Source organism: Streptomyces sp. NPDC014864 (genome assembly GCF_043081525.1).
Classification (GTDB): Bacteria; Actinomycetota; Actinomycetes; order Streptomycetales; family Streptomycetaceae; genus Streptomyces.
Window position 1 is genome coordinate 170,891 of the sequence record NZ_JBIBWT010000011.1, and the last position, 56,998, is coordinate 227,888.

Consider the following 56,998-nt stretch of genomic DNA (forward strand, 5'->3'; position numbering starts at 1 on the left):
ACGCCGGGACGTAGGCGCGGGAGGTGGCGCTGCACTTCTGGCCCTGGTACTCGAAGGCGCCGCGGGTCAGCGCGGTCTTGAGCACCGCGCGGTCGGCGGACGGGTGCGCGACCAGGAAGTCCTTGCCGCCGGTCTCGCCGACCAGACGCGGGTAGGAGCGGTACTTCTCGATGTTGGCGCCGACCGTCTTCCACAGGTACTGGAAGGTCCTGGTCGAGCCGGTGAAGTGGATGCCCGCCAGGTCGCGGTGGGCCAGGGCGACCTCGGACACCTCGATGCCGTCGCCGGTGACGAGGTTGATGACGCCCTTGGGCAGACCAGCCTCCTCCAGCAGCCGCATGAGCAGCACCGCGGCGTGGGTCTGCGTCGGGGAGGGCTTCCAGACCACGACGTTGCCCATCAGCGCGGGCGCGGTCGGCAGGTTGGCCGCGATCGCCGAGAAGTTGAACGGCGTGATCGCGTAGACGAAGCCCTCCAGCGGGCGGTGGTCGAGGCGGTTCCACACGCCCGGCGAGTTCGCCGGGGGCTGCTCGGCCAGGATCTGGCGGGCGTAGTGGACGTTGAAGCGCCAGAAGTCGACCAGCTCGCACGGGCTGTCGATCTCCGCCTGCTGGGCCGTCTTCGACTGGCCGAGCATGGTGGAGGCGGCGATGGTCTCGCGCCAGGGGCCGGCCAGCAGCTCGGCCGCGCGCAGGATGATCGCGGCGCGGTCGTCGAAGGACATCGCGCGCCAGGCGGGCGCGGCGGCGAGGGCCGCGTCGATGGCGTCCCGGGCGTCCGCCCGCGTGGCGTTGCGGTAGGTGCCGAGGACGGCCTTGTGGTTGTGCGGCTGGACGACCTGGAAGGCCTCGCCGCCGCCCATGCGCTTCTCGCCACCGATGGTGCAGGGCAGGTCGACCGGGTTGCCGGCGAGCTCCTTGAGCTTGGCCTCCAGGCGGGCGCGCTCGGGCGAGCCGGGGGCGTAGCCGTGCACCGGCTCGTTGACGGGGGTGGGGACCTGGGTCACAGCGTCCATGGGTTCCGTAACTCCTTGACTTGAGCGGTGTTGCGAGCGGGGCGCGGGCTCAGCCCTTGCTGACCATCGAGCGGACGAAGAAGCGCAGGTTGGCCGGCTTCTCCGCCAGGCGGCGCATGAAGTAGCCGTACCAGTCGGTGCCGTAGGCGGTGTAGACGCGCATGCGGTGGCCCTCGGCGGCCAGCCGCAGGTGCTCGTCGCTCCGGATGCCGTACAGCATCTGGAACTCGTACTCGGCGGGCTTGCGCCCGGCGCTCCGGGCGAGTTCCTGCCCGATGGAGATGAGCCGCGGGTCGTGGGACCCGATCATCGGGTACCCCTCGCCCTCCATCAGCGTGCGCAGGACCCGCACGTACGCCTTGTCGATCTCCTGCCTGTTCTGGTACGCGACCTCGGCGGGCTCCTTGTAGGCGCCCTTGACCAGGCGCACCCGGCTGCCGCTCGCGGCGAGACGGCGGGCGTCGGCCTCGGTGCGGAAGAGGTAGGCCTGGATGACGCAGCCGGTCTGCGGGAAGTCCTTCCGCAACTCCTCGTGGATGGCGAACATCGAGTCGAGGGTGGTGTGGTCCTCCGCGTCCAGGGTGACCGTGGTGCCGATCGCCGCGGCGGCCTCGACGACCGGGCGGACGTTGGCGAGGGCCAGCTCGTGTCCGCCGGGTAGGGCTTGGCCGAACATGGACAGTTTGACGGACACCTCGACCCTGGTGCCGAGCTCCAGGTCCTTGATCCGGTCGATCAGCAGGAGGTAGGCGTCGCGGGCGGCGGCGGCCTGCTCGGGGGTGGTGATGTCCTCGCCGACCACGTCCATGGTCAGCTCCAGGCCCTTGCCGGTCAGGTCCGTGATGATCGGGACGATGTCGTCCACGGTCTCGCCGGGGATGAAGCGGTCGACGACCTGCTTGGTCACCGGGGCCGCCGAGATCAGGCGTCGCATCCGGTCGCTGCGCGACGCGGCGAGAATCACGGGACCCAGCACGGGGCACCTCCACAACGAGGAACAGAAAGCCGCCACCCGCCCTCGGGCAACGGCACGGAGAACCACCGTGAAAGTTAAGGATCCCTCCGATCGTCGACCATCGACAGCTGTCACGCATCCGTGCCCCAGATCTCAGACAGATGTATGAGGCTCCTGGAAAGTGCGGGAGAATGCCCGGGTGACGCCGGAACGCAGAGGTGACTACCAGGAGCTGGTCGACGAGATCTCCGAGCTGCTCGGCGCACCGGCGACGCTGGAGAACCGGGACTTCGAGCTGATCGCCTTCGGCGCCTACGACAGCGAGGGCGACCTCGATCCGTCCGCCCTGGACCCGGTGCGCACCCGCTCGATCCTCACCCGCCGGTCCACGGCGGCGGTGCGCACCTGGTTCGAGGGCTTCGGCATCACCCGCGCCACCGGCCCGGTGCGGATCCCGCCGACCCCGGAGGCGGGGGTGTACCGGGGGCGGATCTGTCTCCCCGTACGCCATAGGGGTGTCGTCCTCGGCTACGTCTGGCTGCTGGACGACGAGCCCGGCCCCGGCGAACCGCAGCTCGCGGCGGCCATGCGGGTGACCGCGCGGATCGGCGCGCTGCTCGCGGACGAGGCGCAGCACGGCGCGGACCTCACCCGGGAGCTGCGGGCGGTGCTCACCGCCGAGCCCGGCTGGCCGCGGGACATGGCGGTGGCGGAGCTGCGGACGGCCCTCGGTGCGCGGGCGGACGGTCCGCACACGGTGGTGTGCGTGGCCCCGTGGCCCTCGGCCGACCCCGGCGACGCTCCGTCGGTGCGCACCCTGCCGGGCGCGACGGCACTGTGCACCGTGCCCTGGGACGCAGGGACCGCGCAGGCCCCCGGGGCAGTGGGGGGCACCGGCACCGCGCAGTGCCTGGCGCTCCTGGTCCGGCTGCGGTCGGCGGACGCGCCGGCCCCGGCGGAGGCGGCGGCGGCCCGGCTGCTGGAACGGGCCGGGGCGCGAGCCGGCGGAACAGGGACTACCGGCACCGGCTCGGGCGCGGGGGGCCGTACGGGCGGTGCCGAGGTCGCCGCCGGGGTCGCCGCCGCCCGGTCCGGGCTGGCGGAACTGGGGACCGCCTGGGCGGAGGCATGGGGGGCGGCCCGGGCCGCGCTGGCGGAGCCGCGGCTGGGTCCGGTCGCGCGGTGGGCCTCGATCGGCCCGTTCCGCCTGCTCACGGCACTGCCCCCGCAGACCGCCGAGGACGAGGCCGTACGTGCCCTGCTCTCCCCCGCCCACCAGGAACTGGCCCGTACCGCCGAGGCGTTCCTGGACTGCGCCGGCCAGGCCGGCCGCACCGCCGCCGAGCTGGGCATCCACCGCCAGACCCTCTACTACCGCCTGTCCCGGGTGGAGCAGCTGACCGGCCTCGACCTGGACGACGGCGAGGACCGCCTGCTGCTGCACATGGCGCTGAAGCGGGCGCGGCTGTAGGGCGGTGCTGTGGGCCGCGGCCCGCGCCGCCGGGTCACTCGGCCCGGCGCACACCGTCCAGCAGGCGGCTCAGGCCCTCGGTGAGGGTGTCCGCGTCGGGAGCGTTCTTCGGGTCGAAGGTCCACTGCGCGATCAGGCCGGTCATGAGGACCGTGTAGAAGGCGCCGAGCGTGTCGACGACCTCCTCCGGGACGTCCTCCTCGCGCTCGCCCGTCATGAGGGCGACGAAACCACGCGAAGCGTCCCGCTGCGCCCGCGCGAGGTGGTCGCGCACCTCGGGCAACCGGTCGCCCATGACCACGATCTCCGCGCTGAGGCGCCAGAACGAGCCCGGCTCGCGCATCGTGGCGATGATGTTCGACCACACCTCCCGGAACCGCTCGAGAGAGCCCGGCGCGGCGCCGGTCCCGGGGGTCGCGTCCCAGTCCTCGGCCACCCCCTCGATCAGCGACACGTACGCCTGCGCCAGCAACGCGTCCTTGGAGCCGTAGTGATAGCCGATCGACGCCAGGTTCGTGCCCGACTCCCTGACGATGTCGCGCGCGGTGGTCCGCGCGAACCCCTTGTCCAGCAGGCAGCGCTTCGCGCCTTCGAGCAGATCCTCGCGGTGTCCCATGCGCAGCAGCCTACCGCCGTCCATACGACCGTCCTAGACGAGTGAATTATACAACCGTTCTAGACACTTGTTTAATACGCCCGTACAGTCGCCGGCATGACGAACCCGACGAGCACGACCGCTTCCCCGGGCGCCGAGGGCGCCCCCGTCCGCGCCGGGCGCCGCGAGTGGACCGCCCTCGGGGTGCTGATGCTCCCGCTGCTCCTGGTCTCGATGGACGTCTCGGTCCTGTACTTCGCCGCCCCCGCGATCGGCGCCGACCTGCGGCCGAGCGGCACCCAGCAGCTGTGGATCTTCGACGTCTACGGCTTCGTCCTGGCCGGCCTGCTGATGACGATGGGCGCGCTGGGCGACCGCATCGGCCGCCGCAGGCTGCTGCTGGCGGGCGCGGCCGCCTTCGGCGCCGCCTCGCTGGTGGCGGCGTACGCGGACAGCGCCGAGACCCTGATCGCGGCCCGCGCGGTCCTCGGCATCGGCGGCGCGACCCTGATGCCGTCGACGATGGCGCTGCTGCGCACGATGTTCACCGACCCCGGCCAGCGGGCGAAGGCCATCGGCCTGTGGTCGGGGGTGATGACCGGCGGCATCGCGCTGGGCTCGGTGATGAGCGGTGTGCTCGTCGAGCACTTCTGGTGGGGCTCGGTCTTCCTGGTCAACCTGCCCGCGATGGCCCTGCTGCTGGTGCTCGGCCCGGTCCTGCTCCCCGAGTCGCGGAACCCCGCCCCCGGCCGCTTCGACTGGCCGAGCGTTCCGCTGTCGATGGCCGCGGTGCTCCCGGTGGTCTACGGCCTGAAGGAGATCCCCTCCGAGGGCTGGCACCCGCGGTACGTGGTGTCGGTGGCCGTCGGCCTGCTCTTCGCCGCGCTCCTCGTCCGGCGCCAGCGCACCGGGGACTCCCCGCTGGTCCCGCCGGCGCTGCTCCGGGGCCGCGGCTTCACCCCGGCGCTGGTCCTTACCCTGATCTCGGCGTTCGCCGTCATGGGCTCGGCCATCTTCACCACGCAGTACCTGCAGTCGGTCCTGGGCAAGAGCCCCCTGTCGGCCGCGCTGTGGAGCCTGCTCCCGTCGGTGCTCATCGGCATCGCCGGCCCGGTCACCGGACAGCTCGTCGCCCGGGGCGCCGACCGCGGGTACGCCGTCGCCTCCGGCTTCGCCTTCTCCGCGGCCGGGTTCACGCTCCTGGCGTTCACCGGCACGCACTCCCTCTGGCTGGTCCTCACCGCGGCGGGTGTCCTGGCCTGCGGCGCGGTCATGGTGATGTCCCAGCTGACCGACCTCGCGATGAGCACGGCGCCGGTGGACCGGGCGGGCACGGCCTCGGCCCTGCTGGAGACGGCCACCGAGTTCGGCGGCGCGCTGGGCATGGCGGTCCTCGGCTCCATCGGCACCGCCGTCTACCGTCACGACATCCCGTCCTCGGCCCCGGCGGCGGCCCACGAGACCCTGGGCGGCGCCCTCGCCGTCGCCGGGCGGTTGCCGGGGCGCGCGGGAGACGCCCTGGCGGCCACGGCACGCGAGGCATTCACCCACGGGATGCGGGGCGCCGCGCTGGCGGGGGCGGTCCTGCTGGCCCTCGCCGCCCTCGCGGCGGCGGCCACCCTGCGCCGGATCCGTGTGCGCCCCGCGCCGCTCGCGGAGGCCGAGCCGGAGGCCCGCCTCGCCTGAGCCCCCCGAACACACTCGCACCGGGAGCCGCGGCACGCGAAAGCGCCGGGCGGGCTGGATCACCAGCCCGCCCGGCGCTTTCGCAACGGTTGCCTCAGACCAGGTTCACCGCGCGGGCGAAGGTCGCGCCGATCTCCTCGGCGACCTCGGTCAGCACTCCGGCCGGCACCGTGTCGTCCACGGTGAGCACCGCCAGCGCCTCGCCGCCCGCCGCCGCGCGGGCGACCTGCATCCCGGCGATGTTGACGCCCGCCTCGCCGATGATGCGGCCGACGGTGCCGACGACACCCGGACGGTCCTCGTAGCGCAGGACGACCATGTGCTCGGCGAGGGCGAGGTCGACGTCGTAGTCGCCGACCGCGACGATCTTCTGGACGTGCTTGGGACCGGCCAGGGTGCCGGAGACCGACACCTCCTCGCCGCCCGCCAGGGTGCCGCGCACGGTGACCACGTTGCGGTGGTCCGCCGACTCGGAGCTGGTGGTCAGGCGCACCTCCACACCCCGCTCCTGGGCGAACAGCGGCGCGTTGACGTACGACACGGTCTCGTCGACGACGTCCTCGAAGACACCCTTGAGCGCGGAGAGCTCCAGCACCTTCACGTCGTGCTGGGTGATCTCGCCGTAGACCTCGACGTCGAGGCGCACCGCGACCTCGCCCGCGAGGGCGGTGAAGATCCGGCCGAGGCGCTCGGCGAGCGGCAGACCCGGCTTGACGTCCTCGGCGATGACACCGCCCTGCACGTTCACCGCGTCCGGCACGAGCTCACCGGCGAGGGCGAGGCGGACCGACCGGGCGACCGCGATGCCGGCCTTCTCCTGCGCCTCGTCCGTGGAGGCGCCGAGGTGCGGGGTGGCGACGACCTGGTCGAACTCGAACAGCGGCGAGTCGGTGCACGGCTCCTTGGCGTACACGTCCAGGCCGGCGCCTGCGACGCGGCCCTCCTTGAGCGCCGAGTACAGCGCCTCCTCGTCGACGATGCCGCCGCGCGCCGCGTTGACCACGCGCACGCTCGGCTTGACCTTGCGCAGCGCCTCCTCGCCGATCAGGCCGAGGGTCTCGGGGGTCTTGGGCAGGTGGACGGTGATGAAGTCGGAGACCTCCAGCAGCTCGTCCAGGGTCAGCACCTTGACGCCCATCTGCGCGGCCCGCGCGGGCTGCACGTAGGGGTCGTAGGCGACGACCTTCATGCCGAAGGCGGACATCCGCTGGGCGACCAGGGCACCGATGCGGCCGAGGCCGACGACGCCGAGGGTCTTCTCGGCCAGCTCGACGCCCGTGTACTTGCTGCGCTTCCACTCGCCGTTCTTCAGCGCGGCGTTGGCCTGCGGGATGTTGCGGGCCGTGGCGAGGATCAGACCGCAGGCCAGCTCGGCGGCGGTCACGATGTTGGAGGTCGGGGCGTTGACGACCATCACGCCGGCCTTGGTGGCGGCGGAGACGTCGACGTTGTCCAGGCCGACTCCGGCTCGCGCGACGACCTTGAGCCTGCGCGCGGCGGCGATCGCCTCGGCGTCGACCTTGGTGGCGGAGCGGATCAGGATCGCGTCCACCTCGGCGATGGCGGGGAGCAGTTCGGCTCGGTCCGCGCCGTTGCAGTGCCGGATCTCGAAGTCCGGGCCGAGTGCGTCGACGGTCGCGGGCGACAGCTCTTCAGCGATGAGTACGACAGGTTTCGAGCTCACGTGAGTCCTCACAAGTCCAAAGCATGCGGACGGCCGTCCCGACGGCCGCAGGCGGAGGAGGGGCTACCGCGTAAGAGACGCACGACGCTGTGGGCCTGACGCGTTTGTTAGTGCAGCAGTGTAGTGGCGCGGGATGCGCCGCATTACGCCACCGCGGAAGGATCACCCGTCCGTGGCTGGACGGGGTGGACAACGCCGCGCGTTCCCTGTGACCACCGACGTTACCCCGGGTTCGGCGAAAGGGCCGGAGCGGCTCGCTCCGGCCCCTCGGCCGGGAGGCCTACGCCTCCTCGTTCACCCAGCTCATGAGCTTGCGCAGCTCCTTGCCGGTGGTCTCCAGCAGGTGCTCGGAGTCCTGCTGCTTGTACTCGTTGTACTTCTTCAGACCGCCGTGGTACTCGTCCATCCAGTTGCGGGCGAAGGTGCCGTCCTGGATCTCGGCGAGGACCTTCTTCATCTCGGCCTTGGTGGCGTCGGTGATGATGCGCGGGCCGGTGACGTAGTCGCCCCACTCGGCGGTCTCGGAGATCGACCAGCGCATCTTCTCCAGACCGCCCTCGTACATGAGGTCGACGATCAGCTTCAGCTCGTGCAGGCACTCGAAGTAGGCGATCTCCGGCTGGTAGCCGGCCTCGGTCAGCGTCTCGAAGCCCGCCTTGACCAGCGCGGCCGTGCCACCGCAGAGGACGGCCTGCTCGCCGAACAGGTCGGTCTCGGTCTCCTCGGTGAAGGTGGTCTTGATGACGCCGGCGCGGGTGCCGCCGATGCCCTTGGCGTAGGAGAGGGCGAGCGCGAAGGCGTTGCCGGTGGCGTCCTGCTCGACGGCGGCGATGCAGGGGACGCCGCGGCCCTCCTCGTACTGGCGGCGCACCAGGTGGCCCGGGCCCTTCGGGGCGACCATGCAGACGTCGACGCCGGCCGGGGGCTTGATGAAGCCGAAGCGGATGTTGAAGCCGTGCCCGAAGAACAGCGCGTCGCCGTCGTTCAGGTTCGCGGCGATGGACTCCTCGTAGACCTGGGCCTGGATCGGGTCCGGGACCAGGATCATGATGACGTCGGCCTCGGCGGCGGCCTCGGCGGGCGTCACCACGCGCAGGCCCTGCTCCTCGGCCTTGGCCTTCGACTTGGAGCCCTCGGGCAGACCGACCCGCACGTCGACACCCGAGTCGCGCAGCGACAGGGCGTGGGCGTGGCCCTGGCTGCCGTAGCCGATGACCGCGACCTTGCGGCCCTGGATGATGGACAGGTCGGCGTCAGCGTCGTAGAACAGCTCGGCCACTTTGGGTTCTCTCCTTGGTGTGCAGGTGTGCTCCCACCGTATGACGGTGGGGGGAAGGGAAGTCTGGGGGTCTCGGCATCCGGGCGGCGGGATTTTCCCGGCCGCCCGGACACGTCGTTACGCCGAACGGTCGAGCGCGCGCAGCGACCGGTCCGTGATCGAGCGGGCGCCGCGACCGATCGCGATGGTGCCGGACTGGACCAGCTCCTTGATGCCGAACGGTTCCAGCATCTTGAGCATCGCCGACAGCTTCTCGCCGGACCCGGTGGCCTCGATCGTCACGGCCTCCGGGGAGACGTCGACGGTCTTGGCGCGGAACAGCTGGACGATCTCCACGATCTGGGAGCGCGTCTCGTTGTCGGCGCGCACCTTCACCAGGACGAGTTCGCGCTGGACGGCCTGTGTCGGCTCCAGCTCGACGATCTTCAGCACGTTGACGAGCTTGTTGAGCTGCTTGGTCACCTGCTCCAGCGGCAGGTCCTCCACGCCCACCACGATGGTGATGCGGGAGATGTCGGGGTGCTCGGTGACGCCGACCGCGAGCGAGTCGATGTTGAAGCCGCGCCGGGAGAACAGGGCGGCGATCCGGGCGAGGATGCCCGGCGTGTTCTCCACCAGGACGGAGAGCGTGTGCTTGGACATGTCTGGTTGCTCTTCCTCTTCGCTCTTCCCGGCTCAGTCGTCTTCGTTGTCGCCGAAGTCGGGGCGGACGTCCCGGGCGGCCATGATCTCGTCGTTGGAGGTGCCGGCCGCGACCATCGGCCAGACCATCGCGTCCTCGTGGACGATGAAGTCGACGACGACGGGGCGGTCGTTGATCGCGTTCGCCTCCTCGATGACCTTGTCGAGGTCGTCGGGGGACTCGCAGCGGATCGCGTGGCAGCCCATGGCCTCCGACAGCTTCACGAAGTCGGGGACCCGGGTGCCGGCGCTCGGGCCCTTGGGCTCGGCGCCCGGCCCGGAGTGCAGCACCGTGTTGGAGTACCGCTGGTTGTAGAAGAGGGTCTGCCACTGGCGGACCATCCCGAGGGCGCCGTTGTTGATGATGGCGACCTTGATCGGGATGTTGTTCAGCGCGCAGGTGGTGAGTTCCTGGTTGGTCATCTGGAAGCAGCCGTCGCCGTCGATCGCCCAGACGGCGCGCTCCGGGCGGCCGGCCTTGGCGCCCATGGCGGCCGGGACCGCGTAGCCCATGGTTCCGGCGCCGCCGGAGTTCAGCCAGGTGGCGGGCTTCTCGTACTGGATGAAGTGCGCGGACCACATCTGGTGCTGGCCGACGCCCGCCGCGAAGATCGTGCCCTCGGGGGCGAGCTGCCCGATCCGCTCGATGACCTGCTGCGGGGAGAGCGAGCCGTCCGCGGGCTGGTCGTAGCCGAGCGGGTAGGTCTCGCGCCAGCGCCCGAGGTCGTTCCACCAGGCGGTGTAGTCGCCCCGGTGGCCCTCGGCGTGCTCCTTCTGGACGGCCTGGATCAGGTCGGCGATGACCTCGCGGGCGTCGCCGACGATCGGCACGTCGGCGGCGCGGTTCTTGCCGATCTCGGCCGGGTCGACGTCGGCGTGGACGATCTTGGCGAACGGGGCGAAGCTGTCCAGCTTGCCCGTGACGCGGTCGTCGAAGCGGGCTCCGAGGGCGACGATCAGGTCGGCCTTCTGCAGCGCGGTGACGGCGGTGACCGAACCGTGCATGCCCGGCATTCCCACGTGCAGCGGGTGGCTGTCGGGGAATGCGCCGAGCGCCATCAGGGTGGTGGTGACGGGCGCTCCGGTGAGTTCCGCGAGGACCTTGAGCTCGGCGGTGGCGCGGGCCTTGAGGACGCCGCCGCCGACGTAGAGGACGGGTCGCTTCGCGGAGGTGATGAGCTTGGCCGCCTCGCGGATCTGCTTGGCGTGCGGCTTGGTGACGGGCCGGTAGCCCGGCAGGTCCATCACCGGCGGCCAGGAGAAGGTGGTCCTCGCCTGGAGGGCGTCCTTGGCGATGTCGACCAGGACCGGGCCGGGGCGGCCGGTGGAGGCGATGTGGAACGCCTGCGCGATGATCCGCGGGATGTCCTCGGCCTTGGTGACCAGGAAGTTGTGCTTGGTGATCGGCATGGTGATGCCGACGATGTCCGCCTCCTGGAAGGCGTCCGTGCCGATCGCCTTGGAGGCGACCTGGCCGGTGATCGCGACCAGCGGCACGGAGTCCATGTGGGCGTCGGCGATCGGGGTGACCAGGTTGGTGGCGCCGGGGCCGGAAGTCGCCATGCAGACGCCGACCTTGCCGGTGGCCTGCGCGTAGCCGGTGGCCGCGTGACCGGCGCCCTGCTCGTGCCGGACCAGGACGTGGCGCACCCGGGTGGAGTCCATCAGCGGGTCGTACGCGGGAAGGATCGCACCGCCGGGAATGCCGAATACCGTGTCGGCGCCGACCTCCTCGAGAGAGCGGATGAGGGACTGCGCACCCGTGACGTGCTCGGGAGCGGACTGTTGTCCTCCGGATCGGGGCCGCGGCTGCGGGTGATGGGCCCCGGTGGCCTGCTCGGTCATCGTCATTCTCTTCTCGATGCTGAGGGTTTTTGCGAGGTGTGAGCGGATTTCGGCTGCTGCACGAGGGGTGCCTGTGCAACAAAAAACCCCTCGTGCCGCAAGGCAAGCGAGGGGAGCGCGCCGGTGAGGTCGCTGGGGATTCCGGATCGTCCTCCGGTGGGTCCCAGCTCAGCCGACGCGCTGTCCAAGTACGAGAATTCGGGTGCGCATGGCACTGACCCTCCCCCCGGCACGCACCCGGTGTCAAGTGGGTGGGACGGGCGTCTCATTATGTGAGCGAAGGGCCGTCCCGCCTCCGAAGACGGCCGCCACTCCACCGGAGTACAGCGCCGTGACACCGCCGGCGAACGCCGGTTCGACCGGGCCGTGCGGCACGGCAAAGTGGCCGGAGGTCAGCGCCCGGCGCAGCCGGTACTCGTCCAGCGGACCGGAGAACGCCGTGCCCTGCCCGTGGGTGCAGCCCATCGCGCGCAGCGCGACGACCTGCTCCGGCAGGTCCACGCCATCGGCCACGGACTGGAGTCCGAGGTCGATGGCGATGCGCAGCAGCCCACTGGTGATCTTGTGCATACGGGCGGACTCGACCACGCCCTCGACCAGGCCGCGGTCGAGTTTCAGGACGTCCACGGGCAGGCGCCTGAGGGCCGGGACGGCCGCGTAACCGCCACCGAAGCCGTCCAGCGCGATCCGGACGCCGAGCCGTCTCAGGGCGCTCAGCCGTCGCTCCAGCTCGTCCAGCGAGACCCGCGGGTCGATGTCGGACAGCTCGATCACCAGCGCCCCGGACGGCAGCCCGTGCCGGGTCAGCAGCGCCTCCACGGAGCCGGGCGGCAGCCTGCGGTCCAGCAGCCGGCGGGCGCCCATCCGGACCACCACGGGCACGGACAGGCCGCTCGCGGCACGCTCGGCGGCCTGCTCGACCGCCTCCTCCAGCACCCACCGTCCCAGTTCGGCGGTCTTGTCGCTGTCCTCGGCCACCCGCAGGAACTCGGCGGGGGTGAAGAGCACCCCCTGCGAGGAGCGCCAGCGCGCCTGGACGGCCACGGAGGTGATCCGGCCGTTCTCCAGGCACACCACCGGCTGGTGGAGCAGGGCGAACTCGCCGTCGTGCAGGGCGGCCCGCAGACGCGTGGCCAGCTCCGCCTTGCGCACGACGTCCTGCTGCATCTGCGGCTTGTAGAGCTCGACGCGGCCCTTGCCCGCCGCCTTCGCCCGGTACATCGCGAGGTCGGCGTTGCGGAGCAGTTCCCCGGCGCCGAGGCCCGGCTCCGCGAAGGCCACGCCGATGGACGCGGCGACCCGGACATCGTTGCCGTCGATGAGGTACGGCTGGGACAGCGTCACCCTGAGGCGGTCGGCGAGCTCCAGGATGTGCCCTTCGCGGGCGGTGCGGTCGCGGGTGCCGTCCCCCACGATCAGGGCCGCGAACTCGTCGCCGCCGAGCCGGGAGGCGGTGTCCCCGTGGCGGACCGCCTCCTGGAGTCTGCGGGCGGCCTGGACGAGGAGTTCGTCCCCGGCCTGGTGGCCGATGGTGTCGTTGACGGCCTTGAAGCCGTCGAGGTCGATGAAGAGCACCGCCGTGCCGTGGTCGGTGGAGCGCCGGCCGGACAGCGCCTGCTGCACGCGCCGGGTGAACAGCGCGCGGTTGGGCAGGTCGGTGAGCGGGTCGTGCTCCGCGTTGTGCTGGAGCTGCGCCTGCAGGCGCACCCGTTCGGTCACGTCCCGGCTGTTGAAGATCAGGCCGCCGTGGTGGCGGTTGATGGTCGACTCGACGTTGAGCCATCCGCCGCCGCCGGAGCGGAAGCGGCACTCGATGCGGGTCGTGGGTTCGTCCTGCGGGCTGGCGGCGAGGAAACGGCGCACCTCGTGCACCACGCAGCCGAGGTCCTCGGGGTGGATGAGGCCGGCCAGTTCCCTGCCCACCAGCTCCTCCGCGGACCGTCCGTAGACCCCGGCGGCGGCCGGGGAGACGTACCGGAGGACGCCGTCGGGCGCCGCGATCATGATGACGTCGCTGGACCCCTGCACCAGGGAGCGGAAGTGGTTCTCCTTCTGGGCCAGTTCCTGGGTGAGGGTGATGTTGTCGAGCAGCATGATGCCCTGGCGCACCACGAGGGCCAGCACCACGGCGCCCGCGGTGATCAGCACCACGCGGTCGACGCTGTGCCCGTTGAGCACGTTGTACAGGACGCCCAGGGTGCAGACGGCGGCCGCGAGGTACGGCGCGAGCGCGGCGAGCGAGCCAGTCAGGGGCCGGCCGGCCTGGTACCGCTCGTGGTCGGCGCCCGGCGCGGGCGGCGGGACGTGGGAGCTGGGGGCGCTCCGGCGCGGTCCGGGCACATGTGCGTGCGCCACGCGCGCATGCCGGTCCGCCGGGCGCGGGAGCCCGTCGACGTGGCGCGGGAATCCTTCTGCTTGGCGTGGGAGCCCTTCGGCTTGGCCTGGGAGCCCGTCGGCCGCCCGCGCGTGGCCGTCCGTCCGGCGGTGGTCCGCCTCGCCGTGGTCCGTGCCGGGGTGGTCGGTGCCGGCGTGGTCGGTGCCGGCGTGGTCGGTGCCGGGGTGGTCGATGCCGGGGTGGCCCGTCTCGCGGCGGTCCGTGGCGTGGTGACCCGCCCCGCGGTGGCCCGTTTCGCGGCGGTCCGTGGCGTGGTGACCCGCCCCGCGGTGGCCCGCCTCGGGACGGCCCACGCCGCGGCCGGCCGCCGCCTCGGGGCGGTCGGCGGCCGGTCCGCCCACGTCCCGCCGGTCCGCGTCCGAGCGGTCCGCGTCGGGACGGTTCGGGTCGGGGCGGGGGGCGGCCCAGGGGGCGTACGCCAGGAGCAGGGACCCGGCGAACCAGCCCGCGTCGAGCAACTGGCCGGAGTGGTAGTTGTTGTGCAGCAGCGGCGAGGTGAACAGGGCGTCGCACATGACGGTCAGGGCGAGTGCGCCGATCGCCGTGTTCACGGCGGTGCGGTTGACGGCCGAGCGCCGGAAGTGCAGCGCGAGCACCATGCTCACCAGGGCGATGTCCATCAGCGGGTACGCCAGCGAGAGCGCGGTGTGCGCCACGCTCGGCCCGTCGAACTTGGCCGCCTGGGCGAGCGCGAGGCTCCAGGACAGCGTGAGCAGCGAGCCGCCGATCAGCCAGGCGTCCAGCGCGAGGCAGACCCAGCCCGCCTTGTTGGCGGGCCGCTTGGCGAGCACCAGCAGGCCGACGATCGCGGGCGGCGCGAAGCACAGGAAGAACAGGTCGGCGTAACTGGGGCTGGGCACCGGCTCGTCCAGGACGACCTCGTACCACCCCCAGACCAGGTTGCCCAGGGAGGCCATCGCCGAGGAGAGGGCGAACAGCAGCCAGGCGGGCCGGAAGCGGACCCGCGGGCCGCGGGCGTAGACCGCGCACGACACGGCGGCGGTGCCGGCCGCGGCACTCAGCCCGAAGTCACCCATGATCAGCGCCACTTCGTCCGAGCCCCAGCCGAGCGCGGAACCGACGGCGTATCCCGCGCAGACCAGGGCCAGGACGAGCTGGGGGAACAGGCCGCCCGCGCCGCGCGGGAGCAGCGGGCGGGGCAGGGAGATGCGCGGCGCGAGCCGCGGCCGCGAGGCTCCGCGGAGCGGGGCCGAGGCGGGCGGCGGGCTCACCGGGCCCTCCCGGTCCGCGCCGCCGGGTCCCGCGGATCCCGCGGATCCCGGTGCGCCGGGTGCGCGTGCCTCCTGCGCCCGTTGTGCCTGCGGTGGTGATGGCTGCCGGGGTGGCCGCGTCTGCTCGCTGCGGTGCGCCAGGGCCGCCGCCGGCGGCTCCGCCGCGTCGGATCGTTCGTCCATAGGCCGTGCATCGCCCGTCGCCCCCCTCGCAGTCTCACATGTCCATCCCCGGCGCCGAGCGGTGCGCGGCGCAGCCCCTGTCGGGACGATACACCAGGTTCGTCACTCAGGGACATAGTTCCTCTACGCTCCGTGACGACCAGCGGGGATGTGGGTACGCACCGCGTCCAGGAGATTGCGGACGGTACCCGAAGCGGATTACACGCCTGCCGCTCCCGTCGTCAGGATCACGTTGGCGAGCGGCTCGTGGTTCACAAAGCGGCGCAGCTGGTTGACGAGCAGACGTTCGGCCCGCGGCAGGAAGGCGGACGTGGGGCCGCCGACGTGCGGGGTGATGAGCACACCCGGCGCGTGCCACAGGGGGTGGCCCGGCGGCAGCGGCTCGGGGTCGGTCACGTCGAGGGCGGCGGTGATCCGGCCGCTCTCCAGCTCCGCCAGCAGCGCCTTCGTGTCGACGACGGGACCTCGGGCGACGTTCACGAGCAGAGCACCGTCCTTCATCCGGGCGAGGAAGTCCGCTCCCGCCAGGCCGCGCGTGGCGTCGGTCAGGGGCGTGGACAGGATGACGACATCGGCGTCCGGGAGCAGGGAGGGCAGATCGGTGAGCGGGTGCACCGGACCGCGCGCCGTGGTGCGCGCGGAGCGCGCCACGCGCGCCACCCGCGCGAGCTCGAACGGCGCGAGCCGGTCCTCGATGGCGGCGCCGATGGAGCCGTACCCCACGATGAGGACGTTCTTGTCGGCCAGCGCCGGACGGAAGCCTCCCCGCCACTCCCCCCGGTCCTGGGCCCGGACGAAGTCGGGGATGCCGCGCAGCGAGGCGAGGACCAGGGCGAGGGTCAGTTCGGCCGTGCTCGCCTCGTGCACCCCGCGCGCGTTGCACAGCCGCACGCCGGGCCGCAGGTGCCTGAGCCCCGGCTCCACGTGGTCGGTGCCGGCGGACAGCGTCTGCACGACCCGCACCGCGCTCATCCGGGGCAGCGGGCGCACACCGACGCCGCCGGGCCTCATGTACGGCACGACGTAGAAGACGCAGTCGGCGGGGTCCGCGGGGAACTCCTCGGCGCCGTCCCAGAAGCGGTAGGCGAGCCCCTCGGGGAGGCCCTCGATCTCGTCCGGCGGTATGGGCAGCCACACGTCAGCAGTCATGGTCCCGAGGCTATGTGAGGGGCGTCAGATCGCAGAGGTTAGGTTGGTTGATCCCAGGACAGGGAGGGTTACGGCCAGGTGGAGCGCAGGACGATCGGCGCGGCGGCGCTCGCGGTGGGGGCCGTCGGACTCGGGTGCATGCCGATGAGCTGGGCGTACAGCGCGTCGCGGCAGCGGGGCGAGGAGTCGCTCAGGGCGGTGCACCGGGCACTGGACCTGGGCTCGACGCTGCTGGACACGGCCGACATGTACGGCCCGTTCACCAACGAGCTGCTGCTGGGACGGGCGTTGAAGGAGCGGCGCGCGGAAGCGTTCGTGTCGACCAAGGCCGGGCTGCTGGTGGGCGAGCAGCACATCGTGGCCAACGGGCGCCCCGGCTATGTGCGGCGCGCCTGCGACGCCTCGCTGCGGCGGCTGCAGACGGACGTCATCGACCTGTACCAGCTGCACCGCGCCGACCCCGAGGTGCCGGTGGAGGAGACCTGGGGGGCGATGGCGGAGCTCGTACGGGCCGGGAAAGTACGGGCGCTGGGCCTGTGCGCCGTGGGGGCGCGCAGGGGGCGGCGGCCCGGGGCGCGGCTGCACGACGGAACGATTCGGCAGCTGGAGCGGGTGCAGCAGGTCTTCCCGGTGAGCGCGGTGCAGGCCGAGCTGTCGGTGTGGTCGCCGGAGGCCCTGGACGGCCTGCTGCCGTGGTGCGAGGCGCGCGGGGTCGGCTTCCTCGCCGCGATGCCGCTGGGCAGCGGCTTCCTCACCGGCACGCTCACCCCCGGCGAGGGCTTCGAACGGGACGACGTGCGTGCCCGTCACCCCCGTTTCACCGCCGAGATGATGGCCGCCAACCAGCCGATCGTCGCGGGCCTGCGCCGGGTGGCCGGTCGGCACGGCGCGGATGTCACACCGGCGCAGGTGGCGCTGGCCTGGGTGCTGGCCCAGGGCCGCCACGTCGTCGCGCTGCCGGGCACCAAGCGGGAACGCTGGGTGACGGACAACGCCGGGGCGGCGGGGCTGCGCCTGACCGCACGGGACCTGGCCGAGGTGGAGCAACTGCCTGCGGCGCAGGGGTCCTGGGACTGACAGGCGGCCCGGTCCCGGCGGTGTGCCCGGTCGGTCCCGGCGGTGTGCCCGGTCGGTCCCGGCGGTCCCTGCGGGGTGCCCGGCGGCCCCGGGGGGGCCCGGCGGTCCCGGGGGGCCCGGCGGGGTGCCCGGTCCCGGCGACCGGGCCGGGCGCGGCGGACTGCCCCGGCCCGGAGCGTCGGATTGCGGTGAACCGGGAACCTGGGAGGCGTGGGCGGAGTAAGACAGGAGGACCCGCCGCGTCGAAGGGACATGAAAGTGCGACGTCGAGCTGTGACGGCCACCCTGGCCGCCGGTGCGCTCCTGTGGACGGCCGGCTGCTCCGGCCACGGGGGCGGCCCGTCGGGCGCCGGCACCGAGGCGCCGAGCCGTACGGCCGCGACGGCCTCGCCCTCCGGGCCGGCGGCCGGGGAGACCGCACCGCCGGCCAAGGGCTCGGTGAAGGTGCTGCGCACGGTCACGGAGGGCCTCGACACCCCCTGGGGCCTGGCGCCGCTGCCCGGCGGCGGCCTGCTCGTCTCTTCCCGCGACCGGGCGACGATCACCCGGGTCGACGAGAGGACCGGGCGAAAGACCGAGCTCGGCACGGTGTCCGGGGTGGCCCCGGAGGGCGAGGGCGGCCTGCTCGGCATCGCCCTCTCCCCCGACTTCGCCTCCGACCACATGATCTACGCGTACTTCACCTCGGCCTCGGACAACCGCATCGTGCGCGTGCTGTACGACGAGAAGAAGCCCGCCGGTGAGCAGCTCGGCGCGCCGGACACGGTCTTCAAGGGCATCCCCAAGGGCCTCATCCACAACGGCGGCCGGATCGCCTTCGGCCCGGACAGGATGCTGTACGCGGGCACCGGCGAGACCGGCGACCGCGGCCTGGCCCAGGACACCGGATCACTGGGCGGCAAGATCCTGCGGATGACGCCGGAGGGCGAACCGGCCCCCGGCGACCCGTTCCCGGGGTCCCCGGTGTACTCCTACGGCCACCGCAATGTGCAGGGACTCGCCTGGGACGACGAACAGCGCCTGTTCGCCTCGGAGTTCGGCCAGGACACCTGGGACGAGGTGAACGCGATCAAACCGGGCGGCAACTACGGCTGGCCGGACGCCGAGGGCAGGTCCGGCAATCCCAAGTACGTGAATCCGGTGACGCAGTGGCACACGGACGATGCGTCCCCGAGCGGTACCGCGTACGCCGCGGGTTCCCTCTGGGTGGCCGCGCTGAAGGGGGAGCGACTGTGGCGCGTCCCGCTGCGGGGCACACGGGCTTCGGCGCCCCCTCAGGCCTTCCTGAAGGGCGAGTACGGCCGGCTGCGCACGGTGGCCGCGGCGGGCGGGGACAGGCTGTGGCTGGTCACCAGCAACACCGACGGCCGGGGCACCCCGAAGAAGGGCGACGACCGCATTCTGGAGCTCCGGGTGACCTAGCTGTTCGGACCAGCCCGGTCCGCGGCGCCCGGTGCTCACTCCTCGCCGGTGTCCTCCCGGGCCGGCGGCGGGGGATGCCGGACGACGACCTTCCCGGACGCGAGGTCGATCGGCCCCCGCCCCGGGTCGCCGTCCCCGACGTCCTCCCGGGTCAGCTCCAGCCGGTTCTGCTCGTCCCGGGTGTGCTTGCGGCCGGGCGTGAACAGTTCCTCGAAGACATTGAACACGGCACCTCCCCCTTGCCGGTTTCCCTCCAGCGTACGACTCAGCCCTGCGCCGGGGCGGTGAGCGCATCGGCGGGGAACAGGCCCAGCCGGTGCGCCACCGCCGCCGCCTCGCCGCGCCCGGAGACGCCGAGCTTGCCCAGGATGTTCGACACGTGGACGCTGGCCGTCTTCGGGGAGATGAACAGCTCCTCGGCTATCTGGCGGTTGGTGCGCCCGGCGGACACCAGGCGCAGTACGTCACGCTCCCGGCTGGTGAGGCCGAGGGACCCGGCGGGGTCTGCCTCGGCGGTCGCCCGGCGCGGGCCGCGGGTCAGGGTGAGGCGGGCGCGCTGGGCGAGCAAAGCGACGGAGTCGGCGAGGGGGCGGGCGCCGAGGTGCCCGGCGACGGCGTGGGCCAGCCGCAGCAGTTCGGTGGCGCGCTCCCGCTCGCCGTCCTCTCCGGCCGCGAGCAGGGCCTCGGCCAGCCGGTGGCGCACCCGGGCCAGGTCGTAGGGGCGCTCCAGGGACTCGAAGGCCTCGACGAGACCGGCCCAGTCCTCGGCGCTGTCACGGCCCTCGGCGCGCAGCAGCTCGGCGTGCACCCAGCGCTCGTAGGCCTGCCAGACGGGCACGTTGGTGGCCAGCGCCCTGGCGGCCCCCCGGATGCGGTCGAGGATCTCGGCGCGTCCCGGGGCGGCCGCGGGCAGGGCGGCGGCGCGGGTCTCCACCGTGGCGGCGGTGAGCAGCAGCGGCCAGCAGTACCGCTGGGTGCCGGGCGGGAAGCCGGTTTCCAGGACCTGTTCGAGCTGGGCGCGGGCGTCCAGCAGGCGGCCCTCGCCGGCGGCGACCGCGAGCGCGATGCGGGCCAGCGGCAGCGCGTGCTGGGGGGCGTAGTCGTGGGAGCCGAAGTGGTGGCGGGCGGCGGTCAGTTGGCGGGCCGCCTCGTCCAGTTCGCCCCGGGCGAGGGCGAGTTCGGCGCGGATCCGGGCGCGGAAACCGCGCGGCTTGGCGCTCTGCCCGACGCGCCCCGAGCGGGTCGCGGCCTCGGCGGCCTCGTCCCAGCGGCCCAGGGTGAACAGGGACTCGGCGAGGTTGCCCCACACCCAGGCCTCGGTGTCCAGTTGCCGGAAGCGCCGGGCGAACGCGATCCCCTCCTCCATGAGGGGCACGGCCTCACGGGAGCGTCCGACGGACTCCAGCTCAGACGGCAGGTTCACGTAGCAGCGGCCCGCCACACCGGGGATCCCGTCCTCGACCGTGCGCCGTTTGACCTCGTACATCTCGGCGAGTCCGGCCTCGACGTCCCCGGCGTCGACCCTGAGGTTGTTCAGGGTGAGGCGGGCGTTCATCTCGATCTCGCGGGCGCCGACCATGCGCGCGTACTCCACGGCCCGTTCGGCGGAGGTGAAGGCCTCGGGGCCCGGCGCGTGGACCATGGACCAGTTGGCGACGTGGGCCAGCACCTCGGCGTGCACCTCCGACGGCGGCAGCCCTCGCACCAACTCCTGTGCGGTGGCCAGTTCCTGCCAGCCGTCGCCGTGGGCCTTGGACTGCACCAGCCGGGAGCGCTGGATCCAGAACCAGGCGGCGCGCAGGGGGTCGCGCTCGTCCTCCAGGAGGCGCAGCGCCCGCTTGGTGATCTTCATGGCGAGGTCGCGCTCGCCACTGAGGCGGCCCGCGACGACGGCCTCCGCCATCAGGTCGAGGTAGCGCAGGGGGGCGGTGGCCGGGTCGGGGCCGCCGGGGGTGCCCGCACGCCCCTCGGGCGGTGAGGGCCGGTAGGCCTCGGCGTAGTCGGCCGGGCGCAGCCGTGCCCGTACGTCCTCGGGGGCGGCTTCCCACAGCTCCATCGCCCGCTCCAGGAGCCGCAGTTGCTCGCTGTAGGCGTGCCGGGCGCGGGCCGCGACGGAGGCGTCGAGGACGGCGGGCAGGGCCTTGGCCGGGTCGTGGGCGTGGTACCAGTAGCTGGCCAGCCGCATGACCCGTTCGCCGGCGGGGACGAGGGCCGGGTCGGCCTCCAGTGCCTCGGCGTAGCGGCGGTTGAGGCGGGAGCGCTCGCCGGGCAGCAGGTCGTCGCTGACCGCCTCGCGCACCAGGGAGTGCCGGAACCGGTAGCCGTCGCCGGTGGGGGCGGCGAGGAGGATGTTGGCGTTCACGGCGGCCCGCAGCGCCTCGATCAGGTCGTCCTCGGCGAGCCGGGCCACGGCGGCGAGCAGCCGGTACTCGACGGTGGAGCCGCCCTCGGCGGCGATCCGGGCGACCCGCTGGGCGGGCTCGGGCAGCGCCTCCACCCGGACCAGGAGCAGGTCGCGCAGGGACTCGCTGAGGCAGGCGCGGCCCTCGTGGGCGGCGACGGCGAGTTCCTCGACGAAGAAGGCGTTGCCGTCGGAGCGCTCGAAGATCTCGTCGACCTGGACGGGGTCCGGCTCGGTGGCGATGATGCCGGCGATCTGGCGGCCCACCTCCTGCCGGTTGAAGCGGGCGAGTTCGAGGCGGCGGACGGTGCGCAGCCGGTCCAGCTCGGCGAGCAGCGGGCGCAGCGGATGGCGGCGGTGGATGTCGTCGGAGCGGTAGGTGGCCAGGACGACGAGGCGGCCGGTGCGCAGGGTGCGGAAGAGGTAGGACAGCAGGTGCCGGGTGGAGGCGTCGGCCCAGTGCAGGTCCTCCAGGACGACGACGACCGTGCGGTCGCCGGCCACGCGCTCCAGCAGCCGCCCGGTGAGCTCGAAGAGGCGGGCCATGCCCTCCTCGTCGTGCCGGCCCGCTCCGCGGGCGGTGGTGGCCTCGGCGAGTTCGGGCAGCAGCCGGGCCAGTTCCTCCTCCTGGCCGGCGGCGGCCGCGGCCAGTTCGCCGGGCAGCTCGCGGCGCAGGGCGCGCAGGGCGGTGGAGAAGGGGGCGAACGGCAGTCCGTCGGCGCCGATCTCCACACAGCCGCCGAGCGCGACGACGGCGCCGCGGCGGCAGGCAGCGGTGGCGAACTCCTCGGTCAGGCGCGTCTTGCCCACGCCTGCCTCGCCGCCGACCAGCAGGGCCTGCGGCTCCCCCGCGTCGGCGCGGGCGAGCGCGTCGTGCAGCGTCTCCAACTCGTCGCCGCGACCGACGAACACCGAACTGACGGACCTGGTCTCCACAGCCCCGAGCATCGCACGCGGGTCCGACACCGCGGCACCGCTTTTCGACCGCCCGCCCTCCGCCGCACCCCCACCCACCGCTCTCCCACCGGCACCGGCACCAGCACCCCGACCGGGACCGGCTGCTCCCTGCCGCCGGCCGGTCCCGGGCGAAAAGCCCCCGCCCGGAGGGGCGGGGCTTTCCGGCGGGGCGGTCATGCGGCGCGGGTGAAGCGGTGGCGGCGGGAGCGTCCGGTATGGGATTCCGCCTCCGAGGTCTCCGGGCCGGCCGGGCGGCGCGCGGTGCGGCCGCCACGGAGCGCCGCCCGGACCAGGCGCTCGTGCTCGGCCCGGCGGCGCAGGTCGGCGGAACGCAGCTGGTGAAGCTCGTAGTCGAACATGAGGACTCCCTGGTGAGAGGTGGTTTCCGGTGCCGCTTTCCGCGACTCCTCCACCTTCGTCTCCCAGGGGGCCGGCCACATCGGGAGAGTTCCGCATCTTGCGCGGCGCTCGGGGCCTTAGACGGGCGAGTGGCGTGCGTAAGACATGCGCGGGGGGCCTCAGGGCGGCCGTGAGGTGTCCACGGCGGCCCTAAGGCCCCCCCGCCCGCCCGGGGCGGGATGCCCGGGCGGTGAGTCAGGTCGTCGGCAGGCCGAGCAGGACGCCGGTGTACTTCAGGACCGCCAGCAGCAGCCCGAGGACGCCCAGTGCGACGCCCGCCCAGGCGACCGACTTGATCCAGACGGCCTGCGGCCTGCCCGGGGCGCCGAACGCGGGCCGGGCGAGGACCACGACGCCGACGATCAGCGCGAGGAGCGCGAACAGCCCGCCCCACAGCGCGGTGGCCTGCCAGGAGTCGCCGTACACCGCCTTGATCTGCTTGGCCACGGTCGCCGAGGAGGCCGTCCGCAGCTGGCCGATGAGCTGTGCCCGCGCCCCGGCAACGGTGCCGAGCCAGCTCCCGGTCAGCGAGACGAGGCCCAGCGCGGCGGCGACGACGGCGCCGGCGCCCTGGCCGACCCCGGAGGGACCGCTCGCCTCGGTCCCGGCGCCTTCCTCGGCTTCAGCGACGGCGGCGGTCCCGGACCGCTCGGCGGCGGCCGCCGCGCCGGCGTCACCGACGCCCGCGCGGGTGCCCTGGACGGTGCCCTTCTCGTCGGTCCCCGTCGTTTCCTCAGCCTGGCCCGGCGCGGTGGCGTCGGGTCGGTCGGACTTGGTCACGTTCACCGTCTCCTGGTCGTTCTTCGCCTCGGCCCCGTTGGCGGCTCCGGCCTCGTCTGCAGTCTTGGTTCCCATGCCTCGCACCGTACGGACGCTGTCTGAGAGGTCTCTTAACGGTCGTCGGGGTCCCTTGCCCATCACGGTGAGCGGCGCGCGCCGTCCGGCGCGTCAGTGCGCACGCGTGCGTGCGGCACGCCACTCGGGGGCCGGCACCGCCCAGATCTCGGTGTCCTGGCGTGTGCCCCGGTAGGGGTAGCTCTCGCGGAGCACACCCTCCCGGGTCAGCCCCAGCCGCCGCGCCACGCCGATGCTCGGTTCGTTGGCCGACGACACGTACCACTCCACACGGTGCATGCCGCGCTCGTCAAACGCCCAGTCGATCAGCACCCCCGCGCCGCGGGTGACCAGCCCGCGCCCGGTCCCGGCCGGCAGCCGATCCCGCAGTCGCCGGTGGCGGCGTCGAAGACGCGGAACAGCAGCCCGCCGACCAGTTTCCCGTCCAGCCACAGCCGTGCAGGAAGCCGCTGTCGGCGGCGCGCTTGTCGGCGTACGCCTGGAGGACCGCGCGGGCGGAGTCCACGTCCGTGGCGTTCGCGCCGAACGGGATGTGCCGGGTGATGAAGTCCCGTCCCCGGTCGAGGTGCGCCAGGAACTCCTCGGCGTGCCAGGGTTCCAGCGGCCTCAGCTCGGCCCCGTCGTCACCCAGGGATGTCGCGTACATCGCGCTGCCGCTCCTTCGCCGGTTCGCCGTCGAGGTCCGTGAGCCTCTCGTGGGCGGCGCGGCACTCGGGCGGCTCGACGCTGATCCGGGGCAGGACGCGGTCCAGCCGGCGCGGCAGCCACCAGTTGGCGTCGCCGAGCAGGTGCATCAGCGCGGGCACCAGCAGGGTGCGCAGCACGAAGGCGTCGAGGGCGACGGCGGAGGCCAGCGCGATGCCGAACATGGCGATCACCCGGTCGCCGCTGAGCACGAAGGCGAGGAAGACGGAGATCATGATGACTGCGGCCGAGTTGATCACCCGGCTGGTCTCGGCGAGGCCCACGCGGACGGCGCGCCGGTTGTCGCCGGTCTCCAGCCACTCCTCGTACATCCGGCTGACCAGGAAGACCTGGTAGTCCATGGAGAGCCCGAAGAGGACGGAGACCATGATCACGGGGAGGAACGGCTCGATCGGGCCGGCGCGGCCGAGGCCGAGCAGTTCGCTGCCCCAGCCCCACTGGAAGACCGCGACGACGACCCCGAAGGCGGCGGCGACGGCGGCGACGTTCATCACGGCGGCCTTCAGGGGGATGCCCAGCGACCGGAACGCGAGCAGCAGCAGGACGCAGCCGAGGCCGACGACCACGCCGACGAACAGCGGCAGCCGGCCCACGATGATCCCGGCGAAGTCGTCGTACCCGGCGGTGACGCCGCCGACGTACACGTCGAGCGAGGTGCCGGTCTCGGCCCGCGGCAGCACCTCGGTGCGCAGCCGGTCGACGAGGTCGCTGGTGCGCTGCGACTGGGGCGCGGAGTCGGGGACGACGGTCAGGTAGGCGGTGCCGCCGCCGGTGTTGTAGGTCACCGGGGTCACCGCGGCGACGCCCTCGGTGGAGCGCAGGGTGGCGTCGAGGTTGTCCAGGGCGAGCCGGTCCTCGGCGCCCTCCACCCGGGTGACCAGGGTGAGCGGGCCGTTGACGCCGGGGCCGAAGCCCTCGGCGACGAGGTCGTAGGCCCGGCGTGTGGTCGTCGACGCCGGGTCGTTGCCCTGGTCCGAGCTGCCGAGGCGGAGGGAGAGCGTGGGCAGGGCGAGCACGGTGACGACGGCCAGGGCGAGCGCGCCGAGCAGTTTGGGGTGGCGCTCGACGAAGGCGGACCAGCGTGCGGCGAACCCGGTGGGCAGTTCGGGCTGGGGCCCGTGCTCGGCCAGCCGACGCCGCTCCCGCCGGCTCAGGGCCCGCGGTCCGATCCAGGACAGCAGGGCGGGCAGCAGGGTCACCGAGGCCGCGACGGTGAGCAGGACGGTCACCGAGGCGGCGACCGCGACCCCGTTGAGGAAGCCGAGCCGCAGGATCAGCATCCCCAGCAGGGCGATGCACACGGTGGCACCCGCGAAGACGACGGCGCGGCCCGTGGTGGCGACGGAGTTCGTGGCCGCCTCGGTGGTGCTCAGTCCGCGTTTCAGTCCGCGCCGGTGCCGGGTGACGATGAACAGCGCGTAGTCGATGCCGACGCCGAGCCCGACCAGCAGGCCGAGCATGGGCGCGAAGTCGGCCACGGTCATGGCGTGGCCGAGGAGTCCGACGGCCGCGTAGGCGGTGCCGACGCCGACCAGCGCGGTGGCGATCGGCACCAGGGAGGCGGCGAGCGAGCCGAAGGCGAGGAAGAGCACCGCGGCGGCCACGACGACGCCGACGGCCTCGGCCAGGTGCCCGCCGGAGGACTCCGTCAGGCCGACGGCGGTGCCGCCGAGCTCCACCTGGAGCCCGTCGGTCCGGGCGGACCCGGCGGCCTCGACCACGGCCTGCGCCTCGGTCCGGGTGACCTCCCGGGCCGGATGGCGGAAGGTGACGGTCGCGTACGCGGTGTGCCCGTCGGCGCTGATCCGGTCCGCGCCCTGTGCCGTGTACGGGCCGGCCACGGAGGCGACCGGGGGCAGGGCCGCGATCCGGTCCAGGGTGCGGGACATCGTCTGCTCGACGTCCGGGTCGCGCACGGTGCCGGGCGAGGTCTGCCAGACGACGGTGTCGCCGTCCCCGCCGAGACCGGGGAAGCCCTCCTGCAGCAACCGGCTCGCACGGCCCGACTCGGTGCCGGGGACCTCGTAGTCGTTCGAGTACGCCGACCCGGCGGCAGTGGCGGCCCCGGTGGCCCCGGCGAAGGCGAGGAGCCACAGCAGGACGACGAGGAGGCGGTGCCGGACACACCAGCGCGCGAGGGCTGCCACGGACGTGCTCCCGAGGGGACTATGTGTGGATCTTTGACCGGGAACATTCGTCGATGAACGGAACCGCCCGCAAAGAACGCATGAGCAAAGTAATGACACTCTTGCAGGCCCAAATGATCCTTTATGACGATCGTGGGCTGATTCACATGAGTGGGACCCAATTCACAGGACGACCCGGAGCGGACCGCCGGGTCGGGGCCGCGCGGCCAAAAGGGTCAAAGCCTTCACGATCGATAACTTCAGTCGAAAACTTCAGTCGAACTGGTCGCCGAGCGCCATCACCATCACCCCGGCGATCAGCAGCCACAGCGCCCTCCGGGTGTGGCCCCGGGCCCCCAGGACGGCGGCGAGCGCGCAGACGGCGGCGCCGAGGGCGTAGGCGGCGGGAACGAGGGCCGGGGACGAGCCGGTGAGGCGCAGCAGCGACGCGGCGAGCCCGGCGAGCGTCAGCAGTGCGCCCGAGCCGGACGCCGTCCAGCGGGCGCGGCGCGCCACCTCCGCCGGATCATCGCCGTCGTCGTCGGTCGCGCGGGCGGCCTCGGCGCCCTCGTCGTCGTCAGGTACGCCGGCAGCCTCGACGTGACCCTCTTCGGCTATGCCGGGGGGCGTTTCGGAATCGGCGCGTCCATTCATGCCGGGCGAGCGTAGCGCGTCGGTCCGGAAGCCGGGTGCGGGGGTCGCGGCCGGTGACACGCCCGGGGGGACGCGTCGCAACCGACGCGTCCCCCCGGGATCGTGCTCGACCGTAACGGCCCTGGGTCAGCCCTCGACGCCCAGCTTCTCCAGGATCAGCTCCTTGACGCGGGCCGCGTCCGCCTGGCCGCGCGTGGCCTTCATGACCGCGCCGACCAGGGCTCCGGCCGCGGCCACCTTGCCGCCGCGGATCTTGTCCGCGACGGCGGGGTTGCCGGCGATGGCCTCGTCGACGGCGGCGGTCAGCGCGCCCTCGTCGGAGACGACCTTCAGGCCGCGCTTCTCGACGACCTCGTCCGGGGTGCCCTCACCGGCGAGGACGCCCTCGATGACCTGGCGGGCCAGCTTGTCGTTGAGCTCGCCGGAGACGACGAGTCCGGCCACCCGGGCGACCTGCTCCGGCGTGATCGGCAGCTCGTCCAGGGACCTGCCCGACTCGTTGGCCTGGCGCGCCAGTTCACCCATCCACCACTTGCGGGCGGAGGCGGCGTCGGCACCGGCTCCGATCGTGGCGACGATCGGGTCGAGGGCACCGGCGTTGAGGATCGCCTGCATGTCGGTCCCCGACACGCCCCACTCCTCGCGGAGCCGGTTACGGCGCACCAGCGGCAGCTCCGGCAGCGCGCCGCGGATCTCCTCCACCCACTCGCGGGTGGGGGCCACTGGGACGAGGTCGGGCTCCGGGAAGTACCGGTAGTCCTCGGCCTCCTCCTTCACCCGGCCCGAGGTGGTGGAGCCGGTGTCCTCGTGGAAGTGGCGGGTCTCCTGGACGATCGTGCCGCCCGCGCCGAGCACGGCGGCATGGCGCATGATCTCGTAGCGGGCCGCGCGCTCCACGGACCGAAGCGAGTTGACGTTCTTCGTCTCGGAGCGCGTGCCGAACGTGTCGCTGCCCTTGGGCATCAGCGACAGGTTCACGTCGCAGCGCATCTGGCCCATCTCCATACGCGCCTCGGAGACACCGAGCGCCCGGATGACCTCGCGCAGCTCGCGGACGTACGCCTTGGCGACCTCGGGGGCGCGGTCACCGGCGCCGACGATCGGCTTGGTGACGATCTCGATGAGCGGGATGCCGGCCCGGTTGTAGTCCAGCAGCGAGTAGTCGGCGCCGTGGATACGGCCGGTGGCACCGCCCACGTGGGTGGACTTGCCGGTGTCCTCCTCCATGTGGGCGCGCTCGATCTCCACGCGGAAGGTCGTGCCGTCCTCCAGCTGCACGTCGAGGTAGCCGTCGAAGGCGATCGGCTCGTCGTACTGGGAGGTCTGGAAGTTCTTCGGCATGTCCGGATAGAAGTAGTTCTTCCGGGCGAAGCGGCACCATTCGGCGATCTCGCAGTTCAGGGCGAGACCGATCTTGATGGCGGACTCGACGCCGGTCGCGTTGACGACCGGGAGCGAGCCGGGCAGGCCGAGGCAGGTGGGGCAGGTCTGCGTGTTCGGTTCCGCGCCGAGCGCGGTGGAACAGCCGCAGAACATCTTGGTCTTGGTGCCGAGTTCGACATGGACCTCGAGGCCCATGACGGGGTCGTAGGTCGCCAGCGCGTCCTCGTACGACACCAGATCGGTCGTGGTGGTCACGGTGAAAACTTCCCTCTCAGCCCAGCAGGACGTCGTCGTCGCCCAGCCGCTTCAGCTCGCGGTAGAGGATGGCGAGGCCGGTCACGATGGCGGCGGCGGACACGGCGGCGTCGAGCAGGCGCAGCGTGTCGCTCTCCTTCCGGGCCTTCCTGGCCTGCTTGACGACACTCACCGCGCCGAACGCGGTGGTGGCCATCGACAGGTACGTACCGGACTTGGACTTCTTGAAGCCCTTGGCCTTGGACAGTGCCTTGGTCACAGCGACGGAGCCTCCTCGAGCAGCGGGTGGCCCCACTTTTCCACGAAGGCGGCCTCGACGGCGGCGCCGACCTTGTAGAGCCGGTCGTCCTTCATCACGGGGGCGATGATCTGGAGCCCGACCGGGAGGTTGTCCTCCGGCGCGAGGCCGCAGGGCAGCGACATGGCCGCGTTGCCCGCCAGGTTGGTCGGGATGGTGCACAGGTCGGCGAGGTACATCGCCATCGGGTCGTCGGCGCGCTCGCCGATGGCGAAGGCGGTGGTCGGGGTCGTCGGGGAGACGATGACGTCGACCTGCTCGAACGCCGCGTCGAAGTCCTGCTTGATCAGCGTGCGGACCTTCTGGGCGCTGCCGTAGTAGGCGTCGTAGTAGCCGGAGCTCAGCGCGTAGGTGCCGAGCATGATGCGGCGCTTGACCTCCGGGCCGAAGCCCTCCTCGCGGGTGAGCGAGGTGACCTCCTCGGCCGAGCGCGAGCCGTCGTCGCCGACCCGCAGGCCGTAGCGCAGGCCGTCGAAGCGGGCGAGGTTGGAGGAGCACTCGGACGGGGCGATCAGGTAGTACGCCGAGAGGGCCAGGTCGAAGGACGGGCAGTCCAGCTCGACGATCTCGGCGCCCAGCTCCCTGAGCAGCGCGACGGACTCGTCGAACCGCTGGATGACGCCGGCCTGGTAGCCCTCGCCGCGGAACTGCTTGACGACGCCGACGCGCATCCCCGCGACGCTGCCGTTGCGGGCGGCCTCGACGACCGGCGGGACCGGGGCGTCGATGGAGGTGGAGTCCAGCGGGTCGTGCCCGGCGATCACCTCGTGCAGCAGTGCCGCGTCCAGGACCGTACGGGCGCAGGGGCCGCCCTGGTCGAGGGAGGAGGAGAAGGCGACCATGCCGTAGCGGGAGACCGCGCCGTAGGTCGGCTTCACGCCGACCGTGCCGGTGACGGCGGCCGGCTGCCGGATGGAGCCGCCGGTGTCGGTGCCGATGGCGAGCGGGGCCTGGAAGGAGGCGAGGGCGGCGCTCGACCCGCCGCCGGAGCCGCCGGGGATGCGGGTGAGGTCCCACGGGTTGCCGGTCGGGCCGAAGGCGCTGTTCTCCGTCGACGAGCCCATGGCGAACTCGTCCATGTTGGTCTTGCCGAGGATCACGACGTCGGCGGCCTTCAGCCGCTGGGTGAGCGTCGCGTCGAACGGCGGGATCCAGCCCTCGAGGATCTTGGAGCCGACGGTGGTCGGCACGCCCTCGGTGGTGAAGATGTCCTTCAGCGCGAGCGGGACGCCGGCCAGCGGGCCGAGCTTCTCGCCGCGCGCCCGCTTCTCGTCGACGGCGCGGGCCTGCGCGAGGGCGCCCTCACGGTCGACGTGCAGGAAGGCGTGGACCTTCTCGTCCACGGCCTCGATCCGGGCGAGGTGGGCCTCGGTGACCTCGACGGCCGTGAGCTCGCCGGAGGCGATCCTCTCGGCGGTCTCGGCGGCCGTGAGCCTGATGATGGTGTTGTCCGTCATGGCTGGTTACTCCTCCCCCAGGATCTGCGGCACCTTGAAACGCTGCTGCTCCTGGGCCGGGGCGCTGGAGAGCGCCTGCTCGGGGGTGAGCGACGGACGGACCTCGTCCGCGCGCATGACGTTCGTCAGCGGCAGCGGGTGGGAGGTCGGCGGTACGTCTCGGTCGGCGACCTCACTGACGCGGGCCACCGCGCCGATGATGTCGTCCAGCTGTCCCGCGAAGTGGTCGAGCTCTTCGGGCTTCAGCTCCAGACGCGCCAGCCGGGCGAGGTGGGCGACCTCCTCGCGCGTGATGCCAGGCATGCAGCGATCCTCTGGGGTGAGTGTGTGCGGTTTGGGCCAATCCTATGGGGCGGGGTGCCATGGTTGTTAAACGGTTTCGCGCCCGGGGGCCCGTGGCCCCCGGCCGCACTGTCCCGTCCCCGTGCTCAGCGGCGGCGCCCGTCCCAGGCCTCGCTGTGCAGGAAGTGGTTGTCGTAGAGCTCCTGCACCTCCAGCAGGCTCTCCGGGGCGACCTCGCCGAGGTGGATGCGCTGGAGGTGGCGGAAGTACGCGAAGCGCTCGACGCCCGGCGTGATGACGACGAGGAGGTCGGCGTCGGAGCCGGGCACGGCGGCGAACGCGTGCGGCCGGCCCGGCGGGAGGACCACGAGGTCGCCCCGCCCGGCGGTGACGACGTCGTCACCGGAGAGGAGCTCGGCGGCGCCGTCGAGGACGAAGAACATCTCGGCCGAGTAGTTGTGCAGGTGCGGGCGGGCGCCGTCGGCGCCGTCGGTGAGGGTGACCCGGACGGTGGAGAGGGCTCCCCCGGTCGCGCTGCTGTCGGCCAGCAGCTTCACCGTGGTGGGCGCCCGACCGACGACCTCGGCCCGGCGTCACGGACGATCACGGACTCGTCGAACTTCGGCACGAACAGAGACATCGGAACCCCCTGGTGACGGTTGGGACGCCGGCCGGACCCGGGAACCCGGTCAGACCGCGAAGAGCAGCCCGGCACTGATCAGCACAACGACCGCCGTGGCGAAATGGATCCCGAAGGCGACCGCCTTCGTCCCGCCGTGACGCAGGACCATCAGCGTGTCGACGAGCGGGACGAGTGCCACGCAGAGCATGAACCAGGCCTCGGCACGGGCACCGGCGAAGGCCAGCAGGACCAGGCCCAGCAGCCCGAAGGTGCCGTCCCTGAGGCCCTTGACCGACAGGTAGGCGCCGGCGTCGCCACCAGGGTCGGCCGGGACGCCGTAGCCGGCCGCGGCCGGGCCGGGCCGGAACAGGAACCGGTAGCCGAGGAACACGCAGAACAGGTCGAGCAGAACAGCCAGGGTGTACGCGGTGACGGCCATCTCGCTTCTCCCCATCGCCCGTTTTCTAGCACCGCTAGGAACGAGAGCGACGCTATCAGAGCACCGATAGAAATGCTAGCACTGCTAGAATTTCTCCATGACGATCCAGAAGCGCAGGGAGCGCGAGCGGGCGGAACGCGAGCGGCTGATCGTGACGGCCGCCCGGGAGCTGGCCGAGAGCGAGGGCTGGGACGCGGTCACCACACGGCGGCTGGCCGCCGAGATCGAGTACAGCCAGCCCGTTCTCTACAGCCACTTCAAGGGCAAGGACGCCATCATGGCGGCAGTCGCGGTGCAGGGGTGCGCGGAGATGGCGGCCGAGTTGCGGGAGGCACGCACCGCGGCCGGGGGCCCACGGGAGGCGCTGGCGGCGGTCGGGGAGGCGTACACCGCCTTCGCCCGGCGGCGGCCCGCGCTCTACGACGCCATGTTCACGCATCCGGTGGACCTGCCGTTCGCGACGCCCGAGGCCCCCGCCGCGCTGCAGGAGGCGTTCGGCGAGCTGCTCCGGGCCGTCGAACCGGTCGCGGTCGAGGGCGACGAACCCGGACTGCTCACGGAGACCTACTGGGCCGCGCTGCACGGCCTGGTGACCCTGATGCGCAGCGGCCGGCTGCCCGAGGAAGCACACGAGCACCGGCTCGCGCTGCTGATCGGTCACTTCGCGCCGCCCGGCACGACCTGAACGGGCGGGGCGGACCGGGCCCCGGAACCGGCGGCCGGGTGGCCGCGGCACCGGCCGTCGAAGCGGGCCCCCTCAGGACCGGGGGGCGGGTGGCCGCATCACTCGTCGGACGCCGCAGCGGGCAGCGCCGCCGCGGGCCGCTGCCATCCCCGGGATCCCCGGGCCCGCAGCCACGCGGTGGTCTCCTCGGGCGGCATCGCGGCCGCGACCAGCCACCCCTGCACGGCGTCGCACCCGAGGTCGCGCAGCCGCTCCCAGGTCTCGTCGTCCTCGACGCCCTCGGCGACGACCAGCAGGCCGAGGGAGTGGGCGAGGTCGACGGTGCAGCGCACGATCTCGGCGTCCTCCGTGTCCACCGCCAGCCGGGCCACGAAGGAACGGTCGATCTTCAGCTCGCTCACCGGCAGCCGGCGCAGGTGCACCAGCGAGGAGTAGCCGGTGCCGAAGTCGTCCAGCGACATCTTCACACCGTGCCCGGTCAGCCCGGCCAGCGTGTCCGCGGCGCGCTGCGGGTCCTCCAGCAGCACGTGCTCGGTGATCTCCAGTTGGAGCGCTCCCGCCGGAACGCCGTGCCGGGCCAGCCGCGCCGCGACCGAGCCCGCGAAGCCGGGGGTGTGCACGTCGCGCGGGGAGACGTTGACCGCCACCGGCGTGAACAGCCCCTGGGCGCGCCACGCGGCGACCTGCCCGAGGGCGGTCTCCAGCACGTACTCCGTCAGATGGGGCATCAGCCCCGAGGACTCGGCGATCGCTATGAACTCGTCAGGCGGCACCTTGCCGCGCTCGGGGTGGACCCAGCGCACCAGCGCCTCCAGCCCGGCGACCTGTCCGTCGAAGCGGACCTTGGGCTGGTAGTGCAGCTCGACCTCGTGGGCGTCGAGGGCGCGACGCAGGTCGCCGAGCAGCCCGAGCCGGTCCGGGGTGTTGGAGTCCCGCTTGGACTCGTACACCTCCACGCCCGTGCGGTCCCGCTTGGCCTGATACATCGCCACGTCGGCACGGCGCAGCAGGCCCTCGGCGTCCAGGGCGTGGTCCGGGAAGACGGCGACCCCCGCGCTGGCCTCCAGGACGAGGGTGAGCCCGTCGAGGTCGAGCGGGGAGCCGAGGGCGCCGACCAGGCCGCGGGCGACCCGGGTCGCGGACGTCGTGGAGTCGGCCACGGGCAGTAAGACGGCGAACTCGTCGCCGCCGAGCCGCGCGGCCTCCGCCCCGCGCGGCAGCGCCAGCCGCAGCCGGTCGGCGATCTGGAGCAGCAGCCGGTCACCGGCGAGATGGCCGAGCGTGTCGTTGACCGATCGGAAGCGGTCCATGTCGATCAGCATCAGGGCGGCCCGGGCGCCGACGCGTTCGGCGTCGTCGAGGGCGGTCCAGGTGCGCTCCAGCAGCCACTGCCGGTTGGGCAGTCCGGTCAGCGGGTCGCGCAGCTGCTCCTCGGCGCGGGCGCGGGCGATCCACAGCGTGGAGTCGAGGGCGATGAGCGGGATGGAGAACAGCGGCAGCAGTACGGGCTTGGCGACGGCGACCACGCAGACCAGCGGGGCGATGCCGAGCAGCGCGACGGCTACCAGGCCGTGCCGGACCAGCGCGGTGCGGGCGACGGTGGGCAGGCCGCCGACCCGCGGGGCGTGCAGGTACCACAGCAGGATGCGGGAGACCGCGAGATAGGCGACGGCGGCCAGCACCACCTGGGGGGCGGTGTACGCGGTCCAGGTGCCCGGGTCCCAGGGCCGCTCCACCGTGGGCACACTGCCGAAGGCGCCCAGCAGCAGGGCGCCGGCGCCGATGCCGAGGATGTCCACCGCGCCGTGCAGCACGCCCTGTCGCCAGCGGTGGCGCCTGGCTATGCCGACCAGGACGACGACGGTGAGGCTGACCATGCCGGCGGACACCCAGCCGAAGAGCAGCAGGACGGCGAGGGTGAGGGCGGCACCCGAGCCGGTGCCGCCCCACCAGCGGGCCCGGCCGAGCATCACGAGGTGGCCGACGATGATGCCGGTGAGGACGGCCAGCGACCAGCCGACCCTGCCGGACGGGAAGAGCGCGTGGTGGCCGGCGAACGCCCGGTAGAAACCGGCGCCGAGCACGAGGGCGGCCGCCGTGACGACCGCGGCGGGCAGGGCGGGTCGGTACGGGTGCCGTTCGGCGTCGCCGTCCGGGAGCACGGAGGCGCGATCGGCGGCCGGTTGCGCGACGGGGCAGATCTCCGTCACGACGCATGGACCGGCGGCGCGCCCCTCCGCGCCCGCGCGCTCCGGCGACCGCCCCGTCCACCCCCGCCATGCGCCGGTGATCCGGCGCAGCCGTGAGTCCGGGGCGGCGCTCTCGGTCGGTTCCATTCCCGTCCCTCTCACAGCCGGCGGTGCCCACGCCACGCGGCCCGCTGCCCGACGACCCTCAGCGGCACCGCTCTGGAAAACCCTTCCACGTAACTCCCCCGCGAGCACAGGGATGGCCTGACCGCAACTGGGCACGGCAGGCGCACCCCTCAACAGTAGGCCGCAGAAGGCTTCCACGGGCAGCGGTCGTCGACGGTTGCCCGAATGCGCCCCGACCACCCGTATGCATCTGATATGCGCAGAACGGGTGGCCTTCAACCCCTACTCGCCGGTCGGGAGGGCGACTTCGGCCGCCGCGTCGGGCCCCTGTTCCAGCAGGACGCCGAAACCGTCCTCGTTCAGAACCGGCACCTTCAGCTGCATCGCCTTGTCGTACTTCGACCCTGGGTTGTCACCCACCACAACGAAAGAGGTCTTCTTCGACACCGAACCGGTCACTTTCGCCCCCCGACTCTGCAGCGCCTCCTTGGCGCCGTCGCGCGTGAAGTGTTCGAGCGTGCCGGTGACCACGACGGTCAGCCCCTCCAGCGGGCGCGGCCCCTCGTCCTCGCCGGTGCTCTCCTCCTCCCAGCGCACGCCCGCGTCCCGCCACTTGCGCAGGATCTCCTGGTGCCACTCCTCGGCGAACCACTCCTTGAGCGAGGCGGCGATGATGGGGCCGACGCCCTCGGTGTTCGCCAACTCCTCCTCGGTGGCCTGTTCGATGCGCTCGATGGACCGGAACTCTCGGGCCAGCGCCTCGGCCGCGACCGGCCCGACATGACGGATCGACAGGCCGGTGAGAATGCGGGCAAGCGGGCGCCGCTTGGCCGCCGCGATGTTCTCCAGCATGGCAAGCGCGTTCTTCTTCGGCTCACCCTGCTGGTTGGCGAAGACCGTGACGACCTTCTCCTCGCCGGTCTTCGGGTCGCGCTTGGGCAGACCGCTGTCCTGATCGAGGACGTACGCCTTGATGGGCAGCAACTGCTCGACGGTCAGGTCGAACAGGTCGCCCTCGTCCGTCAGCGGTGCCCGCTCGGGCTCCAGCGGCCTGGTCAGCGCGGCCGCGGCCACATAGCCGAAGTGCTCGATGTCCAGCGCCTTGCGGCCCGCGAGGTAGAACAGCCGCTCGCGCAACTGGGCCGGGCAGCTACGGGCGTTCGGGCAGCGCAGGTCTACGTCGCCCTCCTTCATCGGCCGCAGCGGGGTGCCGCACTCCGGGCACTCGGAGGGCATCACGAACTCGCGCTCGGTGCCGTCGCGCAGGTCCACGACCGGGCCGAGGATCTCCGGGATGACGTCACCGGCCTTGCGCAGCACGACCGTGTCACCGATGAGCACACCCTTGGCCTTGACCACGTCCTGGTTGTGCAGGGTGGCGAACTCGACCTCCGAGCCGGCCACCGTCACCGGCTCCACCTGGGCGTACGGCGTGACCCGGCCGGTCCGGCCCACGCCCACCCGGATGTTGACGAGCTTGGTGTTGACCTCCTCCGGCGCGTACTTGTACGCGATCGCCCAGCGCGGGGCGCGGGAGGTGGAGCCGAGGCGGCCCTGGAGCGGGATCTCGTCGAGCTTGACGACCACGCCGTCGATCTCGTGCTCCACCGAGTGCCGGTTCTCGCCGTAGTACGCGATGAACTCGCGGACGCCGTCGAGGCCGTCGACCACCTTGTTGTGCCGGGAGGTGGGCAGGCCCCAGGACTTCAGCAGATCGTAGGCCTCGGAGAGGCGGGTGAGACCCCCGTAGCCCTCCAGGGCGCCGATGCCGTGGACGACCATGTGCAGCGGCAGCGTCGCCGTGACCTTCGGGTCCTTCTGGCGCAGCGAGCCCGAGGCCGAGTTGCGGGGGTTGGCGTACGGCTTCTCCCCCGCCGCGACCCGGCGGGCGTTGAGGTCCTGGAAGGCCTCCATCGGGAAGTAGACCTCGCCGCGGATCTCGACCAGGGACGGGACGCGGTCGCCGTCCAGCCGGTGCGGGATCTCCGCGATCGTCAGGACGTTGGGGGTGATGTCCTCGCCGACGCGGCCGTCGCCGCGGGTGGCCGCGCGGGTGAGCCGGCCCTCCTCGTAGGTCAGGTTGACCGCGAGGCCGTCGACCTTGAGCTCGCACAGGAAGTGGTGGTCCGTGGTGCCGACGTCCTTGGCGACGCGCTCGGCCCAGGCGGCGAGCCCGGCGTCGTCGAAGACGTTGTCCAGGGAGAGCATGCGCTGCCGGTGCTCCACCTCGGCGAGGTCCGTCTCGTACGCCACCGCGACCTTCTGGGTGGGCGAGTCGGGCGTGCGCAGCTCCGGGTACTCCTCCTCCAGCGCTTCCAGGGAGCGCAGGAGCTGGTCGAACTCGGCATCGCTGATGACGGGAGCGTCCTTCACGTAGTACCGGAAGCGGTGCTCCTCGACCTGCTCCGCGAGCTGCGCGTGCTTCTCCCGTGCCTCCGTGGGCACCGTCGTCTCCGCTTGCTTGTCGCCGGCCACCGTGTGGTCCTCCCGTTACTCTGGGTTGTCCGCGAGGGATCTCGCCGCCCGGACGCAGTGGGCGAGCGCCCGGCGCGCGTAGGCGGGGGAAGCGCCCGCGAGGCCGCACGCCGGGGTGACCGTGACCGTCTCCGGGAGAAGCCCCGGCCGCAGCCCCAGCCTGCGCCACAGCGTCCTGACACCCATGACGCTACCGGCAGGGTCTGACAACGGGCCGTCCGTGCCGGGGACGACACCGGCGAGGAGCCGGGTGCCCCCTTCCACGGCCTCCCCGATCGCCTCGTCGTCACGCTCGGTGAGGAGTGAGAAGTCGAAGGAGATCCCCGCCGCGCCCGCCCGGCGCAGCAGGGCGAACGGGACGTCCGGTGCGCACGAGTGGACCACGACGGGCCCCCGCGTGTGCACCCCCAGGACGTCGCGGAGCGTGGCCTCGACGACCTGCCGGTCGACGGCGCGGTGGGTGCGGTAGCCGCTGGCGGTCCTGACCCGGCCGCGCAGGACGGCGGTGAGAGAGGGCTCGTCGAGCTGGAGGACGATCTCGGCGCCGGGCACGCGCCGCCGGACGTCCGCGAGGTGCAGGCGCAGTCCCTCGGCGAGCGAGGCGGCGAGGTCCCGGCAGGCGCCGGGGTCGGAGAGCGCGGCCTCGCCGTTCCTGAGTTCGAGGGCGGCGGCCAGCGTCCAGGGGCCGACGGCCTGCACCTTCAGCGGTCCCTCGTGGCCCTGGGTGAACTCCTCCAGCGCGTCGAGGTCCTCCCGCAGCCAGGACCGGGCCCGCTGGGTGTCGCGGCCCGGCCGGTCCCCGATCCGCCAGCCGCTGGGCTCCACGCGCGCGTACAGCTCGACGAGCATCCCCGCGGTGCGTCCGACCATGTCGGCGCCGGGTCCGCGCCCGGGCAGCTCGGGAAGGAACGGGAAGTCCTCGAAGGTCCCGGTCACTGTCTTGGCGGCTTCCCGGGCGTCCCCACCGGGCAGGGAACCCACCCCGGTGGCGCCACCGAACCTGAACTGGCTGTTTTCGCTCACCCGGGAAGCCTACGGAATCCGCCACGGCCGGCGGCACCGGCCGGGGCGGTCAGCGGCCCGGCCGCACCGACAGGTCGTTCACCTCGGCGTCCCGCGGCAGGTCCACGGCCATAAGGATCGTCGTCGCGACCGACTCGGGGTCGATCCACTGCCCGGCGTCGTACTCCTTGCCCTCCTGCTGGTGGACCTTCGCCTGCATGGGGCTCGCCGTGCGGCCGGGGTAGACCGAGGTGACGCGGAGGCCGTTGCCGTGCTCCTCCTGGCGCAGGGAGTCGGCCAGGGCCTTCAGGCCGTGCTTGGAGGCGGCGTAAGCGGCCCAGTTCGCGTGCGCGCTCAGGCCGGCGCCCGAGTTGACGAACACCACGTGGCCCCGGGAGGCGCGCAGCTGGGGCAGGAGGAGACGGGTAAGCTCCGCCGGGGCGACGAGGTTGACGTCGAGTTGGTGGTGCCAGGTCTTCGGGGTCAGCTCGCCCACCGGGCCGAGGTCGACGACGCCCGCGACGTGCAGCAGGGTGTCCACCCGGTCCGGGAGGCTCTGGTGGGAGAAGGCCCAGCTGAGCCGGTCCGGGTCCGCGAGGTCGCCGACCAGCGTGCGGGCGCCGGGGAACTCGGCCGCCAGTTCCTTCGCCCGGCCCGCGTCGCGCGCGTGCAGCACGAGTTCGTCCCCGCGCGCGTGCAGGCGGCGGGCCACGGCCGCGCCGATGCCGGAACCGGCTCCGGTGATCACATGAGTTGCCATGCCCGCCATGGTCGCATCACCGGCTCAGCGGCCGTCCGGCCCCGGGGCGCCGACCACCGACGCCTCCAGGTAGGCCATCGCGCCCGCGGGCTCCTGCGCGAAGTGCACGAGCTCGGCGAGCGGCCGCGGCAGGAACCCCTCCTCCTCCATGCGGCGGAACTGCTCCTGGAGGCCGTCGTAGAAGCCGGCGGTGTTCAGCAGCACCACCGGCTTCTCGGTCCGGCCGTGCTTCTTCAGTTCCAGGATCTCGGTGGCCTCGTCGAGGGTGCCGGTGCCGCCGACCATGATCACCACAGCGTCGGCCCTGGCCAGAAGCAGCTTCTTGCGCTCGGCGAGGTCCCGCGCGATCACCATGTCGTCCACCCCGGGCCGGGCCTTGGCCGACAGGAAGTCGACCGAGACACCGACCAGCCGGCCGCCCGCCTCGTGCACGCCGTCCGCGACCACCTTCATCAGGCCGCTGTCGGAACCGCCCCAGACCAGGGTGTGGCCGGCCTTTCCGATCAGCCGGGCGAAGTCCCGCGCGGGACGCGTGTAGCGGTCGTCGAGGTCGGCGGCGGAGAGGAAGACGCAGATGTTCATGGGCCCACGGTACGCGGGCGTGAGAGGTGTGCCCGCGCGGGAAGAAGTCCGGCCCCGGCGACGCTGTCCCGGTATGACCCATGGACACACGATCACCATCGAGCCGAGCGGCGAGCGCGTGCGCGTGGTGCACGACGGCCGGGTTCTCGCGGAGAGCGACCGGGCCCTGGTGCTGCGCGAGACCGGCTGTCCCCCGCGCTACTACCTGCCGCCGCAGGACGTGCGCCTGGACTTGCTGACCCCGTCCGACTCGCAAACCCACTGCCCCTTCAAGGGCACGGCGTCCTACTGGTCGCTGCCGGACGCCGCGGACCTGGTGTGGGCGTACCCCGACCCGAAGCCGGACGTCGCCGAGATCAAGGACCACCTGTGCTTCTACGACGTGGAGGTGGTGTGACCCGCGGGCGGCCCGGGGCCGGGCGGCGCCCGTGACCGAGCGGCGCCCGGCGCCTCCCCGATGAGTCCGGTGCAGCGTGGCAGTCTTCACAGGCATGGACAACGAGACCATCTCGCGTGACGGCACCCCCCTCGCCCACCACCGCACCGGCCAGGGCCCGGTGGTCGTCCTCGTCAGCGGCGCGATGTCGACGGGCGCCACGCTGGCGCCGCTGGCGGCGGCCCTCTCCGGCCGCTTCGCCGCCGTCGTCTACGACCGCCGGGGGCGCGGCGGGAGCGGCGACACGGCACCGTACGCGGTGGAGCGCGAGGTCGAGGACCTCGTGGCGCTGATCGAGGCGGTGGGCGGCGAGGCGGCGCTGTACGGCATCTCCTCGGGCGGGGCGCTGGCCCTGCGCGCCGCGGCGAGCGGGCTGCCGGTGCGTCAGGTGGCCGTGTACGAACCGCCGTTCGCGGTGTACGAGGGCGGTGCGGAGGAGCGCGCGGCGTACACCAGGGACCTGACCAGTGCGCTGGCGGAGGGCCGGCGCGGGGAGGCGGTGGAGCTGTTCCTGCGGCTGACCGGGCTGGCCCCGGAGGTGATCGCCAACGCCCGCCAGGCTCCCATGTGGGCCGGCATGGAGTCGATCGCGCCGACCCTCGCCTACGACGACGCGGTCATGGGCGACGGCCTGATGCCGCGGGACCTGCTGGCGTCGATCAGGGTGCCGGTGCTGGCCGTCGCGGGCGGCGCGAGCCCCGGGTGGATGCGCGTGGCTGCCCAGCAGGTCGCCCAGCTCGCGCCCCGGGGCACGTACCGCACGCTGGAGGGCCAGAGCCACGCCGTGGAGGCGGAGGTGCTCGCGCCGGTGCTGGCGGAGTTCTTCGCGACAGGGGCGGCTTCGTAGGCGCACGGCGATGCCCGCGCGCCGCTCGGCCCGGGCGCGCACACGCCGTACCCGTCCGAGAAGGGCCCGGGGGTTCGGGGAGGGACCGGGCCGGTGTGGGGCCCGGTCCGGTCCCCCTCCCCCGGTGCGCACCGACGGCGTGTGGGGCCGTGGTCGTACGCGCTCTCTCGGGTCGCGGTGGGTCAGGTCACCGCGCTCCCGGACCTCGCAGCGGCCTTCGCCCGGCGAGCGCGGCGCCCAGGGCGAGCGCGGCACCGGCGGCGCCGAGGCCGGCCAGGGTGCCGGTGTCCGGGCCGGCCTCCCGGTCCGCCGCCGCGGCCGCGGTGGCCGCGCGGGCGGCCTCCCGGCCGAAGCCTCCCGCGTAGCCCTCGCGGTCGTACGCCGATCCGGCGGGCCGGGAACCGTACGCGGAGCGCATGTGGTGCCGGTGACCGGCCAGGGTGGTGCCGTGGGCGCCGATCGCCGCCCGCGCCTCCGGGTTGAGCGACAGCAGTCGCCCGCCGCGCAGCAGGTACCAGGCGTTGATCTGCGGTTCGCGGAACACCGTGCCGCGGCCGTGCGCCTTTGCGGCGTACGTGGTACCGCTTCGAGGACGGCACGGGCGAGCCGAGCCGCGAGTGAGGCGAAGGGCGCCCGGCCCGGGCGTCACACCGCCGTGGCCGTGTCCTCGGCCGAGTCCTGCGCACGGACCGTCGAGGCGATCGTCGCCGAGCCGACCACACGGGTGCCGTCGTAGAGGACGATCGCCTGCCCGGGGGCGACGCCGCGCACTGGCTCGGTGAAGCCCACCCGCAGCTCGCCGTCGACGAGTTCGGCGCGGACCTCGGTCTCACCGCCGTGCGCGCGCAGCTGGGCGGTGTAGGTGCCGGGCCCGGCAGGGGCGGCGCCGCACCAGCGCGGCCGGATCGCGGTGAGGCCGGTGACGTCCAGGGCGGAGGCCGGGCCGACCGTGACCGTGTTGGTCACCGGGGAGATGTCCAGGACGTAGCGCGGCTTGCCGTCGGGGGCCGGGGTGCCGATCCGCAGGCCCTTGCGCTGGCCGATGGTGAAGCCGTACGCGCCCTCGTGGGTGCCCACCCTGGCGCCGGACTCGTCGACGATGTCGCCCTCGCTCCGGCCCAGCCGCTGGGCCAGGAAGCCCTGGGTGTCGCCGTCGGCGATGAAGCAGATGTCGTGCGAGTCGGGCTTCTTGGCCACCGCGAGGCCGCGGCGCTCGGCCTCCGCGCGGATCTCGTCCTTGGTGGTGACGGTGTCGCCGAGCGGGAACATCGCGTGGGCGAGCTGCCGGTCGTCGAGCACGCCGAGGACGTAGGACTGGTCCTTGGCCATGTCGGAGGCGCGGTGCAGCTCGCGGGTGCCGTCCTCGTGGAGGACCACCTTCGCGTAGTGACCGGTGCAGACCGCGTCGAAGCCGAGGGCCAGCGCCTTGTCCAGCAGCGCGGCGAACTTGATCTTCTCGTTGCAGCGCAGGCACGGGTTGGGGGTGCGGCCGGCCTCGTACTCGGCGACGAAGTCCTCGACGACGTCCTCGCGGAAGCGGTCGGCGAGGTCCCAGACGTAGAACGGGATGCCGATGACGTCGGCGGCCCGGCGGGCGTCGCGGGAGTCCTCGATGGTGCAGCAGCCCCGCGCGCCCGTGCGGAAGGACTGGGGGTTCGCGGAGAGCGCGAGGTGGACGCCGGTCACGTCGTGGCCGGCTTCCGCGGCGCGCGCGGCGGCGACGGCGGAGTCGACGCCGCCCGACATGGCGGCGAGGACGCGGAGGGGGCGCTGCGGGGTCTCAGTCATAACCCTTCCAGGGTACGGGGCCACGGGAACCGGGGGCGCCGCACGTCCGTTGAAGATCACATGGGGGCGACGAGGGACGCGGGCGGCGAGGGCGCGGAGCGGCGGCTGGGGCGGCGGGCCCTGCTCGCCGGCGGCGCGGCGGCAGCCGTGGGCGGGATCGCGCTGGGGCGCGCGGAGCTGTCCCGGCTGTGGTGGCGGCTGCCGGGCGTGGAGAAGCCGCGGGTCGCGGGCGCGGTCGACTTCCGGGGCGCGCGGTGGGTGGCGGCCTCCCCGGCGAACTACCGGCGGGCCGACCGCCCGGCGGACTACCCGGTCGACCGGATCGTGGTCCATGTGACCCAGGGCGACTACGCGAGCGCGGTGAAGGTCTTCCAGGACCCGGAGCACGCGGCCGCGGCCCACTACGTCGTCCGCCGGGACGGGCGCGTCACACAGCTGGTCCGCGAGCTGGACGTGGCCTTCCACGCGGGCAACCGGGGGTACAACGAGCGGAGCGTGGGCATCGAGCACGAGGGCTTCGTCGAGGACGCGGCGTCCTTCACGGACGCGATGTACGCCGCCTCGGCGCGGCTGACGGCCCGGGTCTGCGCGCGGTACGCCATACCCGTCGACCGGGAGCACATCGTCGGGCACGTGGAGGTGCCGGGCACCGACCACACGGATCCGGGGCCGCACTGGGACTGGGGCCGGTATCTGCGCCTGGTGAGCGATGCGGGAAGAGAATCATGAATATTCTCCCTACGCCGATTGCGCCCGGTTCCTGGAGTTATATCCTGAACGTAGACCTACGGGACGAGTGAGGGAGTTCGAGCGGAGTAGCCGACTTCGGCGTGAGGCTTCGGTCTCCGCCGGTGCCGACGTCGACGGTCGGGCTGAGAGGCCGGAAGATCGAGAGATCGGAAGGCGACCCCCATTACCTGATCCGGACAATACCGGCGAAGGGAACCCGCCTCGTAGGTCGCTTCTCTGTGCCCGGGGCTCCCGCTGTTCCATGCCCGGGGCCTCCGCCTCACGGAGGTGACTCCGGACCCCGCCTAGCTCAGGCCCGCCGCGCGAGCCCGTTCCACCGCCGGGCCGATGGCCTTGGCGACCGCTTCGACGTCCGCCTGTGTGGAGGTGTGGCCGAGCGAGAAGCGCAGGGTGCCGCGGGCGAGGTCCGGGTCGGTGCCGGTGGCGAGCAGCACGTGACTTGGCTGGGCGACGCCCGCCGTGCAGGCGGAACCGGTGGAGCACTCGATGCCCTGGGCGTCCAGCAGGAGCAGCAGGGAGTCGCCCTCGCAGCCGGGAAAGGTGAAGTGGGCGTTGGCCGGCAGGCGGTCCACCGGGTCCCCGCCCAGGATCGCGTCCGGCACCGCCGTGCGGACCGCGGTGATCAGGGCGTCCCGCAGCGCGCCGATCTCCCGGGCGAACCACTCGCGCCGCTCCGCGGCGAGCCGGCCGGCCACCGCGAAGGAGGCGATCGCGGGGACGTCGAGGGTGCCGGAGCGGACGTGCCGTTCCTGCCCGCCGCCGTGCAGCACGGGTACGGGGGTGTGCTCGCGGCCGAGGAGCAGGGCTCCGATGCCGTACGGACCGCCGACCTTGTGGCCGGAGACGGTCATCGCGGCGAGGCCCGAGGCGCCGAAGCCGACCGGCACCTGACCGAAGGCCTGGACGGCGTCGGAGTGCAGGGGAACGCTGAACTCCCCTGCCACATCGGCCAGTTCCCGCATCGGCAGCACGGTGCCGATCTCGTTGTTCGCCCACATGACGGTGGCGAGGGCGACGTCGCCGGGGTCGCGCGCGATCGCCTCGCGCAGGGCTTCGGGGTGGACGCGGCCGTAGGAGTCGACCGGGAGGTACTCGACGGTGGCGCCCTCGTGCTCGCCGAGCCAGTGCACGGCGTCGAGCACCGCGTGGTGCTCGACGGGGCTGGCCAGGACGCGGGTGCGGCGCGGGTCGGCGGCACGGCGGGACCAGTACAGGCCCTTGACGGCGAGGTTGTCTGCCTCGGTGCCGCCGGAGGTGAAGACGACCTCGCTGGGACGGGCGCCGAGGGCCTCGGCGAGTGCCTCGCGGGACTCCTCGACCGTGCGGCGGGCCCTGCGGCCGGATGCGTGGAGGGAGGAGGCGTTGCCGGTGACGCCCAGCGCGGCGGTCAGTGCCTCTGCCGCCTCCGGGAGCATGGGGGTGGTCGCGGCGTGGTCGAGGTATGCCATGGTGACGCCGATTCTACGGGGCGCGCCCGGGCGGCCCCGGCTCAAGGCCCGTCGACGCCGCGGTGGGACCCGTCCCCGTCGTCCTCGGGGCGGGACCGCGGATCGCCGTGGCCGGCGGGAGCCGGCTCAGAAGCTCCACGACACGGTGCTGTCCGCCTGCACGAAGGCGAGCAGCACGAGGAGGTCGGCGACGCCCAGGCCGAGGCCGAGGCAGGCGCGGCCGCGGCGGGCCGTGCCGCGCCACAGGGCCACGGCGGCCAGGGCGATGGCGATGGGGCCGAGGAAGAGGTTGAGGACGAGCAGGCCGAGCAGGCCGAGGACGAAGGACGCGACGGCCATGCCGTCGGCGTCGCGCCTGCCGGTCGGGCGGGTGGCCGGTGCGGTGAGGTGCATGACGGGTCAGCTCCCTGTGGACGTGAGGACGTTGAGGTCGCTCGGGCCGGACCGCTCCTTGGACGGGGCGGTGTCCGGTCGCGGGTCAGCGGGCCGCCGTGCCGCGACGGCGGAGGCGCTCACGTACCGCGAAGACGCCGAGCCAGACGGCGATCACGACGGCGGCGACGACGGTGAAGTCGAGCGGCGCGTGGGCGACGGTGCCCAGCACGACGCCGAACAGCAGAAGTGCGGCGACGAGGAACAGCATGGGATCGGATCCCCCTCCAACGTGCTTCGGGGGGCCTTCGGACGGCCGCCCGCGAAGTCTCGGTGAACGGATGCAGTTACAGTTGTTCACTGACTTTCGAGTCTAGCGCGCCCGGGACTTGGAAATTTCAGAGAACAGTTGTTAACTGTATGGCATGAGTCACACTCTCGGCGCCCGGCAGGCCCAGAAGCAGAAGACCCGACAGGCGCTCCTGAACGCGGCGTTGGGGCTGCTGGAGGAGCAGAGCCTGAGCAGCCTGGGCCTGCGCGAGGTCACGCGCGCCGTCGGTGTCGCGCCGACCGCCTTCTACCGGCACTTCCGCTCCACGGCGGACCTCGGCGTGGCACTGGTCGAGGAGGCGCTGGGCAGCCTGCACCCGATGATCCGGACGACGGTGGCCACGGCCGACGACAGCGAGGAACGCATCACACGTGCCGTCGAGCTGATCGCCCGTCACGTGGACGCGTTCCCCGCCCATGTCCGGTTCGTCGCCCGCGAGCGGCACGGCGGGGTGCAGCCGGTCCGGGAGGCCATCCGGGAGCAACTGCTGCGGTTCGCAAGGGAGGTGAAGGCCGAACTCGCCAAGGACCCGCAGTCGGAGGGGTGGAGCGACGACGACCTGTTGATGCTCTCCCATCTGTACGTGGACCAGATGCTGATCACCGCCTCGCTCTTCCTGGAGGCGCTGGACTCCCCGGCGGAGGAGCGGGAGCACGTGACCCGGCTCGCCACCCGCCAGTTGCGGCTGATCAGCGTCGGGCGCCGTCACTGGCTCGACCGAGAGTGAGGCGCGCCGGGGGGCGAGGCCCTCGGCCCCCGGGACCGTTCAGCCCAGCCGCACGCGGGCCAGCTGGCGGGACTGGGCGACCAGGCGGTCGGTGCTGTCCCAGACCTCGGCGTCCTCCTCCAGGAAGCCGCCGGCGAGGTTGCGGGTGGTGATGGAGACGCGCAGGGGGCCCGGCGCCGGGCGGCTGCGGACGTGCACGGTCAGCTCGACCGTCGGGACCCAGCCGGTCAGGCCGATCTCGAACGCGGTCGGAGGCAGTGCGTCCACCGCCAGCAGCAGGGAGAGCGGATCGGCGTCCCGGCCGTCGGCGAGCCCGAACCACGCCCGCATCTCGCCCTTGCCGGAGGGCGCACCGAGCGCCCAGCCGAGGGTGGCCGGGTCCAGCTTGAGCATCAGGCGGTCGGCGATGGCCGAGCTACCGGAGACCGGGGCGGGGCCGTCCTCGGGCCCGAAGCACTGCCCCATCGGCGGGATCGTGGGCGGGGCCGCCGTGGTGCGGACGTCCTCGGGCAGCGTGTCCAGGTCGCCGTAGGAGGCCAGGACACGGATGCGCTCCACCTCGCGGCCGTCCTCGTCGTACTGGAAGAGGGAGGCCTGACCGGTGGAGAGGGTGCGGCCGGCGCGGACGAGGTCGGTGCGGACGACGGCCGGGCCCGGCTGGGACGCGGTCAGGTAGTGCGCCGAGACGGTGAACGGGTCCGAGTGCGGCAGGGCGTCCGCGAGCGCACGGCCGAGCACGGCCAGCAGATAGCCGCCGTTGACGGCGTTGATGATCGTCCAGCCGGCGGAGAGGTCGATGTCGTAGACGCCGGGGGCGCGCCGGACGAGCGCGGTGTCGCGGTCGAACTCACTGTCGCCGATCGTGGCCCGCGCGGCCGGGGCGGAAGCTGCTTCTGGCATGCGTGAACCGTACAACAGGTAACTACTAAGCGGTAGCTTTCTCTCTTTCGCTCACCGGAAGGGCTCCGACACCCGGGTGAGGGTCCGGCAATTTCTCGGTAAGTGTCCGTACACGCCCGTAACCCGAGCCCCCCGCAATCCCTCTATGGGGACATGAGCCTCACCGGGACCGCGTTCCTGTACACCACCGTCTTGCTCGCGGCCGTCGCCCTCGCCCTGCCGCTCGTCCTGTGGTCGCGGCTGCCCGGGCCGCGGGCGCTGCGCGCCGCCGCCCGGCTGCTGATGCTGCTGTTCGCCCAGGCCACGGCCGTCACCCTGGTCTTCGTCCTGGTCAACAACGCCAACAACCTGTACGACAACTGGGCCGACCTGCTCGGCACGGGCAACCACGTACAGCAGGCCGCCGACCTGGGCGCCGACGGCACGGGCGGCATCGCCTACCGGAAGCTGCCGAAGGTGCGCCAGGAGTTCGGCCCGGCCGAGGGGCCGGGGATGCGCGCGGCCGGCGGGGTCCGGGTCACCCAGCTCAAGGGCCGGGTCTCCGGGGTGGGCGCCGAGGTCTACGTCTGGCTGCCGCCGCAGTACGACGACCCCGCGTACCGCACCAGGAAGTTCCCCGTGGTCGAGCTGCTGTCCGGCTACCCGGGCTCGGCGAAGGCCTGGTTCGGCTCCCTGAAGGTGCACGAGCAACTGCTCCCGCTGATGCGCAGCGGGCGGGTCGCGCCGTTCATCCTGGTGGCGCCGCGCACCAACCTGATCGCCAAGGTGGACACGGGCTGCGCCAACATCCCGGGCACCGTGAACGCGGACAGCTGGCTGAGCATCGACGTACCGAAGATGATCACGGACAACTTCCGTGCCGAGCCCGGGCCGAACGGCTGGGCGACCGCGGGCTATTCGGCCGGGGCGCACTGCGCGGTCAAGCTCGCCGTCGCCCACCCCGACCGCTACCGGGCCGCGGTGAGCCTGTCCGGCTACAACGACCCGATCGGCGAGCGCGCCTCGCTGGCCGCTCAGAACGTGCAGCTGCGGCGGGCGAACAACCCGTACTTCCTGCTGCGCGGGTACCGCAGGCCGCCGCGCGTCGCCCTCTACCTCTCGGGCGAGTCCGGCGACGGGTACCAGGCGGGCGTGGCCCTGGAGCAGATCGCGAAGCCGCCGACGACCGTGCGCGTGGTGTTCCTGCCGCGCAGCGCGGGCGGTCACAGCATGGCGCTGTGGCGCCCACAGATACCGACGGTGTTCCGGTGGCTGACCGGGGAGCTAGCTCCCCGGCCCGGCGGGCAGCACCCCGGCGCCCCTCCCGGCAACGTCACTCCTCCCGGACCGTCGACCGGCGGTTCCACGCCCGCGGAGCTCGCCAGTGGAACTTCATCGCGAGCAGGCGCAGGACGAAGGCGGTGACCACCGCGAGCCCGCTGGTGAAAGGGGTCAGCGTGTCGTAGTGGATGCAGAGCACCACCATGGTGGCGCCGACGATCGCCGGGACCGCGTACAGGTCGCGGTCCCAGCGCAGCAGCGAGGGGACCTCGTTGGCGAGCACGTCCCGCAGCACACCGCCGCCCACCGCGGTGGCCAGGCCCAGGGTCGCCGACGCGGTGAGGTTCAGGCCGTAGGCGTACGCCTTGGTGGTGCCGGCGACGCAGAACAGGCCGAGGCCGGCCGCGTCGAAGACGTTGACCGCCACCTGGATGCGCTCCACGTGCGGATGCAGGAAGAACACCAGCAGCGCGGCGAACAGCGGAGTGATGAAGTAGCCGAGGTCGGTGAAGGCGGCCGGCGGCACGGCGCCGATGACCAGGTCGCGGAACAGCCCCCCGCCCAGCGCGGTGACCTCGGCGAGCACGGCGATGCCGAAGACGTCGAAGTTCTTGCGGACGGCCAGCAGCGCGCCGGAGATGGCGAACACGAAGATGCCGATCACGTCGAGCGTGTGCTGGACGGAGGGACTGAACAGTTGCTGTAGCACCCCCACATTCTTACCCAGAATCAACTGCGGACCTTGCTATGCAAGGCTCAGAGGGCGGGTTTCCCTGTGGTGAAGAGCCACTTCTGGAACAGATCGTCCAACTGCCGTCCGGAGACGCGTTCGGCGAGCCGGATGAAGCCGGCCGTGTTCGCGCTGCCGTAGCGGTGCAGCCTCGTCCAGGCGGGCAGCAGCCGGAAGAAGGCCGGGTCGCCGATGCGTTCGCGCAGCATCTGGAGGGTCATCGCGCCGCGCTGGTAGACGGCCGAGGCGAACATCGTGTCCCGCCGCGGGTCGGCCACCTCGATCTGCCAGAAGGGGCTGTCGGCCGGGCGGGAGTCGTAGGCGGCGCGGAAGGAGTCGTGCGCCGAGCGGGTGCCCTGGTGTTCGGCCCACAGCCACTGGGCGTAGGTGGCGAAGCCCTCGTTGAGCCAGATGTCCTTCCAGCGCTCCACCGACACCGAGTCGCCGAACCACTGGTGGGCCAGTTCGTGCACGATGGTCGACTCGTTGCGCACGGCCGAGTAGGCGGGCTTGCTCTGCACCTCCAGCGAGAACCCGGCCTCCGGCATGTCGTCGACGATCGCGCCGGTCTCCTCGAACGGGTACGGCCCGAACACCTGCGACCAGTAGTCGGTGGCGGCGGCGGTGACGGCGTACACGTCGACGGCGCTGCCGTTCTCCAGCTTCGGGTCGACGGCGACGTAGATCGGGATGCCCGAGGGGGTCTTCCCGGTCCGCACGTCGAACCGCCCGATGGTGGCGGTGGCGAGATAGGTCGCCATGGGCCTGCTCTCGCGCCAGTGGGTGTACGTCGAGCCGCCCTTGTCGTACGTCGAGACGAGCCGGCCGTTGGAGACGCCGGTCAGGCCGCGGGGCGCCTTGATCCGGATGTCGTAGGTGGCCTTGTCGGCGGGGTGGTCGCTGGAGGGGAACCAGGTGGAGGCGGCGTTGGGCTCGCAGGCGACGAAGACGCCGTCGTCGGTCTTCATCCAGCCGTAGTCGGAGCCGAAGACGATGGGGCCGCTCAGGGGTTCGGGTGTGCCGCCGTAGGTGACGGCGACCGTGAAGGTCCGGTTCGTCGCCAGGGCGCCGCGCGGGGTGACGCGCAGTTCGTCGCCGTCGCGGGTGAAGGAGGCCCGTCTGCCGTTCACCTCGACCCGGGCGACCTCCAGCCGCTGCAGGTCCAGGTCGAAGGAGGACAGGTTCTGGGTGGCCCGGGCGGTGAGCGTCGTACGGCCGTCGAGGCGGCCGGTGGCCGGGTCGTAGGCGAGGTCCAGGGCGTAGTGGCGGGCGTCGTAGCCGCCGTTGCCCAGGCGCGGGAAGTAGGAGTCGCCGATGCCGTCGGCGCCGGGGGTGGGGGGCTTGGCGGCGGCGACGAGGAAGGAGGAGGCCACCGCGGTGGCGAGAGCCGTTAAGCGTGCCGAACGGGAGAGTGCCATGAGTCGTCCCTTCGGATGTGCCCATCAGACGGACACGCTCGACTCTGCGCTCTCCCGTTCAGTCATGTGCATGACTTTGCCAACTCGTCATGCCTTACTTGTCAGTTGACTCCTGACGGTCGGCGCTCTTCGGGGCTTCCGGAGCACCCGGCGTCTCCGGAGTCTCCGGCGTCCCGGTCGCCCCGGACGTCCCCGGGGCGGGGGCCTCCGCAGCGTCCTCGACGGACTCGGCCTCGGCAGGCTCCTCGGCAGGCTCGGACCCGGACTCGGTGACGGGCTCCTCGGCCGGCTCGGTGGCCTCAGCAGCCCCGGCCGATCCGGCCGCCTCGGTCGCGGGCTCCACGGCAGCCGGGGACCCGGTCTCCGCAAACTCCGCCTCCGCGGCCTCCCCTTCCGTGGCCTCCCCTTCCGTGGCCTCCGCCTCCGCCGGCTCCGGCCCGGGGGCGCCCACCTCCGCGGCCACCGCCGCCGAGGTCGCGGCCGACTCCGCCAGGACCTCGTCGGAGACCAGCTCGGCCGCCTCCTTCGCGGCCGACAGCAGCACGGTCTCCTGCGGGGCCTGGTCCTCGAAGTTCTCCGGGTGGTGGCAGGCCACCTGCTGACCGGGCTTCAGCTCCTTGAGCGGCGGCTCGGTCGTCCGGCAGATCTCCGTGGCCTTCCAGCACCGGGTGTGGAAGCGGCAGCCGCTCGGCGGCGCGATCGGCGAGGGGACGTCACCCTTGAGCAGGATCCGCTCGCTCTTGGCGTTCTTCCGCTTCGGGTCCGGGATCGGCACCGCCGACATCAGCGCCTTGGTGTACGGGTGCATCGGCGCCTTGTACAGCGAGTCGCGGTCCGCCAGCTCGACGATCTTGCCCAGGTACATCACCGCGATCCGGTCCGAGACGTGCCGGACGACCGACAGGTCGTGCGCGATGATCACGTACGTCAGGCCGAGCTCCTCCTGGAGGTCGTCGAGGAGGTTCACCACCTGCGCCTGGATCGACACGTCCAGCGCGGACACCGGCTCGTCGGCCACGACGAGCTTGGGGTTGAGCGCGAGCGCGCGGGCGATGCCGATGCGCTGGCGCTGACCGCCGGAGAACTCGTGCGGGTAGCGGTTGTAGTGCTCGGGGTTGAGCCCGACCACCGACAGCAGGCGCTGGACCTCCTTCTTGACGCCGCCCTCGGGCTGGACGCCCTGGAGCTTGAAGGGGGCCCCGACGATGGTGCCGATGGTGTGGCGGGGGTTCAGCGACGAGTACGGATCCTGGAAGATCATCTGCACGTCGCGGCGCATCGGACGCAGTCCGCCGACGCCGAGATGCGTGATGTCCTTGCCCTCGAACTCGACCTTGCCCGCCGTCGGTTCGAGCAGCCGGGTGATCAGGCGGCCCATCGTCGACTTGCCGCAGCCCGACTCGCCCACGACGCCCAGGGTCTCGCCCTTGCGGACCTCGAAGTCGATGCCGTCGACGGCCCGTACCGCGCCGACCTGGCGCTGCATCAGACCCTTCCGGATGGGGAAGTGCTTCTGCAGCCCGGCCACCTTCAGCAGGGCCTCGCCCGACGGGGCCTTGCCGTCGTGGGCGGCACCGTCACTCTGCGCAGGGATGCTCACTGCCTTTTCCTCGCTCACAGCTTCGGCGCAATCTCTTCGGTCCAGATACGCTCCCGCTGCTCCTGCGTCATGTGGCAGGCCGCCCAGTGCCCGCGGCCGACCTCGGTCAGCTCGGGGCGGACCGTGCGGGTGACGTTGTCCTTCGGGACGTCGGCGTACGGGCAGCGCGGGTTGAAGGCACAGCCGGACGGGACGTTGATCAGGGAGGGCGGGGAGCCCGTGATCGGGATGAGCCGGTCGGTCTGATCACGGTCGAGCCGCGGCATCGAGCCCAGCAGGCCCCAGGTGTAGGGGTGACGCGGCGCGGAGAACACCTCGTCGGCCGATCCGCGCTCCACGCAGCGGCCGCCGTACATGACCAGCAGGTCGTCGGCGATCTCCGCGACCACACCGAGGTCGTGCGTGATCATGATGACCGCGGAGCCGAACTCCTTCTGCAGATCCCGGATCAGGTCGAGGATCTGCGCCTGCACGGTGACGTCCAGGGCGGTGGTCGGCTCGTCGGCGATCAGCAGTTCGGGGTTGTTCACCAGCGCCATCGCGATCATCGCGCGCTGGCGCATACCGCCGGAGAACTCGTGCGGGTAGCTGTCCACCCGCTTGCCCGGCTCCGGGATGCCCACCCGGTCCAGCATCTCGATCGCGCGCTGCCGGGCGACCTTCTTGGTGACCTTGTGGTGGACCCGGTAGGCCTCCACGATCTGCGCGCCGACGGTGTAGTACGGGTGCATCGCGGACAGCGGGTCCTGGAAGATCATCGCCATCTTCCGGCCGCGCAGCCGGCGCACCGCGTCGGGGTCGGCGCCGATCAGCTCCTGCCCGTCCAGCCAGACCTCGCCGGAGACCTTGGCGTTGGCCGAGCGGTGCAGGCCCATCAGGCCCAGCGAGGTGACGGACTTGCCCGAACCGGACTCGCCCACGATGCCCAGGGTCCTGCCCCGGCGCACGTCGAAGCTGACGCCGTCCACGGACTTGACCAGACCGTCGTCGGTGTCGAAGTGGATGCGCAGATCGCGAACGGAGAGGAACGCGTCGTCGGCATCGGAGGGGGCGACGGGGGCCGGTTCGCCCAGCGCCGCCTTGTCGAGCTTGCTCACGAGTACCTCACGCGGGGGTCGATGGCTGCGTACACCAGGTCGACGAGGAGATTGCAGAAGACGATGAAGAACGCGGCGACCAGGGTCACGGCCATCACGATGGGCAGGTCGTTGTCCTTGATGGCCTGGATCGAGTACGCACCGATGCCCTGCAGGGAGAAGACCGTCTCGGTCAGCACCGCGGTGCCGACGAGGGTGCCGAAGTCCATGCCGAAGATGGTGACGATCGGGGTCAGCGTGGACCGCAGACCGTGCTTGGTCACGACGGTGCTCTCCCGCAGGCCCTTGGCCCTGGCGGTCCTGATGTAGTCCTCGCTCATCGTCTCCAGCATGCCCGCGCGGGTGAGCCGGGCGTACGTGGCGGAGAAGAGGAAGGCGAGGCTGATCCAGGGCAGCAGCATGTGCCAGGCCCAGTCGGCCGGGTTCTCGGTGAACGGCACGTAGTCCGTGCTGTCCCAGATGGGCCACTGGTAGACGAACAGCGCGTTGATGACCTGACCGGTGAAGAAGATCGGGAGGGAGACGCCGGCGAGCGCGATGAACATCGAGATGCGGTCGACGGGCTTGCCCTTGCGCAGCGCCGAGACGACACCGGTGGTCACACCGAAGATCAGCCAGATCACCGCCGCGCCGACGGCCAGCGAGAAGGAGACCGGAATGCGCTTGAGGAGCTGCGGCCACACCTCGACGTGACTCTTGAAGGAGTAGCCGAAGCACGGAGCGTCGCAGTGGGAGGCATCAGGGCCGAACTTGAAGTCGGCGCCGACGAACAGGCCCTTGATGTAGTCCCAGTACTGGATGTAGATGGGCTGGTCGAAACCCAGGTTCTTCTTGATCGCGGCGATGGACTCGGGGTTGGCGTCCTTGCCGACGTACTGGGTGGCCAGCTGAGTGGCTGTCTGGCCGCCCAGGCGGGGGACCAGGAAGAAGATTGCGAAGGTGACTGCGCTGACCACCAGCAGCAGTACCACGGCGCCGAAGACGCGTCGGATGATGTACGCAGCCACAGCTGTGCGGCTCCGGGTGGCCGGGACGGAGTGTGTCCGTCCCGGCCGCCCGGTGCCTTCACCTGCCTTTCAGGTATCCGGCCTGCTGGTTACTTCGAGGAGCCCAGCAGCGTGTAGTCGTACATGCCGAGGTACGCCTGCGTGACCGTGACGTTGGTCGCGGACGTAGGCCTGATCAGCAGGTTCTTGCGGTAGATCAGCGGGACGACCGAGCCGTTGTCCATGACCATCTTGTCGATCTCGCCCCAGGCCTTGGTGCGGGCCGCGGAGTCGGTGTTGGCGATGGCGTCGGACAGCGCCTTGTTGATCTTCGGGTCGTTCAGCTCCATCAGGTTGTTGCCGCCCGAGGGCTTGATGGCCGAACCGTCGATGATCTGGTCCAGGAAGCCGTAGCCGGTCGGCCAGTCGGCGCCCCACGCCATCATCATCATGCCGAGCTTGTGCTGGTGGACGTAGCTCGGGACACCGGCGAAGTTGGCGAAGTACTTGCCGGAGGGGAACTGCTTGATGTCGACCTTGATGCCGGCGGCCTTCAGCGAGTTCTGGATGGCCGTGGCCATCGCCACCTCGACGGGGCGGTCGGAGCGGGCCGTCAGCGTGGTGGCGAAGCCGTTGGGCTTACCGCACTGCTTCAGCTCGTCCTTGGCCTTGGCCACGTCGCCCTTGCTGCCCTGGGTCGCGTAGCTGTCGAACTTGGTGTAGCCGTTGACCGACGGCGGCAGCAGCGTGGTGGCCACGTCGCCCTTGGGCGTGCCGCCCGCGGCGTCGATGACCGACTGCTTGTCGACGGCCCACTGGACGGCCTTGCGGCAGTGGACGTTGTCGAACGGCTTCACGTGCAGGTTCAGCGCCATGTAGCCGGTGGCACCCGCGTACGAGTTGTCCGTCTGCTTGGCGTACTTGCCGCTCAGGATGCGCGGCTGGGTCTGCGCCTGGACACCGGCACCGGTGATGTCGGCCGTGATCTTGTCGGCAAGCAGGTTGTTGTCGATCGAGACCGGGTTGACCTTGAACTTGACGTTGATCTTGTCCGGCAGAGCCTTGCGGATCGGGTCCGACTTCGGGTCCCAGTTCGGGTTGCGGACGAGGCTGGCGCTGGCGCCCTCCTCGTACGAGGCGAACTTGTAGGGGCCGGAGGAGACCATGTGCTGGACGTACTTCGCACCGTCGTCCTTCGCCTGCGGCACGGGGGCCGTCTGGGAGAAGGTCGCCAGGTAGTCGAAGTCCGCGAAGGGCTTCGCCAGGTGGAAGACGATCGTGGTGTCGTCGGGCGTCTCGATGGACTTCAGGCCCTCGGGCGACTTGTCCTTGTAGGGGCCCTTGTACTTGTCGCCGCCCTCGAGGTACGCCTTGAAGTACGTCGGGCCATTGGACAGGGCCTCGGGCGCGAAGTTGGAGCGCTCGATCGCGTACTTGACGTCCTTGGACGTGATCGGGGTCCCGTCCTCGAACTTCAGGCCCGAACGCAGGTGGTAGGTCCAGGTCTTCGCGTCGGCACTCGCCTTGCCGAGGGAGGTCGCGAGGTCCGGGACGACCGTGAGGCCGTCCTTGCCCGCGGCCGGCTTGAACGTGACGAGCGTACGGGCGTACAGACGCGAGAAGTTCTGCACGAAGCCGTAGTACGTGTTGCCCGGGTCCAGGGAGTCCGGCACGTCCGAGTCCTCGAGGTTGACCGTCCCTCCCTTCTTGCTCGACGCGTTGACGATGGAGTCCAGCGCCGCATCCTTCTTCCCGCTGCCACCGGAGCCCTTGTCGCTGCCGCCCCCGCCGCCGCACGCGGCGGCACCCAGCGAGAGCACCATGACGGACGCCACGGCCGCGGTTACCCTTCTCGTCTTCACGTGAGGAAGACCCCCTCTATCGATGGATCACTTGCTGCGAGGGTCGAGGGCGTCACGCAGCCCGTCACCCAGCAGGTTGAATGCCAGGACGGTGATGAAGATCGCCAGACCGGGCACGAACATGAACTGCGGATCAGCTGTGTAGAGATCCACGGCGTTGCTGAGCATTCCGCCCCAGGAGGCCTGGGGCGGAGCGATACCCACTCCGAGGAAGCTCAGCGCGGCCTCGAAGAGAATGTTCGTCGGGATGATCAGCGTCGAGTAGACGAGGATCGGCGCGACGAGGTTGGGGAGGAGTTCCCGGAACAGGATGTACGGGCCTCGGGCCCCGAGGCTCTGCGCGGCCTCGACGAACTCCCGCTTGCGCAGGCTCATCGTCTGGGCGCGCACGATGCGGCCGATGTAGGGCCAGCTGAAGAAGCCGATCACGAAGATCAGCACGCAGATGCGCAGCGAGAGTCCGTCGAGCCCGAAGAAGCCGTCCTGCACGGAAGCCGAGATGGCGATGGCGAACAGCAGCAGCGGGAAGGCCAGGAAGGTGTCCATCAGCTTGCTGATGAGGCTGTCCACCCAGCCGCCGTAGTACCCGGCGACGACGCCGAGCACCACACCGATCATCACGGAGAGGAGGGTGGCGCCGCCGGCGACCAGGAGGGAGACCCAGGAGCCGTCGATGATGCGGGCGAGCATGTCACGGCCGTACTGGGGCTCGATGCCCAGCGGGTGGGCCATGCTCATGCCGCCCCAGGCACCCTTGGGGGCCAGCAGGGCGGGGTCGATGAGGTCCTGGTTGAACTTGTCGGGGTCGAGCCCGAAGATCCACTCGATCGGCTTGGCGAGGACGGCCATGAGGACGAGCAGGATGACCACGACGCCACCCGCCACGGCCACCTTGTCCCGCTTGAACCGGGTCCAGGCGATCTGCGTGAGTGAACGCCCTTCGATCTGGCTCTTCTTGGCCCCGGCGAGCACGGCCTCAGGCTGCGCTTCGGCCTCCGCCCCCGTGGTCTCGATCGGTGCGGTCACAGTGACCTGACCCCTCTCGCGCCGGTGGTGACCGGCCTTTGCCCGCCGCTGTGGACGGCTTGGTTCGCTTACCTGCTGCGCGGCGGCCGCCGATGGTTG

At 72.2% G+C, this 56,998-nt stretch carries 48 protein-coding genes, 2 pseudogenes and 1 riboswitch (1 of these 51 only partly in view); of the genes and pseudogenes, 10 read left to right on the forward strand and 40 right to left on the reverse strand.

Annotation, left to right across the window (positions count from 1 at the left end):
• Together pruA and ACF1A5_RS21405 are read right to left on the reverse strand one after the other, a co-directional pair.
• A protein-coding gene (gene pruA, locus ACF1A5_RS21400; RefSeq protein WP_392194428.1) for an L-glutamate gamma-semialdehyde dehydrogenase crosses the window boundary here: on the reverse strand, positions 1–1,015 show its 5' portion. Its footprint begins 617 nt before the window's first position; only the first 1,015 of its 1,632 coding nucleotides appear in the window; its start codon is at positions 1,013–1,015; its stop codon lies beyond the left edge, outside the window.
• Between the two features lie 49 nt (positions 1,016–1,064).
• The gene (locus tag ACF1A5_RS21405; RefSeq protein ID WP_392194429.1) at positions 1,065–1,991 is read right to left on the reverse strand and encodes a proline dehydrogenase family protein; all 927 of its coding nucleotides are present in this window, start codon (positions 1,989–1,991) and stop codon (positions 1,065–1,067) included.
• A gap of 160 nt (positions 1,992–2,151) precedes the next feature.
• On the opposite strand from ACF1A5_RS21405, the gene ACF1A5_RS21410 reads away from it, so the two are divergent.
• A complete protein-coding gene (locus ACF1A5_RS21410) occupies positions 2,152–3,441 on the forward strand; it encodes a PucR family transcriptional regulator (protein WP_392194430.1) in 1,290 nt (429 codons plus the stop codon).
• Positions 3,442–3,475: 34 nt separating this feature from the next.
• Here the strand turns inward: ACF1A5_RS21410 and ACF1A5_RS21415 are convergent, their stop codons facing one another.
• The gene (locus ACF1A5_RS21415; RefSeq protein WP_392194502.1) at positions 3,476–4,057 is read right to left on the reverse strand and encodes a TetR/AcrR family transcriptional regulator; all 582 of its coding nucleotides are present in this window, start codon (positions 4,055–4,057) and stop codon (positions 3,476–3,478) included.
• Positions 4,058–4,153: 96 nt separating this feature from the next.
• Here ACF1A5_RS21415 and ACF1A5_RS21420 point away from each other — a divergent pair, with 96 nt between their 5' ends.
• Entirely contained in the window at positions 4,154–5,722 is a 1,569-nt protein-coding gene (locus ACF1A5_RS21420; RefSeq protein WP_392194431.1) for an MFS transporter, read from the forward strand.
• A gap of 94 nt (positions 5,723–5,816) precedes the next feature.
• Here the strand turns inward: ACF1A5_RS21420 and serA are convergent, their stop codons facing one another.
• The 6 genes from serA to ACF1A5_RS21450 form a co-directional block, all read right to left on the reverse strand.
• Positions 5,817–7,406, reverse strand: a complete 1,590-nt coding sequence (serA, locus tag ACF1A5_RS21425; protein ID WP_392194432.1) for a phosphoglycerate dehydrogenase — start codon at positions 7,404–7,406, stop codon at positions 5,817–5,819.
• A 280-nt stretch (positions 7,407–7,686) separates the two neighbouring features.
• Positions 7,687–8,685, reverse strand: coding sequence for a ketol-acid reductoisomerase (ilvC, locus tag ACF1A5_RS21430; RefSeq protein ID WP_392194433.1), 999 nt, complete (start codon positions 8,683–8,685; stop codon positions 7,687–7,689).
• A 117-nt stretch (positions 8,686–8,802) separates the two neighbouring features.
• Entirely contained in the window at positions 8,803–9,327 is a 525-nt protein-coding gene (gene ilvN, locus ACF1A5_RS21435) for an acetolactate synthase small subunit (RefSeq protein ID WP_392194434.1), read from the reverse strand.
• 33 nt (positions 9,328–9,360) lie between these two features.
• Positions 9,361–11,211 carry an acetolactate synthase large subunit gene (locus tag ACF1A5_RS21440; protein ID WP_392194435.1) on the reverse strand — a complete coding sequence of 617 codons (1,851 nt, stop codon included), beginning with the start codon at positions 11,209–11,211 and terminating at the stop codon, positions 9,361–9,363.
• Positions 11,212–11,454: 243 nt separating this feature from the next.
• Complete coding sequence (locus ACF1A5_RS21445; RefSeq protein ID WP_392194436.1) at positions 11,455–14,838, reverse strand: EAL domain-containing protein; 3,384 nt, start codon at positions 14,836–14,838, stop codon at positions 11,455–11,457.
• A gap of 381 nt (positions 14,839–15,219) precedes the next feature.
• Positions 15,220–16,170: a 2-hydroxyacid dehydrogenase gene (locus ACF1A5_RS21450; protein WP_392194437.1), complete on the reverse strand. Its 951-nt coding sequence runs from the start codon at positions 16,168–16,170 to the stop codon at positions 15,220–15,222.
• A 78-nt stretch (positions 16,171–16,248) separates the two neighbouring features.
• On the opposite strand from ACF1A5_RS21450, the gene ACF1A5_RS21455 reads away from it, so the two are divergent.
• Entirely contained in the window at positions 16,249–17,247 is a 999-nt protein-coding gene (locus ACF1A5_RS21455; RefSeq protein ID WP_392194438.1) for an aldo/keto reductase, read from the forward strand.
• Positions 17,248–17,499: 252 nt separating this feature from the next.
• A complete protein-coding gene (locus tag ACF1A5_RS21460) occupies positions 17,500–18,669 on the forward strand; it encodes a PQQ-dependent sugar dehydrogenase (RefSeq protein WP_392194439.1) in 1,170 nt (389 codons plus the stop codon).
• A gap of 35 nt (positions 18,670–18,704) precedes the next feature.
• On the opposite strand, the gene ACF1A5_RS21465 is transcribed toward ACF1A5_RS21460, so the two are convergent.
• The 13 genes and pseudogenes from ACF1A5_RS21465 to ACF1A5_RS21525 all read right to left on the reverse strand — a co-directional run bounded on the left by ACF1A5_RS21465 (position 18,705) and on the right by ACF1A5_RS21525 (position 31,502).
• On the reverse strand, positions 18,705–18,896 hold the full coding sequence (locus ACF1A5_RS21465; RefSeq protein WP_392194440.1) for a DUF6191 domain-containing protein: 192 nt from the start codon (positions 18,894–18,896) through the stop codon (positions 18,705–18,707).
• Between the two features lie 38 nt (positions 18,897–18,934).
• Positions 18,935–22,018, reverse strand: a complete 3,084-nt coding sequence (locus ACF1A5_RS21470; RefSeq protein ID WP_392194503.1) for an AAA family ATPase — start codon at positions 22,016–22,018, stop codon at positions 18,935–18,937.
• 182 nt (positions 22,019–22,200) lie between these two features.
• Complete coding sequence (locus ACF1A5_RS21475) at positions 22,201–22,386, reverse strand: hypothetical protein (RefSeq protein ID WP_392194441.1); 186 nt, start codon at positions 22,384–22,386, stop codon at positions 22,201–22,203.
• Between the two features lie 235 nt (positions 22,387–22,621).
• A complete protein-coding gene (locus tag ACF1A5_RS21480; RefSeq protein ID WP_392194442.1) occupies positions 22,622–23,281 on the reverse strand; it encodes a hypothetical protein in 660 nt (219 codons plus the stop codon).
• Between the two features lie 93 nt (positions 23,282–23,374).
• A pseudogene (locus ACF1A5_RS21485) lies at positions 23,375–23,927 on the reverse strand (GNAT family N-acetyltransferase).
• Positions 23,905–26,133: an MMPL family transporter gene (locus ACF1A5_RS21490; protein WP_392194443.1), complete on the reverse strand. Its 2,229-nt coding sequence runs from the start codon at positions 26,131–26,133 to the stop codon at positions 23,905–23,907. Before ACF1A5_RS21490 ends, ACF1A5_RS21485 begins: the two are co-directional and overlap by 23 nt.
• A 252-nt stretch (positions 26,134–26,385) precedes the next feature.
• Complete coding sequence (locus ACF1A5_RS21495) at positions 26,386–26,766, reverse strand: hypothetical protein (protein ID WP_392194444.1); 381 nt, start codon at positions 26,764–26,766, stop codon at positions 26,386–26,388.
• 126 nt (positions 26,767–26,892) lie between these two features.
• Positions 26,893–28,404, reverse strand: a complete 1,512-nt coding sequence (gene gatB, locus ACF1A5_RS21500) for an Asp-tRNA(Asn)/Glu-tRNA(Gln) amidotransferase subunit GatB (protein WP_392194445.1) — start codon at positions 28,402–28,404, stop codon at positions 26,893–26,895.
• A gap of 16 nt (positions 28,405–28,420) precedes the next feature.
• Complete coding sequence (locus tag ACF1A5_RS21505) at positions 28,421–28,663, reverse strand: hypothetical protein (protein ID WP_356187873.1); 243 nt, start codon at positions 28,661–28,663, stop codon at positions 28,421–28,423.
• The gene (gene gatA / locus ACF1A5_RS21510) at positions 28,660–30,159 is read right to left on the reverse strand and encodes an Asp-tRNA(Asn)/Glu-tRNA(Gln) amidotransferase subunit GatA (RefSeq protein WP_392194446.1); all 1,500 of its coding nucleotides are present in this window, start codon (positions 30,157–30,159) and stop codon (positions 28,660–28,662) included. Before gatA ends, ACF1A5_RS21505 begins: the two co-directional genes overlap by 4 nt.
• Positions 30,160–30,165: 6 nt before the next feature.
• The gene (gene gatC / locus ACF1A5_RS21515; protein ID WP_392194447.1) at positions 30,166–30,462 is read right to left on the reverse strand and encodes an Asp-tRNA(Asn)/Glu-tRNA(Gln) amidotransferase subunit GatC; all 297 of its coding nucleotides are present in this window, start codon (positions 30,460–30,462) and stop codon (positions 30,166–30,168) included.
• Between the two features lie 125 nt (positions 30,463–30,587).
• A pseudogene (locus ACF1A5_RS21520) lies at positions 30,588–31,081 on the reverse strand (cupin domain-containing protein).
• A gap of 49 nt (positions 31,082–31,130) precedes the next feature.
• Positions 31,131–31,502: a DUF4267 domain-containing protein gene (locus ACF1A5_RS21525; RefSeq protein ID WP_392194504.1), complete on the reverse strand. Its 372-nt coding sequence runs from the start codon at positions 31,500–31,502 to the stop codon at positions 31,131–31,133.
• A gap of 97 nt (positions 31,503–31,599) precedes the next feature.
• On the opposite strand from ACF1A5_RS21525, the gene ACF1A5_RS21530 reads away from it, so the two are divergent.
• On the forward strand, positions 31,600–32,187 hold the full coding sequence (locus ACF1A5_RS21530) for a TetR/AcrR family transcriptional regulator (protein ID WP_392194448.1): 588 nt from the start codon (positions 31,600–31,602) through the stop codon (positions 32,185–32,187).
• Between the two features lie 98 nt (positions 32,188–32,285).
• Here the strand turns inward: ACF1A5_RS21530 and ACF1A5_RS21535 are convergent, their stop codons facing one another.
• The 5 genes from ACF1A5_RS21535 to ACF1A5_RS21555 all read right to left on the reverse strand — a co-directional run bounded on the left by ACF1A5_RS21535 (position 32,286) and on the right by ACF1A5_RS21555 (position 39,321).
• Positions 32,286–34,523 (reverse strand): putative bifunctional diguanylate cyclase/phosphodiesterase, encoded by a 2,238-nt coding sequence (locus tag ACF1A5_RS21535; RefSeq protein ID WP_392194449.1) that lies wholly within the window; start codon positions 34,521–34,523, stop codon positions 32,286–32,288.
• Positions 34,524–34,784: 261 nt separating this feature from the next.
• Positions 34,785–36,977, reverse strand: a complete 2,193-nt coding sequence (gene ligA / locus ACF1A5_RS21540; protein WP_392194450.1) for an NAD-dependent DNA ligase LigA — start codon at positions 36,975–36,977, stop codon at positions 34,785–34,787.
• A gap of 15 nt (positions 36,978–36,992) precedes the next feature.
• Positions 36,993–38,000, reverse strand: a complete 1,008-nt coding sequence (locus ACF1A5_RS21545; protein ID WP_392194451.1) for a methionine synthase — start codon at positions 37,998–38,000, stop codon at positions 36,993–36,995.
• Positions 38,001–38,049: 49 nt separating this feature from the next.
• Positions 38,050–38,748 (reverse strand): SDR family oxidoreductase, encoded by a 699-nt coding sequence (locus tag ACF1A5_RS21550; protein WP_392194452.1) that lies wholly within the window; start codon positions 38,746–38,748, stop codon positions 38,050–38,052.
• A gap of 15 nt (positions 38,749–38,763) precedes the next feature.
• Complete coding sequence (locus ACF1A5_RS21555) at positions 38,764–39,321, reverse strand: TIGR00730 family Rossman fold protein (protein ID WP_392194453.1); 558 nt, start codon at positions 39,319–39,321, stop codon at positions 38,764–38,766.
• A 73-nt stretch (positions 39,322–39,394) separates the two neighbouring features.
• Here ACF1A5_RS21555 and ACF1A5_RS21560 point away from each other — a divergent pair, with 73 nt between their 5' ends.
• Positions 39,395–39,718 (forward strand): DUF427 domain-containing protein, encoded by a 324-nt coding sequence (locus tag ACF1A5_RS21560; RefSeq protein WP_392194454.1) that lies wholly within the window; start codon positions 39,395–39,397, stop codon positions 39,716–39,718.
• A gap of 94 nt (positions 39,719–39,812) precedes the next feature.
• Complete coding sequence (locus ACF1A5_RS21565) at positions 39,813–40,604, forward strand: alpha/beta fold hydrolase (protein WP_392194505.1); 792 nt, start codon at positions 39,813–39,815, stop codon at positions 40,602–40,604.
• A gap of 187 nt (positions 40,605–40,791) precedes the next feature.
• Here ACF1A5_RS21565 and ACF1A5_RS21570 read toward each other — a convergent pair whose 3' ends face one another.
• Both ACF1A5_RS21570 and mnmA read right to left on the reverse strand, forming a co-directional pair.
• The gene (locus tag ACF1A5_RS21570; protein ID WP_392194455.1) at positions 40,792–41,148 is read right to left on the reverse strand and encodes a hypothetical protein; all 357 of its coding nucleotides are present in this window, start codon (positions 41,146–41,148) and stop codon (positions 40,792–40,794) included.
• Positions 41,149–41,249: 101 nt separating this feature from the next.
• Positions 41,250–42,392, reverse strand: a complete 1,143-nt coding sequence (gene mnmA, locus ACF1A5_RS21575; protein WP_392194456.1) for a tRNA 2-thiouridine(34) synthase MnmA — start codon at positions 42,390–42,392, stop codon at positions 41,250–41,252.
• Positions 42,393–42,452: 60 nt separating this feature from the next.
• Between mnmA and ACF1A5_RS21580 the strand changes: the two genes are divergently transcribed.
• The gene (locus ACF1A5_RS21580; protein ID WP_392194457.1) at positions 42,453–43,121 is read left to right on the forward strand and encodes an N-acetylmuramoyl-L-alanine amidase; all 669 of its coding nucleotides are present in this window, start codon (positions 42,453–42,455) and stop codon (positions 43,119–43,121) included.
• Positions 43,122–43,180: 59 nt separating this feature from the next.
• Positions 43,181–43,353: riboswitch (TPP riboswitch) on the forward strand.
• Between the two features lie 73 nt (positions 43,354–43,426).
• On the opposite strand, the gene ACF1A5_RS21585 is transcribed toward ACF1A5_RS21580, so the two are convergent.
• From ACF1A5_RS21585 to ACF1A5_RS21595, 3 genes are all read right to left on the reverse strand, one after another.
• Complete coding sequence (locus ACF1A5_RS21585) at positions 43,427–44,590, reverse strand: cysteine desulfurase family protein (RefSeq protein ID WP_392194458.1); 1,164 nt, start codon at positions 44,588–44,590, stop codon at positions 43,427–43,429.
• A gap of 126 nt (positions 44,591–44,716) precedes the next feature.
• Positions 44,717–44,983: a DUF4190 domain-containing protein gene (locus ACF1A5_RS21590; RefSeq protein ID WP_392194459.1), complete on the reverse strand. Its 267-nt coding sequence runs from the start codon at positions 44,981–44,983 to the stop codon at positions 44,717–44,719.
• Positions 44,984–45,068: 85 nt separating this feature from the next.
• On the reverse strand, positions 45,069–45,233 hold the full coding sequence (locus ACF1A5_RS21595) for a hypothetical protein (protein WP_392194460.1): 165 nt from the start codon (positions 45,231–45,233) through the stop codon (positions 45,069–45,071).
• Between the two features lie 154 nt (positions 45,234–45,387).
• Here ACF1A5_RS21595 and ACF1A5_RS21600 point away from each other — a divergent pair, with 154 nt between their 5' ends.
• A complete protein-coding gene (locus tag ACF1A5_RS21600) occupies positions 45,388–46,020 on the forward strand; it encodes a TetR family transcriptional regulator (protein WP_392194461.1) in 633 nt (210 codons plus the stop codon).
• Between the two features lie 39 nt (positions 46,021–46,059).
• Here ACF1A5_RS21600 and ACF1A5_RS21605 read toward each other — a convergent pair whose 3' ends face one another.
• Positions 46,060–46,920 carry a thioesterase family protein gene (locus ACF1A5_RS21605; RefSeq protein ID WP_392194462.1) on the reverse strand — a complete coding sequence of 287 codons (861 nt, stop codon included), beginning with the start codon at positions 46,918–46,920 and terminating at the stop codon, positions 46,060–46,062.
• 153 nt (positions 46,921–47,073) lie between these two features.
• Here ACF1A5_RS21605 and ACF1A5_RS21610 point away from each other — a divergent pair, with 153 nt between their 5' ends.
• Positions 47,074–48,324, forward strand: coding sequence for an alpha/beta hydrolase (locus ACF1A5_RS21610; RefSeq protein WP_392194463.1), 1,251 nt, complete (start codon positions 47,074–47,076; stop codon positions 48,322–48,324).
• Here ACF1A5_RS21610 and ACF1A5_RS21615 read toward each other — a convergent pair.
• The 7 genes from ACF1A5_RS21615 to ACF1A5_RS21645 all read right to left on the reverse strand — a co-directional run bounded on the left by ACF1A5_RS21615 (position 48,233) and on the right by ACF1A5_RS21645 (position 56,899).
• Positions 48,233–48,889, reverse strand: a complete 657-nt coding sequence (locus ACF1A5_RS21615) for a trimeric intracellular cation channel family protein (RefSeq protein WP_356187837.1) — start codon at positions 48,887–48,889, stop codon at positions 48,233–48,235. The genes ACF1A5_RS21610 and ACF1A5_RS21615 overlap by 92 nt on opposite strands.
• Positions 48,890–48,936: 47 nt before the next feature.
• Positions 48,937–50,328 carry a M1 family metallopeptidase gene (locus ACF1A5_RS21620; RefSeq protein ID WP_392194464.1) on the reverse strand — a complete coding sequence of 464 codons (1,392 nt, stop codon included), beginning with the start codon at positions 50,326–50,328 and terminating at the stop codon, positions 48,937–48,939.
• Between the two features lie 94 nt (positions 50,329–50,422).
• Positions 50,423–51,928: an ABC transporter ATP-binding protein gene (locus ACF1A5_RS21625; RefSeq protein ID WP_392194465.1), complete on the reverse strand. Its 1,506-nt coding sequence runs from the start codon at positions 51,926–51,928 to the stop codon at positions 50,423–50,425.
• 14 nt (positions 51,929–51,942) lie between these two features.
• Entirely contained in the window at positions 51,943–53,025 is a 1,083-nt protein-coding gene (locus ACF1A5_RS21630; protein ID WP_392194466.1) for an ABC transporter ATP-binding protein, read from the reverse strand.
• Positions 53,022–54,032, reverse strand: coding sequence for an ABC transporter permease (locus ACF1A5_RS21635; RefSeq protein WP_356187829.1), 1,011 nt, complete (start codon positions 54,030–54,032; stop codon positions 53,022–53,024). The genes ACF1A5_RS21630 and ACF1A5_RS21635 overlap by 4 nt, the downstream gene beginning before the upstream one ends.
• Positions 54,033–54,121: 89 nt before the next feature.
• Complete coding sequence (locus ACF1A5_RS21640; protein WP_392194506.1) at positions 54,122–55,834, reverse strand: ABC transporter substrate-binding protein; 1,713 nt, start codon at positions 55,832–55,834, stop codon at positions 54,122–54,124.
• A gap of 66 nt (positions 55,835–55,900) precedes the next feature.
• A complete protein-coding gene (locus ACF1A5_RS21645; protein WP_392194467.1) occupies positions 55,901–56,899 on the reverse strand; it encodes an ABC transporter permease in 999 nt (332 codons plus the stop codon).
• Between the last annotated feature and the right edge of the window lie 99 nt (positions 56,900–56,998).

Coding starts and splice junctions, on each gene's coding strand:
- ACF1A5_RS21415 (WP_392194502.1), bottom strand. CDS start 4,057: ATGGGACACCGCGAGGATCTGCTCGAAGGCGCGAAGCGCTGCCTGCTG.
- ACF1A5_RS21420 (WP_392194431.1), top strand. CDS start 4,154: ATGACGAACCCGACGAGCACGACCGCTTCCCCGGGCGCCGAGGGCGCC.
- ilvN (WP_392194434.1), bottom strand. CDS start 9,327: ATGTCCAAGCACACGCTCTCCGTCCTGGTGGAGAACACGCCGGGCATC.
- ACF1A5_RS21440 (WP_392194435.1), bottom strand. CDS start 11,211: ATGACCGAGCAGGCCACCGGGGCCCATCACCCGCAGCCGCGGCCCCGA.
- ACF1A5_RS21450 (WP_392194437.1), bottom strand. CDS start 16,170: ATGACTGCTGACGTGTGGCTGCCCATACCGCCGGACGAGATCGAGGGC.
- ACF1A5_RS21460 (WP_392194439.1), top strand. CDS start 17,500: ATGAAAGTGCGACGTCGAGCTGTGACGGCCACCCTGGCCGCCGGTGCG.
- ACF1A5_RS21470 (WP_392194503.1), bottom strand. CDS start 22,018: ATGCTCGGGGCTGTGGAGACCAGGTCCGTCAGTTCGGTGTTCGTCGGT.
- ACF1A5_RS21475 (WP_392194441.1), bottom strand. CDS start 22,386: ATGTTCGACTACGAGCTTCACCAGCTGCGTTCCGCCGACCTGCGCCGC.
- ACF1A5_RS21480 (WP_392194442.1), bottom strand. CDS start 23,281: ATGGGAACCAAGACTGCAGACGAGGCCGGAGCCGCCAACGGGGCCGAG.
- ACF1A5_RS21495 (WP_392194444.1), bottom strand. CDS start 26,766: ATGAATGGACGCGCCGATTCCGAAACGCCCCCCGGCATAGCCGAAGAG.
- gatA (WP_392194446.1), bottom strand. CDS start 30,159: ATGACGGACAACACCATCATCAGGCTCACGGCCGCCGAGACCGCCGAG.
- gatC (WP_392194447.1), bottom strand. CDS start 30,462: ATGCCTGGCATCACGCGCGAGGAGGTCGCCCACCTCGCCCGGCTGGCG.
- ACF1A5_RS21525 (WP_392194504.1), bottom strand. CDS start 31,502: ATGGCCGTCACCGCGTACACCCTGGCTGTTCTGCTCGACCTGTTCTGC.
- ACF1A5_RS21530 (WP_392194448.1), top strand. CDS start 31,600: ATGACGATCCAGAAGCGCAGGGAGCGCGAGCGGGCGGAACGCGAGCGG.
- ACF1A5_RS21535 (WP_392194449.1), bottom strand. CDS start 34,523: ATGGAACCGACCGAGAGCGCCGCCCCGGACTCACGGCTGCGCCGGATC.
- ACF1A5_RS21550 (WP_392194452.1), bottom strand. CDS start 38,748: ATGGCGGGCATGGCAACTCATGTGATCACCGGAGCCGGTTCCGGCATC.
- ACF1A5_RS21555 (WP_392194453.1), bottom strand. CDS start 39,321: ATGAACATCTGCGTCTTCCTCTCCGCCGCCGACCTCGACGACCGCTAC.
- ACF1A5_RS21560 (WP_392194454.1), top strand. CDS start 39,395: ATGACCCATGGACACACGATCACCATCGAGCCGAGCGGCGAGCGCGTG.
- ACF1A5_RS21565 (WP_392194505.1), top strand. CDS start 39,813: ATGGACAACGAGACCATCTCGCGTGACGGCACCCCCCTCGCCCACCAC.
- mnmA (WP_392194456.1), bottom strand. CDS start 42,392: ATGACTGAGACCCCGCAGCGCCCCCTCCGCGTCCTCGCCGCCATGTCG.
- ACF1A5_RS21580 (WP_392194457.1), top strand. CDS start 42,453: ATGGGGGCGACGAGGGACGCGGGCGGCGAGGGCGCGGAGCGGCGGCTG.
- ACF1A5_RS21585 (WP_392194458.1), bottom strand. CDS start 44,590: ATGGCATACCTCGACCACGCCGCGACCACCCCCATGCTCCCGGAGGCG.
- ACF1A5_RS21590 (WP_392194459.1), bottom strand. CDS start 44,983: ATGCACCTCACCGCACCGGCCACCCGCCCGACCGGCAGGCGCGACGCC.
- ACF1A5_RS21595 (WP_392194460.1), bottom strand. CDS start 45,233: ATGCTGTTCCTCGTCGCCGCACTTCTGCTGTTCGGCGTCGTGCTGGGC.
- ACF1A5_RS21600 (WP_392194461.1), top strand. CDS start 45,388: ATGAGTCACACTCTCGGCGCCCGGCAGGCCCAGAAGCAGAAGACCCGA.
- ACF1A5_RS21605 (WP_392194462.1), bottom strand. CDS start 46,920: ATGCCAGAAGCAGCTTCCGCCCCGGCCGCGCGGGCCACGATCGGCGAC.
- ACF1A5_RS21610 (WP_392194463.1), top strand. CDS start 47,074: ATGAGCCTCACCGGGACCGCGTTCCTGTACACCACCGTCTTGCTCGCG.
- ACF1A5_RS21620 (WP_392194464.1), bottom strand. CDS start 50,328: ATGGCACTCTCCCGTTCGGCACGCTTAACGGCTCTCGCCACCGCGGTG.
- ACF1A5_RS21640 (WP_392194506.1), bottom strand. CDS start 55,834: ATGGTGCTCTCGCTGGGTGCCGCCGCGTGCGGCGGCGGGGGCGGCAGC.